Consider the following 57,671-nt stretch of genomic DNA (forward strand, 5'->3'; position numbering starts at 1 on the left):
AGGCTGCTTCTGGCCTTGGCCGCCGCGCTGTTCGTTGCGTTGCTCGTTGCGCTGCTCGCCACCGCCGCGGCCGTCGCGTCGCTGGCCCTGGTTTTCCTGGCGGCGTTGCTGCGGTTGCTGCTGCCCCGGGCGATTGCCTTGTTGCGCGTTGCGCTGTTGCTGCGCCGGGCGTGCAGGCGTCTGTGGGCGGGCGGCGGGTGCCGGCGTCGGCGCAGCGGAGACCGGTTCGGGCTTGGCGCGGAACCAGCCGACGAAGCGCGCGAGCAGGCCGCCGCTGGCGGCGACCGGTGCCGGCGCGGCGACCGGAGTCGGCGCGGCCGGTTCCGGGCGTTCGGGGGCTGGCGTCGCGCGAACCACACCGGCGACGGCCGGCTGTTCGGGTTCTTCGCTCGGACGCAGCATCGTCGGCAGCGGCTTGGGCGCTACCGGCGTGGTGCGTTGATAGCTCGGGCGCGTCTCCTCGCCGATGTCGGCGGCACGCAGACGCTGAATTTCCAGATGCGGCGTTTCCAGCTGCTCGTCGGCGACGACGATGACGTTGACGTCATGACGCGCTTCGATCTCGCTGAGCTGGCGGCGCTTCTCGTTGAGCAGGAAGTTGGCGACGCTCGGCGGCGCCTGCACCAGCACCTGGCCGGTGCTGTCCTTCATCGCGTGTTCCTCGACGAGGCGCAGTGCCGACAGCGACAGCGATTCGACGCCGCGAATGCGGCCATGGCCTTCGCAGCGCGGACAGACGATCTGGGTCGATTCGCCCAAGGAGGGGCGCAGACGCTGGCGCGACATCTCGAGCAGGCCGAAACGCGAAATGCGGCCGACTTGTACGCGTGCGCGGTCGAGCTTGAGCGCTTCCTTGAGTTTTTCCTCGACATCGCGCTGGTGGCGCGGCGAATCCATGTCGATGAAGTCGATCACGATCAGGCCGCCGGCGTCGCGGATGCGCAGCTGACGCGCGATCTCGACCGCGGCTTCGCAGTTCGTATTGAACGCGGTTTCCTCGATGTCGCTGCCCTTGGTCGCTTTCGAGGAGTTGATGTCGATCGCGGTGAGCGCTTCGGTCTGGTCGATCACGATCGAGCCGCCCGACGGCAGGCGTACGCTGCGTTCGAACGCGTTCTCGATCTGCGTCTCGATCTGAAAGCGCGAGAACAGCGGCGTGGTGTCCTGATACAGCTTGAGCTTGCGCAGATTGTTCGGCATCACCTGCTGCACGAACTCGCGAGCGTCTTGATAGAGCTCCTCGTGATCGATCAGGATCTCGCCGATGTCGTTGCGCAGGTAGTCGCGCAGCGCGCGGATGATCAGCTTGGATTCCTGGTAGATCAGGAACGGCGCCGAGCGCGCTTGGGCGGCTTCGGAGATCGCTTTCCACAGCTGCAGCAGATAGTCGAGATCCCACTGCAGCTCTTCGGCGTCGCGGCCGAGGCCGGCGGTGCGCACGATCAGGCCCATTTCGTCGGGCACTTGCAGATGGTCCAGCGCTTCTTTGATGTTGGCGCGGTCTTCGCCCTCGATCCGGCGCGAAACGCCGCCGGCCTTCGGGTTGTTCGGCATCAGCACCATGTAGCGGCCGGCGAGGCTAACGAAGGTGGTCAGCGCAGCGCCTTTGTTGCCGCGCTCTTCCTTTTCGACCTGGACGACCAGTTCCTGGCCTTCCTTGAGCAATTCGCGGATACCGGCCTTGTTCGGGTTCAGGCCCGGCGTGAAGTACTGCTCGGAGATTTCCTTCAACGGCAGGAAGCCGTGGCGGTCGGCGCCGTAGTCGACGAAGCAGGCTTCGAGGGATTGTTCGACGCGGGTGATGCGGGCCTTGTAGATGTTGGCTTTCTTTTGTTCCTTGGACGGGATCTCGATGTCGAGATCGTAAAGGTTCTGTCCGTCCACGATCGCGACACGCAACTCCTCCCGCTGGGTCGCGTTGATCAACATACGTTTCATTGTCGTTTTTTCCTGTGTAAGCGCTCGACTGTCGTCGGCGCTGCGCGTTGTCGCGCTGCGCGATGCCCGCATTTCGCGGGCCGACGGCGGCAGGTGCGCCTCGAAAACCGGCGCTTCCGCGCGCCGGCGTACATGGGGTTGCGCGCATCCGCGGACCCGCGCCGTCGTTCCGACGGCGAGCAATCCGCGACCCGAGCCACTACGATGACCGTTCGCCCCGGCGCCGCGCTCCGATGGAGTCACCGCGAACGCAGGGCGCGAAAGGACGCAATGGACGAGTGCGTCATTGGCTGTTCCGTACTCCCGCGGATGGGGCAGGGAACGGCGCGACACGCACTTGCAGCATAACAGGCCCCGGACTTTTTTTTCAATGAAGACACGTACTTCGGTGACAAATCGCGACGCAGGCTCGACAAGGAAGGCGGCGCCGGATGGCCGCGGCCGCCGTCCTCCGTCTGCGGGGCGGGAGAGAAAGGAGTCAGCGCCGGACGCCGCGGGCCGAGCAAGCAAGAGGCCGCGTGAAGACGAGCGAACTCCGCAGAGCGCAGCCGAGCGGCCTTCGCCGCGCCCACAACTGGTCACGGTGCCGGCGGATCGCGACGGTCAGCGCCTCGATAACTTCCTGGCCGGGCATCTGAAGGGCGTACCGAAAAGCCTGATCTACCGCATCTGCCGGACCGGCGAGGTGCGCGTCAACGGCGGCCGCGCCAAGCCGGATCGCCGCGTGGCCGGCGGCGACGAGGTACGCATTCCGCCGGTGCGTCTGGCCGAGCGCGGCGAGACGGTGCCGCCGCCGGATCGGCAGATGAGCCGGGTCGAGGCAGCGATCATTCACGAGGATCGCGATTTCCTCGTCATCGACAAGCCGGCCGGCGTCGCCAGCCACGGCGGCAGCGGGGTCAGCTTCGGTGCAATCGAGCTGCTGCGCGCGGCGCGACCACGCGACACCTTGGAGCTGGCGCATCGGCTCGATCGCGACACCAGCGGTGTGCTGGTGCTGACGCGCAAGCGCTCGGCCTTGACCGCGCTGCAGGCAGCCATTCGCGAGGGGCGCGTCGAGAAGCGTTATCTAGCCTTGATCGAAGGAGCGCTGCCGAAGGCGCGGCTGACCGTCGATGCGCCGCTGCGCAAGTCGGTGCTGCAAGGCGGCGAGCGCATGGTGCGCGTCGATCCGGACGGCAAGCCGTCGCGCTCGCACTTCAGCGAGTTGCAGCGCTACGCCGACGCGAGCCTGGTCGAGGTCGCGCTCGAAACCGGGCGCACACACCAGATCCGCGTGCATGCCCAGCATTTAGGCCATCCGTTGGCCGGGGACGAGAAGTACGGCGAGCGAGAATTCAATCGAACCATGCGCGATAAGGGATTGAAGCGGTTATTCCTGCACGCGGCGCGCTTCGAGTTTTCCTTGGGCGATCGCCAATACAGCTTCAGCGCGCCGCTGGCAGTGGAGCTGTCCGCCGTGCTCGATGCCATTTCAGATTGACCCCGAGCGTGCCGAGCACGATCAGGACGATGCCCATCAGCTGCACCGGCTTGAGTGCATGGCCGTAGAGAGCGAAATCGAGCAGTAGGGCGACCAGCGGGTAGATGAAGGCGAGCACCGCAATCTTCGCCACCGACAATCTCGGATAAGCCGAATAGAACAGCACGTAGCAGATGCCGCTGTGCACGAGCCCGAGGCCGGCCAGCCAGATCCAGTGCGATCCGAGGTGCAAGGTGCCGGCGTAGTCGGCAAACGGCGCCAGCATGGCGACGCCGGTCAGGCATTGGATCAGCACGACGGCGAGCGGCCGCTCGCGGCTGATCCGCCGCGACATCAGCAACGAGGCGCCGCACAGCACGGCCGCGACGAAGGTCAGGCCGATGCCGAGCAGGTAGCTGGCATCGGCGTTGCTGATCAGCTTGAACGGATCGGCGGATAGGCCGACTCCGATGAAGGCGAGCGCGGTCCAGGCCAGGTCGGCGGGGTGCGTGCGCTCGCCGAAGAAAAGGGCGGCCAGGCCGAGCATCGCGAACGGAAAGAAGTGGTAGACCATCGTCGCGACGCCGATCGACGAGCGCGCCATGCCGGCGAACAAGGCGATCCAGTTCAGCACCAGCAGCACGCCGCTCAGCACAGCCGCGCCGATCAGCCGGCGTTGTTGCAGCAAGCCGCGGAAGTGACCGCCGAGGACGCCCCAGGCGATCAGGAACAGGCTGCCGAAGGCGCAGCGGAAGAATACGGTGGTGATCGGATCGCGGCCGCCTTCGTGCGCGAACACGCCGACCGAACCGATCAGAATTTCGGCGACGACGAGCTGGAGCAGGGCGGTGTGGACTTCGCGGGGCGAGGCGGGAGGCATCGGATCGGACCTTCGGGGAGGCGGCAGAAGGTCAGATTAGGCGGCGCGGCGCCATCGATACAGATGCAGTTAGAATAGAAGTTGACCGATACAGATACGTCGAATGAGCCTGCTCTACGAACGCCTCGCCGAATCCTTGCGCGGACAGATCCGCCGCGGCGTGCTGCGCGCCGGCGAACGGCTGCCGTCCTTGCGCCGAATCGGACAGCAACAACAGGTGAGTCTTGCGACTGCGGTCGAAGCCTACGTGCAGCTCGAACGCGAAGGCCTGGTCGAGGCGCGTCCGCGTTCCGGCTACTACGTGCGCGGCGCGGCACCGGCCTTGCCGCAGCGGACGCCGCGTCAGCCGCTGCGCGCTCCGCGGCCGATGCGTAATCCGGCCCTGCTCGGTGTGCTCGATGTGCTCGCGCGCACCGATCTGGTGGCGCTGCACGCGACCACGCCGGCGCTCGAACTGTTGCCGGCAGCGGGCCTCGCCGCCGCTTTGGCGCGTGTGACGCGGCGGCGACGCGCAGAAGCCTTGTGCTACGCCGTGCCGCAGGGGCATCCCGATCTGCGCGTGCAGATTGCGCGCCGCTATGCGTGGTGCGGCGTCGATGTCGAACCGGACGAGATCGTTGTCACGGCCGGTGCGATGGAAGCGATCAGTCTCGCGCTGCGCAGCGTGACGCGCGCAGGCGATGTCGTACTGCTCGAGACGCCGACCTACTACGGACTGCTGCAGGCAGTCGCCGCGCTCGGCTTGCAGGTGGTCGAAGTGCGCAACCGGGCCGGTCAGGGGATCGATGCGGCGCACTTGGAGGAACTGCTGTCGCGCCACGCCGTGCGCGCGGCGGTATTGGTGCCGAACTTCAACAACCCCACGGGCAGTCTGACCGGGAACGCCGGCAAGCGTGCGATCGTCGCCGCTTGTGCAGCACGCGAGGTCGTGCTGATCGAGGACGATCTCTACGGCGAAGTAGCGTATTCCGGCGAACGGCCAGCGCCGCTGCGCCACTTCGATCGTGGCGGCACCGTGATCACGTGCGGCTCATTTTCCAAGACCTTGGCTTCCGGGCTGCGCGTCGGCTGGGTTTTCGGTTCGCGCTGGACCACAGAGCTGCTGCGCGCGAAGTGCTTCTCCAGTATTGCGACGGCGAGCCTGCCGCAACTCGCGATCGCCGACTATTTGGAGCACCACGACTTCGAGCGCGCACTGCGCCGGCTGCGGCGCGAACTGGCGTCGAACGCGCAGCGCTACCGCGACATCATCGCGCGGTATTGGCCGGCCGGTACCTGTGTGTCCGAACCGGCCGGCGGCATGGCTTTGTGGCTGGAGCTGCCGGATGCGATTGAAGCGCAGGCGCTGTTCGAAATGGCGCTGGCGCGAGGCATAGGCACCTCGCCTGGGCATTTGTTCTCCAACCGCGATGAATATCGTCATCACCTGCGCTTGAGCTGCGGTCTACCGTGGAATGCGAAAATAGAAGAGGCACTGCGCACGCTCGGCAGGCTGGCGGATCGATTGCGAGCGACTTGAAGAGGATGAGGAAATGATCGAGCTGGTCGGTTTCGACGGCGACGACACGCTGTGGCACAGCGAAGGCTACTACCAGCACGCGGGCACCGAGTTCGAGCGTATTCTGGGCGCTTGGATCGACATCGGCGACGCCGAGGTGCGCAGCCGCATGCATGCAGCCGAGCGGCGCAATTTGGCGCTGTTCGGTTACGGCGCGAAGAGCATGACCTTGTCGATGATTGAGGCCGCGATCGAGCTGACCGACGGCGCGATCTCCGCCGCCGACATTCACCGCATCGTCGTGCTCGGCAAAAACATCCTCGAACATCCGGTGGAACTCCTGCCGGGCATCCGCGCCGCGATCGAGGCGGTCGCCGAACGGCATCGCATCGTGCTGATCACCAAGGGCGATCTGTTCCACCAAGAGCGCAAGGTCGCCCAATGCGGTCTCGGCGATTTGTTCGAGCGCATCGAAATCGTGTCGGAGAAGAATCGCCGCAGCTATGCACGCGTGATCGCCGAATGCGGCAGCGAGGCCTCGCGTTTCGCGATGGTCGGCAACTCGTTGCGCTCAGACATCGAACCGGTCATCGAGCTGGGCGGGTGGGGTATTCACATGCCCTACCACGTGACCTGGGAACACGAGATGGAGCACACGGTCGAAAGCGGCCATCCGCGCGTGCTGACGATCGACGCGCCGAATGCGATTCCGGCGGCGGTCGCGCGTTGCGGCTCCGAGGAAAAAGCGGAAGCTTGAAATACGAAGTACGCGAAGGAAAAACCGAAGGGAATTTCCTCGAGCGTGCCGGGTGTCTCGAACTGTCCGCTGATCCGGCTTACGAGGCGACCAGCAGATCCTCGACGCGTGCCGCGCAGATCAGATCGTTCAGCGACAGGCCGCCGACATCGTGGGTGGAGTAGCGCACCACGCAGCGGTCGTAGTGGACTTCGAGATCCGGATGATGGTCTTCGCGGTGAGCGATCGAAGCGACCGCATTGACGAAAGCCATCGTGCGGAAATAGTCGGCGAAGCGGAATTCCTTGCGGATTTCGCCTTCGCTCGAATCGGTCTGCCAGCCCGGCAGAACGGCGAGACCGGCGCGGATTTCGTCGGCGGACAAGCCGGCATCCTTACCCTTGCGCGGCCGGCAGTGCTGCGTGCGCAGCGAGTTGAGGTCGATCATCGTCTAGGCTCGTAGCGAGCACGCATGGGAACGTGCGAGAGGCGAAGTATAGTTGCGGATGACGCGCGATCGATTCAGACCTAAACTGGTCCTGTATCGACGGAGCCGTTCCTGTCCATGGAAAAGCGCCGTTCCGGCCGCACCTTCCAAACATCCACTGCGGACCGTCCATGTCCGTAGAAGAGCGGCCACTCCGGCCGTCTTCTCAACGAAGAGCCTCTCATGATTTCGCTTTCCGCCACCGCGCAAGACCATTTCCGCAAGCTGATCGAGCAGCAAGCGCTGCCGGGGCTGGGCATTCGTTTGCGCGCGGTCGAGCCGGGCACGCCGCGCGGCGACTGTCAGCTCGAGTTTTCCGAGCCGAACGATCGCGACGGCAGCGAATGGGAAGTGGAATGCGAGGGCTACTCGCTGTTCGTCGAAGCGGCCAGCGTGCCGTTTCTCGACGGCGCGACGATCGACTACGACCGCTCGCCGACCGGCGGCCAACTCACCATCCGCGCGCCGGCGTTGCGCGGCTCGGTGCCGGGCGAGGATGCCAGCGTGGTCGAGCGCGTGCGTTACGTGATCGAGTCGGAGATCAATCCGCAGCTCGCCTCCCACGGGGGCCGCGTCTCCCTACGCGAAGTGACGGCGGAAGGCATCGTCGTGCTGCAGTTCGGCGGCGGTTGCCACGGCTGCGGCATGGTCGATGCGACCTTGCGCGGCGGTGTCGAACGCACCTTGAAGCAACGTGTGCCGGAAGTCAGCGGCGTCGCCGACGCGACCGATCACGCCAGCGGCACCAATCCCTACATGCGCAAGCGGGAATCGGGAGTGGAGAATCGGGACTCGCAGGGAAGCTGACGCGAACAGCGTCGCTTCAAACAGCGCAAGCTGCTATTCGAATCCCGAATCCCGAATCCCGGCCTCACTCGCCCTGCACGTGCCCGTGCAGATCGCCGATCTTGCTGCCCGGCAGGCTGGCGAAGTAAGCGGCGAGATTTTCGATGTCCTGATCCGACAGCGTCGTGACGAAGCCGGCCATGATCGGGTTCTTGCGCTCGCCTTTCTTGTACTCGTGCAAGGCGCGTGCGAGGTAGTCGCGATACTGACCGGCGAGGCGCGGATACTGCGGATCGGTGCCGGCATTGCCGTCGGCGCCGTGGCAGGCCTGACAGACCACAGCCTTGCCTTTGCCGGCTTCGATGTCGGGCGCTGCTGCGAAAGCGGTGCCGGTCGAGAGGGCGATCGTCGTGATCAACAGCGGTGCGAAGAAGCGCTTCATGTCGAGAACTGTCCCGGTACGGCCCGAACTCAGGGCGTGATGCTGGAGAGGTAAGAGGCGATGTCGCGGATGTCCTGCTCGGACAAGCTCTCGCCTTGCGCACGCATGGTCGGATGCGAACGCTCGCCCTTCTTGTACGCATTCAACGCGCCGACCAGATAGTCGTAGTTCTGACCGACGATCTTGGGCACGTGATAGTTCGGGTAGGCGTTCTTCCAGCCGGTGACGCCGTGGCAGCCGGAGCAGGTGTACACCTTGATCTTGCCGGCAGCGGCGTCGCCCTTTTCGACGGCGGCGGCGCACGGCAGCGAAAGGGTCAGCAAGGCGATGGCCAGCAAGGAAGCTCGGATCATGTGGGGTACCGGGTTTGATCGTGCGGACGTAAACCCCGCGAGTATAGCGTGTCGTTCAGAAATTCGGACCCGTTGCACCGCGCGGCGATGCTCTGCACGTGCAGCGCGGCGCGTTCGGGCGACAAATTGCCGCAACCTTTTCCGCACCTCGCGCATCTACTGCGGAACGTCGAGTGCGCACGCGCTCGTGACTACCGGCTCACGCAATCTTGCGCATGAAAGAGCAAGCTGACGATGCAACCTCGAAGCCGCGGATCGTGTCCTGGGAGATCGACGATCCGGTCAACGGCGTGCTTCGGGAATGAATTTGATGGACCGACTTCCGCTGCCTGAGCGGCAGTTGCACATAGATAGTGATGTAGTTTAGTATAACACCATATCAATTCCCCTCCGGACTCCAGTCCTATGCATCCGACTCGCATGCCAAGTTCCCTTCGCCGGGCGATCCATCGTGCCCGCTGGTCCGCGCTCGCCGCGGCGATCACCTTCTCTTTGGCGGCTTGCGGAGGCGGCGGGGCCGGCAAGGCGGCCGATACCGGCGCCCAGACCGCGATCCCGGTCGAAGTCGCTTCCGCCAAGCATCAGTCGGTGACTGCGAACTATTCGGGCACCGCCACATTGGAAGCGGTCGGCGATGCGCAGGTCGTGACGAAGACCACCGGCATTGTGTTGAAGATCCTGGTCGAGGAGGGGCAGCGCGTCGAAAAAGGCCAGCTGCTGGCCCAGCTCGACGACGACAGTGCGCGCAACAAGCTGGCGCAGGCGAGCGCGACCTACAAGAAAGCGCTGGCCGCCTATGAAAAGGCCGAGAAAGGCCTGGCGCTGAAGATCACCCCGCGCGCCGACTACGACCGCGACAAATACGATCTGGAAACGCAGAAGGCGGTGGCCGCCGGCGCGGAACTCGATGTGTCCTACACGCGCATCGTGGCGCCGATCTCGGGCGTGATCGCCAAGCGCTCGATCAAGCTCGGCAATCTCGTGCAGACCAACCAGAACCTGTTCCAGATCGTCGATATGGATCCGCTGGAGGCCGTGCTGAACGTGCCCGAACGCGATCTGGATACTTTGAAGCCCGGCCAGTCGGTGCAGATGAAGGTCGACGCGCTCGGCGGCAAGAGCTATACCGGCACGATCGCGCGCATCGCTCCGGTGGTCGAAGCCGCCAGCGGCACCTTCCGCGCGACCTGCCAGTTCCGCGACGAGACCGGTACGCTCAAGCCGGGCATGTTCGGCCGTATCGAAGTGGCCTACGACCAGCGTCACGACGCGCTCGTGGTGCCGCGCACGGCCTTGGTCGAGGAAGACGGCGAGAGCGCGGTGTTCATCATCGAGCCGGCGCCGCCGAAGGCGAAGTCGGACAAGCCCGAAGCCAAGAAGGGCAAGCCCGGCGAAGCGGTAGCGGCCGAGCAGGTCCAGCCGGCGGCGCCGAACTTCGTCGCCAAGCGCCGCCTGGTCAAGACCGGTTACGTCGAAGGCGATCGCGTCGAGATTCGCGACGGCCTCAAGGACGGTGAGCGCGTCATCACGATCGGCCGCAACGCCGTGCGCGACGGCACCGAGGTGCAAATCCTCGACGACGCCAACAAGCCGGCCGTCGCTTCCGCCGTCACACCCGGAAAAGCCGTATGAACCTGCCTGAGCTGGCCACGCGCCGGCGCGTCACCATCGGCATGCTGACGCTGACGATGGTGTTGTTCGGCGTGATCGGGCTTTTCGGCCTGAAGGTCAACCTGCTGCCGGATTTGTCCTATCCGACGCTGACGGTGCGCACCGAATACGAAGGTGCGGCGCCGCTTGAGATCGAGAACCTGATCAGCCAGCCGGTCGAAGAGGCGGTCGGCGTGGTCAAGAACGTGCGCAAGGTGCATTCGGTTTCGCGCACCGGCCAGTCCGACGTCGTGCTCGAGTTCGCCTGGGGCACCGACATGGACATGGCGAGCTTGGAGGTGCGCGACAAACTCGACACCCTGCAGTTGCCGCTCGAAGCGAAGAAGCCGCTGCTGCTGCGCTTCAATCCGTCGACCGATCCGATCATCCGGCTCGGCCTCACCGCGCAGGGCGAGACGACCGAAGCGCAGCTCAAGCAGCTGCGCCGCTTCGCCGACGACGATCTGAAGAAGCGCATCGAGCCGGTGCTTGGCGTCGCCGCGGTCAAGGTCGGCGGCGGCCTGGAAGACGAGATCGACGTCTCCATCGACCAGCAGAAACTGGCGCGCCTGGGCATCGACATCAACGACGTCATCACGCGTCTGAAGATAGAGAACGTCAACGCGTCCGGCGGCCGCATCGAGGAAGCCAGCCAGCGTTTCCTGGTGCGCACGATCAACCAGTTCAAGACGCTCGACGAAATGCGCGAGCTCCTGGTCAAGATCGACGGCAACGTGCCGATCCGCGTGAAGGACATCGCGGCGGTAAGCCAGAGCTTCAAAGAGCGCGAAGGCATCGTGCGCATCGACGGGCGCGAGGCGATCGAGCTTGCGATCTACAAGGAAGGCGATGCCAACACGGTCAGCGTCGCGACCACGGTCAAGGCGCAACTGGCCAAGCTGAAGGACAGTCTGCCCAGCGGCGCCACCCTGACCACGATCGAAGACCAGTCGATCTTCATCGAGCACGCGCTCAGCGAGGTCAAGTTCGATGCCTTGCTCGGCGGCGTGTTGGCGATCCTGATCATCTTCTTCTTCCTCGGCGATTCGTGGAGCACCTTCATCATCTCGCTGTCGTTGCCGGTCTCCTTGATCGCGACGTTCTTCTTCATGGGCCAGCTGCACCTGTCCTTGAACGTGATGTCGCTGGGCGGCCTCGCCTTGGCGACCGGCATGGTGGTGGACGACTCGATCGTCGTGCTTGAGAACATCGCGCGTCTGCGCGAGAAGGGCGTGCCCATACTCGAAGCGGCGGTGCGCGGCACGGCCGAAGTCGGCATGGCGGTGACCGCCTCGACACTGACCACGGTGGCGGTGTTCTTTCCGCTGGTGTTCGTGCAGGGCATCGCCGGCCAGCTGTTCCGCGATCAGGCGCTGACCATCACCTTTGCGATGCTGGTGTCGCTGCTGGTCTCGATGACCTTGATCCCGATGCTGGCCTCGCTGAAAGGACGTTCGCCGCTGGCCTATCGCGAAGAGCCACCCAAGTCGCCGCGGCCGTTGCCGAGCAACCGGATTTTGCGCGGCCTGACGCTCGCCGCACGTGCGTTCGGCGAATTCCTCGGCCACACCGTGCCGCGCGCATTCGCTTGGCTGATCGCCGCGATCGCCGGCTTCTGCGGTTTGGTGTTCGGGCGCGCGTTGCGCTTCGTCGGTCGCTTCGTGATCTGGCCCTACGATCGCGCCGCCGCGTTCTATCATCGCTCGCTGCCGAGCGCGCTGGCGCATCCGTGGCGGGTGCTCGGACTTGCGATGGCGGCTCTGGCCGGCACGCTCGCGCTGGTGCCGACGCTCGGCCTCGACTTGATCCCGCAGCTGGCGCAGGGTCGCTTCGACATGACCGTGACGCTGCCGCCCGGCACGCCGCTGGTGGAAACCGACAAGCTGGTCGCGCAGATTTCCGAGCGGCACGCCAAGGATCCGGGCGTCGCTTCGATCTACGGCGTCGCCGGTGCCGGCACGCGTTTGGACGCGAACCCGACCGAATCGGGCGAAAACATCGCGCGCTTGTCGATCGCATTGAAAGACGGTGGCAGCAAGGCGATCGAAGCGTCCGAGATCGAGCGTCTGCGCGAGGGCATGACGCGCGCCGACGCCGGCATGAAGTTCGCGCGGCCGCAGCTGTTCAGTTTCTCGGCGCCACTGGAAATCGAAATTCGCGGCTACGATCTCGACGCGCTGGCCAAGGGCGGACAGCGCCTGACCGAGCTGATGAAAGCCTCGCCGCGCTTCACCGACGTGAAGTCGACCGTCGAAGGCGGCTATCCGGAAATCCAGGTGCGCTTCGACCAGGACCGCGCCGCCGCGCTCGGCCTGACCACGCGCGACATCTCCGATCGCCTCGTGCGCAAGGTCAAGGGCGAAGTGGCCACGCGCTACGAATTCCGCGACCGCAAGATCGACGTGCTGGTGCGCGCGCGCGCTTCCGACCGCGGTAGCGTCGAGGACATTCGCAACCTCGTCATCGGCTACGTGCCGGCGCCCGGCACCGCTTCGAACGGCAACACCGGCACTACGGCGAGCAGCGGTACGTCTTCGTCGGCAACCTCCAGCGCGACCACCAAGGCGAACGAAACCGCGCAGTCGAGCAACGACACGCCGATCCGTCTTTCCGCCGTCGCCGACGTCGTCGCCAGCGAAGGGCCGAGCGAGATCCATCGCGTCAGCCAGGAGCGCGTCGCGATCGTGTCGTCGAACCTGCGCTATGGCGATCTGTCCAGCGCGGTGGCCGAAGTCCGCGACATCGTCGCCACCCATCCGCTCGCCGCCGGAGTGAAGACGCGCATCGGCGGCCAAAGCGAAGAGCTGGATTCTTCGGTGCAGTCACTGGTGTTCGCGCTCGGGCTCGCGATCTTCCTGGTTTATCTGGTGATGGCTTCGCAGTTCGAATCGCTGCTGCATCCGTTCGTCATCATGTTCTCGATCCCGCTCGCCGCGGTCGGCGCGATCCTCGCTCTCAAGCTCAGCGGCTCGGCGATCTCGGTCGTCGTGTTCATCGGTTTGATCATGCTGGTCGGTATCGTGGTGAAGAACGCGATCGTGCTGATCGATCGGGTGAATCAACTGCGCGAGGCCGGCGTTCCCAAACGCGAAGCGCTGGCGCAAGGTGCCGAATCGCGTCTGCGGCCGATCGTGATGACGACTCTGTGCACCTTGATCGGCTTCATGCCGCTTGCGATCGGCGTCGGTGAAGGCGCCGAAGTGCGCGCACCGATGGCGCTGACGGTGATCGGCGGTCTGGCGGTTTCGACTCTGCTGACCCTGGTCGTGATTCCGGTCGTGTACGACTTGCTCGATCGCCGCGGCGACGAGTGGTACGTGCAACGCGGCCTGCGCCATCGCAAGAGCGTCGAGAGCTTGGCCGAAACCGACGTCGCCGGAGAGCCTGCATGAACCTCGCCGAGCTCAGCCTGAAGCGTCCCGTCACCGCGATCATGTTCTTCGTGTCGATGGTCGCGGTCGGGCTGATCGCGGCGTTCCGGCTGCCGCTCGAGCAGTTTCCGAGCATCGACGTGCCGTTCTTGTTCATCGAGATCCCGTACCCGGGATCGACGCCGACCGAGATCGAACGCACGCTCGCGCGACCGGTCGAGGAAGCGCTGGCGACGCTGCCCGGCATCAAGCGCATGCGCTCGACGTCGGACGCCGAGTCGGCGCAGATCATCATGGAGTTCAAGTGGGGCGAGAACGTCGCGATCAAGGCGGTGCAGGCGCGCGAGAAAATCGATGCGATCCGCGCCGACCTGCCGTCCGATCTGCAGCGCTATCACGTGCTGAAGTTCTCCACCACCGACGATCCGATGCTGCAGCTGCGCATCGCCAACGAAGGCGGCGACCTCGCCAACGCCTACGAGCTGATCGAGCGCGAGATCAAGCGTCCGCTCGAGCGCATTCCCGGCGTCGCGCGCGTGGACATTTCCGGCATCGGCAAGCCGGAAGTGCAGATCGAGCTGTCGTCCGATCGCTTGAGCGCGCACAACCTCAATCTCGACGATCTGTACAAGAAGCTCGAGAAGGCGAACTTCGCCGTCTCCGCCGGACAGATCAGCGCCGGCGGCAAGCGCTTCCGCGTGCAGCCGCAAGGGCAATGGAACGATCTGAACGACATCCGCTCGGTGCCGCTCGACGCCAAGGGTCTCAAGCTCGGCGACATCGCCAATGTCACCCTGCGTCCTGCACGGCTCGAATTCGCGCGCCGGCTCGACGGCAAGCCGGCGGTCGGCATCGACATCTTCCGCGAGCGCAATGCGAACCTGGTCGACACCGGGCGCCAGGTGATGGAGGAGGTCAGGCGCATTCAGGCCTCGAAGGAACTCAGCGGCCTGCAGGTCTACGCGATGGAGAACCAAGCCGACAGCGTGACCGGTTCCTTGCGTGAACTCGGCAGGGCCGGCCTCGAAGGCACCTTGATGTCGGTGCTGGTGCTGTTCTTCTTCCTGCGCGACTGGCCTTCGACTTTGATGGTGTCGCTGGCGATTCCGATCTGCTTCGTGATGACGCTCGGCTGCATGTACTTCCTCGGCATCAGCTTGAACGTGCTGTCGATGATGGGTCTGTTGCTCGCCGTGGGCATGCTGGTCGACAACGCGGTCGTGGTGGTCGAGAGCATCTATCAATATCGCGAGAAGTATCCGGATCGAGCCTGGTATTCCGCGGTGCAGGGTACCCAAGCAGTCGGTATCGCGATCGCCGCCGGCACGCTGTCGAGCATCGTCGTGTTCCTGCCCAACATTTTCGGCGAGACCAACGACATCTCGATCTTCCTGGCCCAGGTCGCGATCGCGATGTCGATCGCGCATCTGGCTTCCTGGCTGGTCGCGGTCAGCTTGGTGCCGATGCTCGCTTCCAAACTGCCGCCGCCGAAATTCCTCGGTCGCGAGAGCGCGATCTCGCGCCTGCGCGAGCGCTACGGCCGCGTGGTCGAGTGGACCTTGCATCATCGGCGCTGGACCGTCGCGGCCGTACTCGGCCTGGTCGTCGCCAGCGTGATACCGATCACGCAGACCAAGTCGAATATGTTCGACGACGGCGAATCGCGCCAATTGCGCTTGTGGTATCAGCTCAACGCGAACTACCGGCTGCAGGACCTCAAGCCGGCGGTGCTGCAGGTCGAGAAATTCCTCGATCAGAACCGCGAGCGCTTCGAAATCAAATCGGTCTACACCTGGTACAGCGAGCACGGCGAGGCGCAGACGCGCGTGCTCTTGACCGACGCCGGTGGCGGCGCGCTCCAGAATTTGATCGATCGCGTGCTCGGTCGCGAAATCAAGAAGCAGCGGCCGGTCTCCGAGATCAAGGAAGACATCCGCAAAGGCCTGCCGCAGCTGGCGGTCGGCAAGATCGGTTTCGATTTCCGCGGCGGCACCAGCGGCGGTGTCGACATTTCGCTGGTCGGCGATTCGATGGAGCAGTTGAAGGAGCTCAGCACCAGCGTGCTGCCGGTGTTGTCGCACCTGCCGTCTCTCCGCGACGTGCGCACCGAGAAAGGCAATGGCGACCGCGAAGTCGCCGCGCAAGTCGACCGCATCCGCGCCAAGCAATACGGGTTCGACGCGCAGAGTGTGTCGAACTACATCCAGATCGCCCTGCGCGGTATGCCGCTGAAGGACTTCCACGCCGGCGACCAGCAGTTGTCGACCTGGCTGCGCTTCCAGGGTGCCGACACGCAAAGCCTGGCCGGTCTGTCCGACTTCAAGCTGCGCGCGCCGGACAACACGCAGATCCCGCTGCTGTCGATGCTGCGCACCGACACGCGCGAAACGCCGTCGGCGATCGAACGCGTCGACCGCATGACTGCGCTGAAGATCAATGCGAATCTGGCCGAAGGCAAGACCATGCCGGAGGCGCGCGAGGAAATCACCAAGGCGATGAATTCGCTGGCGCTGCCGCCGGGTTACCGCTGGAGCTTCGGCGAAGGTTTCGATCGCGACGAGAACGCCGGCCAGCAGATGCTGTTCAACACGTTGATCGCCCTGGTGCTGGTCTACGTCGTGATGTGCGCGATGTTCGAGTCGCTGATTTTCCCGGCGGCGATCCTGATGACCTTCGTGTTCTCGATCTTCGGCGTGTACTGGCTGTTCTGGCTGACCGGCACGACCTTCTCGATCATGGCCGCGATCGGCGTGCTGATCCTGATGGGCGTGGTCGTCAACAACGGCATCGTAATGATCGTGCACATCAACCAGCTGCGCCACGAAGGCCATCTGCGCACCGAGGCGCTGGTGCTCGGTGCGAAAGAGCGCTTGCGGCCGGTCCTGATGACGATGGCGACGGCGATCCTCGGCATGCTGCCGCTGACCTTCGCCGGCGCCGAAGCCTGGAGCAACGGCCCGCCGTACTTCCCGATGGCGCGCGCGATCGCCGGCGGACTGACTTTCTCGACCATCGTCACTCTGCTCGCGCTGCCGTGCATCTACTCGCTGCTCGACGATTCGCGGTTGTGGGCACGCAGCGTGATCGCCGACGCACGCGGCGGTCGTGTGCGCCGCGGCGCGGTCGCTGCTTCTGTGCCGTAAACGTATCGGCGCCGATCGCTCGATCGGCGCCGCGTTTGAACCTGCCGCTTACGCCTCGTTATTCGTCGCTGTGATCGCGTTCACAACTCGGCGTAAACACCATATTCGGTGAGGATTTTTTCCAATTGACAGCCTTTTGCGGCGGGTCCAGTCTAATTGGGCGGCGCCTGCTCAAGAGTGCCCGTTCGTGTACTGATGTCGTTTCGAGTGCGGCTCCGCGATTTCCAATAAAAACGCTCGGTATCTCGCAGTTCTCTTTGCGGAGAACGGTGATCGGCCGAATCTCATTGGATCACACTGGAGGAGTAACGCCATGCAACAGAACGACGAAGTGGTTTCGGGCTGGCTCGAAGGCAGCGACAGCGTCGACGGCTGGGAAAATCCCGCAGGTCCTCTGTACGTCGAGGGCGAGCAGGCGATGGAAGGCGCGTTGAACGAAACCGAAGTGTTCGGTTCGGTTGGCCCGAGAACGACGGCGACGTGCTCGAGCTGCTCGTTCACCGGCGGCTGCTGCTGCTGTTGAACTCGTTTGCGCCGGCACGCAGTCGCCGCGAGCATTCCGACTGCGTGCCGACGTTCACGTCCCGCTGCATTCGCGCAATCCATAAAATCCCAATCGCATGACGGACGCCATAACGCCGAACGCCTTCGCGCCCATCATCGATCGATTCACTGCCTCTCAACGCCACGCATTCGGTATCTTCATCGAACGATGCTCCGATCGTTTGGATGCGCAAGAGCGCGAGTTGATCCAGGGCAATGTCGATCACGCCTTGCGCGCGAACGCGCAGCTCAAACTCAATCGAGTGCTGCTGCTGGAACTGCACGCGGCCAAACGTGCCGGTGAGCTGACTGCGGCGGACGATGCCTCGCGTTTCGCGCAATTCCTCGAGCGCGCCTCGTCGCCCGCTTTCGACCAGCATTTCGATCGCCGCTACCCACCGCTGCGGCAACGCTTGCAACATCTGCTCGATCGGCAACGCGTCGCGCTCGAAGCGATGCTGCAGCGCTTGCTCGACGATCGCGCTGCGCTGGCGCCTTTGCTCGGCGGCCCCAGCGGACGCCTGCTCGAAATCAGCCTGGGTCTCGGCGACCTGCACGCCGGCGGCCAAAGCGTGGCGCGACTCAAATTCGAGCGTGGCCAGCTCATGTACAAGCCGCGCTCGCTGCGTGTCGACGCGGCACTCGACAGTTTTCTCGCCAAGCTCTTCGACCACGCGGACGCGCGCATTCGCGTGCCTGCCGTGATCGACCGCGGCGACTACGGCTGGGCCGGCTTCGTCACGCATCACTATTGCGAAGGCGATGACGAGTTGCGCGCGTTCTATCGCGGACTCGGCCACTGGCTGGCGGTGTTGCGCCTGCTCGGCGGTACCGACATTCACCAGGAAAATCTGATTGCGGCGGGGCCGATCCCGGTCGTCATCGACGTCGAAAGTCTGTTCGTACCCAATCCGAACTGGAAGGCGTCGCCGTTCGGCCACGCCTACGATCTGGCCCTCACCTTGGTGCGCGGCTCGGTGCTGCGTACTGGCATCGTGCCGTTCCGCTCGCAGGCACTCGGTTTGGACAACGTCGACATCTCCGCCGCCGGCGGACTGCCCGACCAGCAGCCGACCGTGCATCTGCCGGTGATCGTCGAAGACGGCACGCCGCAGGCGCGCATGCGCATCGTCGACGTCGAGATGGCACCGTCGCAGAACCACCCCGATCCGCGTCCGCAAGTGTCCGCGTATTGGGACTGCATCAGCGAAGGATTCTTCGAGGGGACTCGCCGTCTGCAGCGTCTGGACGCGAGCGGCGAACTCGCGCCCTTGCTCGGCGGCTTCGTCGGCTGCCACGTGCGTCAGATCCGTCGTTCGACCACGACCTATGTCGAAATCGGCCGCATGCTGTGGCATCCCGCCTCGCTGCACGACGAAGCCAAGGCGATCGAGCGTGCGCGCAGCCTGCTCGCCCGCGGCGGCGCGCTCGATCCGATTGCACCGTCCGACCCGCAGGAGATCGCCGGCGAAATCGAGGCCATGCGCTACGGCGACGTACCGATCTTCGGTAGGCGGCTTGGCGCGGCCGACGTCGACAGCGTGCTGACGGATTGGCGCAGCATGCGCGTCGAGCTGGAAGAGCTGACCATTCGCGGCGCGCTCGTCGCGACTGATCTGAACCGCCACATGGACGATCGCATCGAGAGCGAGGAGCGCCGCTTCGCCGCGCGCCGCCCACACGCCGATCAGCTCGAGCAGCGCCGGCGCCGACTCGCTGCCGAAATGGTCGAACGCATGCTGCAGGCGGCCGTGCGCGGCGACGACGGCTCGGTGACCTGGATCAGCCCGGAGATCACCAAGGACGGCTGGATGATCCGTCCGTTGCAGCCGGGTATGTACTTCGGCCTCGGCGGCGTCTTGATCGCTCTGGCCGGCTATCGGCACGAGGTCGAACGCGGCAGGGCGGATGCGGTCGCCGGCATCGAAGAGGCGTTCGATGGCGCGCGGCGCGTGCTCGAAGCGATGGAGGCCACGCAGAAACCGACCACGGTCGGCGGCTTCAGCGGCTACGGCGCGCAGATTTGGACTTGGCTGACCCTGGCCGATTTGATGCGTTGCCCGCGCGCGCTCGCGCAGGCGGTCGCGCGCGCAGAAGCCTTGCGTGCGACAGGCTTGGACGTCGGTGAGGCGCAGTTCGACCTGATCGACGGTTACGCCGGCTTGATCGTGCCGCTGTTGGGCTTGGCCGAAGCGAGCGGCGATCGCGCATGGATCGAGCTGGCCGCGCAGGCCGGCCGGCGCCTGGAAGCGGGCGCGATCGTCGACGATCGCGGTTGCCGCTGGCCGACACGCGCCGACAATGCGCCGGTCGGCGGTTTCGCGCACGGTACTACAGGCATCGCCTGGGCGCTGACGCGGCTGATCCTCGCCGGCGCCGGCGAGGAAGCCGATCGCGTGCGCTGGCGGAAGCTCGCCGAAGGCGCGTTCGCGCTCGAAGAATCGCGTTACGACGAAAAACTCGGCAACTGGCTCGACGCACGTGAGCAGGACGGCGGCGATGCGTTCAACATCTGGTGCTATGGCAGCGTCGGCCTAGGTCTCGCCGCCACCGATCTGTATGCGCGCACCGGCGATGTTCGCCATCGTCGAACGCTGCGCCGCGCGGTCGGTGCCGCCGGCGACAAGTGGGGCATCACGCACACGCTTTGTCACGGCGATCTGTCGCTGTGGGAACTCCTGGTGCGTGCCGCGTCGGTCGACGGCGAGGGCTGCGCGATCGAGCGTGACACGCCGATCGCGCAGGTCGTCTCTTCGATCGAGGAACACAACGGCATGGTCGGCGGCCTGACTCGCGCCGCCTTCACGCCGGGGCTGATGACTGGCCTCGCAGGCGCGATCCACAGCCTCAATCGCATGCACCCCGACTGCGACCTGCCGTCGCCCTTGCTGCTCGAGCGAATGAATCGGGCCGCCTAGCGACGGCGGCGATTCATCAGGGCAGGGTGGCCACGGCGGCCTCGAACGCGCGCTCCAGGCGCGCGTCGAGCGCAGCGTCGGCCGCACCGAGTTCGCTCCAGCGCGTCAGCAGCACCGCCAGCTCCTGTTGCGGCTGGGTCGAGGCGCCACCGCGCAAGCGCGCCGAAAGCCGTTCGACCTGCAACGCGCGCCGGCGCTCGCGATCTTGCGCGGGCGAGTCGACGCCGGCGAACATTTCCAGTTCGATCAACGCATCGATCTGCGCGTCGGCGTCGCCGTCCGGCGCCACCATCGCATCGTCGAAACGGCTCTCGAAACGCCGGTTCAGGGCGGCGCCTGCGATGTCGCTCGCGGCAGCAGCGTGCCAGCGCTCGCGCAACGATTCGTCGGCCGGCGCCGCGTGTTCGGCCTCGCGGCACAAACGGTAGCGCGCCAGCCAATGCGCGAAACGGGCGTGACGCGCAGCGCGTTCGCGGTTCGCGGCAGCGTCGCGCAGACGCGCGCGCGCGGCGTCGAAACGTTTGCGCAAGGCTTCGTCGGGACGGCCGAGTGCATCCCAGGCCGCTTCGATGCGCGCTACCGCCGCGCGCTCGGCGTTGGCCGCATCGTCGGCGAGCGTTTCGAGTTCGGCGCACAAGGTTTCGGCCTGGCCGCGCGCTTCGACGTCGCGTGCCGAGCGTTCGGCGCGCTCGCTGTCGAGACGTCCGAACACCGCATCGAGCGCGGCGCGGAAGCTCTTCCACTGCGCTTGGTCGCGGTCGCGCCGGCCATGGCCGATCGCTTGCCAGCGCTGCTGCAGCTCGCGCGCTGCCGCGACGGCGCCGCGTTGCAGCGTCGGCTCGGTCAGCGCCTGCGCGCGTACGATCAGGGCTTGCTTGGCGCTTGCGATGTCGTCGTCGTGCGCGGCGATGCGTGCATCGAGTGCGGCCAAGCCCTGCTTCAAGCGCTCGGCCAAGGCCTTGCGCTCGCGCGGCTCGACGCGGTCGAGGTCGCGCAACGCCGCCGCGACCTCACGTCGCGCTGCAGTGGCCGCCGGCGCCTGCGCACCTTCGGCCGCATGAACGATGGCGCGTTCGAGCACTTCGCCGATCCGTTGAGCCTGCGATTCGCGCAGCTCGTGGCGTTTCTTGAAATAGGCGCGCGCCGGTGCCAGTGCGGCGCGGCTGGCGGCGTGGAAGCGGCGTGCGAGCGCACCGTGGCGCGTCGATTCGGGACCTTCGATGGCGTCGAGACGGTTCCACTCGGTCTGCGCGTCGCGCACGCGCACGGCGACCGCGTCGGGATGCAGGCCGGCTTGCGCCAGCGCTTCGATGTCCTCGCACAGCTGGCGGCGGCGCTGGCCGTCGGCCCAGAACTGCCAGCGGTGGAGTTCGGCGTAGCGTTGCTCGGCGGCGGCGAGCTGTTGCGCCAGCGCGCGCGGCAGCGGCGTTTCGCTCTGCCGGCGCAATTCGTCGACCTCGGCTTTGCGCGCATGCGCCTGTGCGCTGGCGCCGCTTTCGAGCGCAGTACTGAGCGCCGCGAGTGCGGTTTCAAGACGCGCTTGCTGCGCCTGTTGGCGTTCGCGTTGCAGCTGACGTTCGCTGTTCACGCTGTCGAGCGAAGCGACGAATCGCGCTTGCGCGATCAGTTCGTTGAGCGCGGCCGGATCGGCCGTGGCTTCCGCCTCGGTCGCAGCGGAATCGGTTTCCGTGTTCTCCACGGAATCAATCGGAGCCGGCGCTGCTTCGACGGCAGGCGGTTCGATCGGCGGCTGCGGCACCACGCGCTCGCTGCGGCTCGCGACGAGCAGGCCGCGCGCCGTTTCGTAGCGTTGCCGCAAGCCGGCGCCGATGCGCGATTCGATTTCGTTCCAACGCGCGGCGATTTCGTCTTCCGCCGCGCTGCCGCGCGGCTCGCGTACGAGCTGTTCAAGCCGCTCGCACAAGCTGCGCGCGCGTTGTTCCAAGGTGGCGTCGTCGCCGCGTCCGATCCGCAACGCCTCGATGCGTTCGCGCGCGAGGCGGTTGATCTGCTTGTCCGACTTGCGCGCGCGTTCGGCCAGACGCAACAGCTGCGCCTCGTCGTCGATGCGTTCGAGTGCGGCGGCGCGCACCGTGGCGTCGGCGTCTTCGAGCGCGCGCTCGGCATGCAGGGCAGGGCGCTGACTGCGCTGCAGCGCGGCCAGGCGCAGCTCCGGTTCGCGTGCGCGCCGCGCCAGATGTTCGATCAGCTCGGCCTCGTCCTGCGCCTTCAAAAGGCGCAGGCGATCGGCCAGCGCGGGCGCCCCCGCATGCGTGCCGGACATCAGCTCGAACCACAGCGCACGTGCCTGCCGACGCACTTCGGCATCGGCATCGTCCTGCATCAGGCCTTGCACCAGGCCGGGATCGGCCAGGCGGCGCATCGCAGCGATGCGCACGCCGGCGTCGGCGTCCTCGCGCGCGAAGCGTCCGAGTTCGGCCTGCAGTTCGGATTCTTGGTCGTGCGCGACCGCGGCGCGGCGTACCGCGGGGTCCTTCGACTGCCAGCGCGGTTTGCTCAGGAATGTAGGTAGTTTCATAGGGAATCGAGAAGTGCGGCCGGGCCGGCCTTTTGACTTTCGCGATCAGGGACGATCGCACCGGTGAGTATTCAAAAAAGATTCTTGATGATGCGGAATCCCGCCACGTAGCTGCCGATCATCGTGCCGAGCGTGACGAACAGGAAGTTCAGCAGCGTGCGCGCGATCCGATTCTTCCACCAGCCGCTCCAGTGCGCGACGTCGTCGCGCAGGCTGTCGAAGTCGGCCACGCGCGGCCGGCGCAGCCAAGCTTCGACGCCGGCGCTGAACGCCGAAGCGGGAATGCCGGGCCGGAACGGTTTCAACGGCGCTGCGATGAAGGCGACCAGCACGCTGAGCGGATGCGCGGCGGCGGCGATCGCGCCGAGTGCGGCGAAGCCGCCGCTGAACAGGACCCAAGTCTGCAGCGCTTCGATGCCGCTGCGTGCGCTGCGCGTGAAGGCGTAGCCGATCGCCGCAGCGATCGCGACGAAGGCCGCCGCGGCCAGCCACTTGGGCCAGGAGGAAGCCGGCGGCAGCCGCGACAGTTTTTCGAGCAAAGGCTGCGGAATCTCGTTCTGCTGCGCGAGTTCTTTCTCGATGCCGCTCAAGTGACCTGCGCCGATCACAACCAGCACGCGCTTGGCCGTACTCTCGGCGGCCTCTTGGCGCAGACGCGCGGTCATGTAGCGGTCGCGCTCGCCGATCAGTGCGTCGTACAGCGGCGGCGATTCGCGCGCGAACTCGTTGAACATGCTGCCGAGCAAGTCGCCCTGCTTGAGCTTTTCGATCTCGTCTTCGCTGACGTCTTCGCGCGTGAGCAGGCCGGCGCCGAGGCCGCCGACGATCGACAGGCGGTCGAGCAGACCGACGCTGCGATAGGCGCGCTTCAAGGTCACGCCGATCTCGCGGTCGATCAGCCAGATCGGCAGCCCGCGCGAGTCGGCACCTTCGATCGCCGCTTTCATTTCGGCGCCCGGCTCGATGCCGAACTGTTCGGCCAGACGGCGCTGGAACGCCGACAGCGCGAGATTCGCTGCAACCAAGCCGGCCTTGCCCTGGCGGATCACCTGGAACAGATCGAGCTTGCGGAAGGCTTCCGGATCGCGGATCGACTGGTAGCGCGGGTCGCACAGCTCGACCGCGACCGCATCGAACGACTCGCGTTCGAGCAGCGCATGCACGGCGTCGACGCTGGCGCGCGACACGTGCGCGGTGCCGAGCAAGACATATTCGACTTCGCCGCGTTTGACGCGCGCGATCGGTTGTTCGGCCAGCGCGTCGGCGCCGGAATCGAGGGAGGACATCGGCGCGTCGCCGGAGACGGAGGCGTTCAATCGCGGAACCGCTTGGTCAGGTCGGCGTAGGCGTCGATGCGGCGATCGCGCAGGAACGGCCAGATGCGGCGCACGTTTTCGCTGCGCGCGAGATCGATCTCGGCGAGCAGCAGTTCGCGCCCGTCGATCGCCGCGCTGGCGAGGAATTCGCCTTGCGGTCCGGCGACGAAGCTCGATCCCCAGAACTGAATACCGCGTCCGCCGGCGGTCTCGCCCGGCGCCGCTTCGAAGCCGGTGCGATTACAGGCCAGCAGCGGCACGCCGTTGGCGACCGCGTGCCCGCGCTGAACGGTGATCCAAGCATCGCGCTGGCGGTCTTTTTCGTCCTGCGCATCGGCCGGATCCCAGCCGATGGCGGTCGGATACAGCAGCAGCTCGGCGCCGGCCAGCGCCATCAAGCGTGCAGCCTCCGGATACCATTGGTCCCAGCAGACCAAGACGCCGAGGCGGCCGACCGAGGTCTGCACCGGCTCGAAGCCGAGATCGCCGGGGGTGAAGTAAAACTTCTCGTAGAACGCGGGGTCGTCGGGAATGTGCATCTTGCGATAGCGGCCGGCGATCGCGCGCGAACGGTCGAACACCACGGCGGTGTTGTGATACAGCCCGGCCGTGCGGCGTTCGAACAGCGAAGCGACCACGACCAGGCCGAGTTCTTCGGCGAGCGCGCCGATGCGTTCGGTGCTGGGCCCCGGGATCGATTCGGCGCGATCGAATTCGTCCACGCTCTCGTGCTGACAGAAGTACGGTCCGTTGTGCAATTCCTGCAACAGCACCAGCTCGGTACCGGCCGCGGCGGCGTCGCGCAAGCCGGCCTCGATCGCATCGAGATTGGCCTCGCGGCTGCCGCGGTCGGTTTCCTGCAACAGGGCGACCTGGAGGGTTTTTTGTTTCATTTTGTTTCGTGGTGTTTCGGAGCCCGCGATGGTAGCGCGGATCGATGTCCGCGGTTCGCGTGCCGCCCTTGTCGCTCGTCGGCGAGCGGTGTAGGAAGGAGGCTGGCACAGGGTCACGGGATATGACCGTACTACACGTCCTGATCGTCGCCGATTCCAGTCAGGCGCGGCGCATCGAAAAGCCGCTGCGCAGCTGTGGATTGGCCTTGGCGGTGCAGCACCGCGAAGACCTCGCCGCCGCGCTCGAGCGCGTGCGGGCGTCGTTCTGCGAAGTGCTGCTGCTGGCGTCGCCGTACGCGGGCTCGGACGGTCTCGATGCGGTGCGGCAGCTGCGCATGCTTTCGCCCGACAGCGCGATCGTGATGGTCACCTCGCGCATGGACGAGCGCTTCCGCGTCGCCCTGCTCGACGCCGGCGGCAGCGATTGCATCGGTCCGGACGAAGTGGAAGTGCGCATCCTGCGGCGCGTCCTGCGCAACGCGGCCTCGCGCCGGCGGCTCGAACGCGACATGCGCCTGCGCGAGGCGCAGTTGCGCACGCTGTTCGACCTGAACCCGCATCCGATGTGGGTGTACGACGCGCGCACGCTGCGCTTCCTCGCGGTGAACCAGATCGCCATCCGCTTCTACGGCTATACCGAAGAAGAATTCCTGGCGATGACCATCGCCGACATCCGCGTGCCGACGGAAGGCGAGCGGCTGCGTTCGCACATCGCCTCGGGTCTGCCGCCGCACCATCCGGAAGGTCTGTGGCGCCATCTGGATCGCAACGGCAACGAATTCGAAATGGAGGTCAGCGCGCAGGCGGTGCGCTTGTGGGGGCCGCACGCGCGCCTGGTGCAGGCGCGCAACGTAACCGCCGAGCGCCACGCGATTCGCACGATCGAAACCAGCGAACGGCGCTTCCGCGACCTGTTCGAGCACAGCGCCGGCTACATCTGCATCCACGATCTCGACGGTGTCTTGCTGGCGGTCAATCCGGCCGCCGCCGCGTCGATCGGACGCACGGTGGCGGAACTGCTCGGCCGAACCTTGGGCGAGCTGCTCGGCCCACGGCTGCGCGCCGAAGCGGAGGATTATCTGCGGCGCATCGCACAGGCCGGCGCGGACGAAGGCCTGATGCGCGTACGCGGTGCGAACGGCAGCGAGCGCTTGTGGCAATACCGCAACCGCGTGTTCACCGACGCCGACGGCGTGCGCCGGGTGATGGGTTATGCGCAGGACATCACCGAACTGCGTACGGCCGAGCGCGAACGCGAATTGAGCGAACGGCGCCTGCGCACGATCGCCGATGCGCTGCCGTTGATGATCGTTTCGGTCGATGCCGAGCAGCGCATCGTCTTCGCCAACGACGCCTACCGGCGCAAGCGCCAGAGCGAAGGTGAGATCGTCGGCCGTACCTTGCGCGAGGTGCTCGGTGAAGCGCGCTATCGCCATCGGCTGCCATTCCTGCGGCGCGCGCTGCGCGGCGAGCGAGTCACGTTCGAATACGAGGAAGAGGAGGGCGAGCAGGTGCGCAGCACCGAGACGACGCTGATTCCCGAACTGAGCGCGGATTCGGCCCAGGTGATCGCCGTGCACGCGATGCTGCAGGACGTCACCGCGAAGAAGCGCGAGGAGCGGCGCCTGCTGCATCTGGCGCGGCTGGACACGTTGACCGGGCTGCTCAATCGCGGCGGCTTCCACGAGCGTCTCGACAACGCGATCGCGCGTGCGCGCGACCAGGATTCCTTGCTTGCGCTGCTCTATCTCGACGTCGACCGCTTCAAGCAGATCAACGACACCCACGGCCACGCCGCCGGCGATGCTTTGCTGCGCGCCTTTGCGGCGCGTTTGGCCGACAAGGTGCGTGCCTCCGACGTGGTCGCGCGGCTCGGCGGCGACGAGTTCACCGTGCTGATCGAAGCGATCTCCGACGCGCGCCACGCCGAGCGCATCGCCGGCAAGCTGGTCGGCTCGATGCGACGGCCGTTCGAGTTGCGCGGCGAAGCCTTGATCACTTCGGTCGGCGTCAGCATCGGCGTCTGCCTGTGCCGCGGCGGTGCGCTCACGGCGAAAGAGATGTTGGTGCGCGCCGACACCATGCTGTACGCGGCCAAGCAGGCCGGCCGCGGCACCTTCCGCATGACGGTCGCGCAGCCGGCCAATGCGGCGGGCGACTTCGGACAGCGCCGCGGTTGAACCGGCTCAGCGCGCCAGCACGCCGGCCGGCAGTTGCATGGTCAGGCAGTGCACGCTGCCGTTCTGCCAGATCAGCGGGCGTGCATCGACCGCAACGACTTCGCGCTGCGGATGCGCTGCGGCGATCACTTGCGCGGCGGCGGTGTCGGCCGGGTCGCCGTAAGCCGGCATGATTACGGCGCCGTCGACGATCAGGTAGTTGGCATAGGACGCGGCGAGGCGGCGATCCTCGTCGACGATGGCGCGCGCCCACGGCAGCGGATGCAGGCGATACGGGCGGCCGTCGCGGGTACGCAAACGCTCGATCTCCTCGCGCATGCGCGCGAGCTCTTCGTAATGCGGGTCGGTCGGATCGTCGCAGGTCTGGAACACGATCGCATCGTCCGGCGCGAGACGCGCGAGAGTGTCGATGTGCGCGTCGGTGTCGTCGCCTTCGAGATAGCCGTACTCGAGCCAGAGCACGCGCTCGGCACCGAGTGCGTCCTTCAGCAACGCGTCCATTTGCGCACGCGTCATGTCCGGGTGACGCTGATGCAGGCAGCGCCAGGTGGTCAAGAGCGTGCCGGCGCCGTCGGATTCGATCGCGCCGCCTTCGAGCGCCCAGTCGATGCGGCGATGATCGGCCGTGCCGAACAGGCCGCGCGCGACCAGGTTCTCGATCAGACGATCGTCGCGACCGCCCTCGAACTTGCCGCCCCAGCCGGTGAAGCGGAAATCGACCAGGCGAAAATGCGTGCCGTCGACCAGGGTCAGCGGCCCCGAATCGCGCAGCCAGGTGTCGTCGTAGGCGGTTTCGACGTAGCGCACGCGCGTCGTATCGACGACCGGTGCGAGCAGGGCGGCGGCGCGGGCGCGCACGGCGGCATCGGCGACGCAGATCAAGAGCGGCCGGAAGCGCCCGATCGCGCCGGCCAGGCCGACATAGGCGGCTTCGATACGATCGAGACGGGCGGCCCAGTCGGTGGCCGCGTGCGGCCAGGCGATCAGAACCGCATCCTGCGGCTCCCACTCCGCAGGCAGGCGAAAACGCTCGCTCATCGACTCAGGACTTCGGTCGCGCGGCGCCGTCGCGCACGCTGTGGATCACGCGGCTGCGCTCGAAATAGACGGTATAGCCCTGGTAGCGCCAGCGGTTGATCGGCGGATGGCGCGGCGCGTCGCCGCCGGCGGTCGGCAGCTTTTCCAGCGGCGCGCCGTAACGGCGTTCGACCTCGGCCATGCTGAGGCCGCGGCCGGGCAGGCTGCTGGCCGAGCGCGAGGCCTTGGCGTTGACGTCGAGGCTGTCGGCATGGGCGGCCGGAGCCGGCAGCGAGGCCACGCAGAAGGCCGACACCGTCGCGAGAACGGACTTCACAAACATGGCGCAGTCCCCTGTTCTGGTTGAATAAAACGAGATGACACAGCGTTCGGACGCGGACTTTGTAGCAGAAGCCTGCGGACGGTTCCATGACCACTCCCGCAATTGCCGGTTCGGCGCTCAGCGCGAGCGCGAAAGGCGGCGATCCGCCGGCAGCCCGGACCGTGTCGAGCCGGCAACAAAAAGGGCCGCAGAGCGGCCCTTTTCAGCAATCCGGCAGCAGCGCTAGCTCAGCGCTGGCGAGCCTTGAAACGCGGATTGCTCTTGCAGATCACGAACACCTTGCCGCGGCGGCGCACGACCTTGCAGTCGCGATGGCGCTGTTTTGCGGACTTCAGAGATGACAACACTTTCATGGGACGCCTCGCGGACGGTTTCTGGACACGGAAAACGCGGAATTGTAAGGAAATTCCTGGGCCGTGCCAAGCCCACGAGCGAATTTTCGTCGCGGCGAGCCCGCGATCGACAGCGACGCTTGCCCGCGCATGCCTTGATTCCGCGCCGAATATCCTTAGCGTAGCGGCATGCCCAAGGTACTCACCATCGAAGACGACGCGGTCACCGCTCGCGAAATCGTGGCCGAACTGCAGAGCCGCGGCAACCAAGTGGACTGGGTCGACAACGGTCGCGAGGGGCTGGAGCGCGCGGTCGGCGGCGCCTACGACGCGATCACGCTCGACCGCATGTTGCCCGAGCTGGACGGTCTCGCCCTGGTCACGTCCTTGCGCAAGGCCGGCGTGCAGACGCCGGTGTTGATGATCAGCGCGCTCAGCGACGTCGACGAGCGCGTGCGCGGCTTGCGCGCCGGCGGCGACGATTATCTGACCAAACCGTTCGCGCCGGACGAGATGGTCGCGCGCATCGAGGTGCTGCTGCGCCGCCACCAGGCGACCGAGCGCGAGACCGTCTTGCGCGTCGGCGACCTGGTACTCGACCTGATCGAACGCAGCGCGCATCGCAGCGGGAAGGAGCTGGAACTGCTGCCGATCGAGTTTCGTCTGCTCGAATTTCTGGTACGCAATTCCGGCCAGGTGTTGACGCGCACGATGATCTTCGAGGCGGTCTGGGGCTATCACTTCGATCCGGGCACCAACGTGATCGATGTGCACATCGGCCGTTTGCGCAAGAAGGTCGACCCGACCGGCCTGCCGCAGCTGATCGTGACCGTACGCGGCTCGGGCTACATGCTCGGAGTGGCTTGATCGGCCCGCGGCCGGCGCCCATGTGCTGGCGCACAGGATGACGGGCCGACCTCCGCAGATACGCGTGCACGCGGTTTTGCGGAGGTGTGGATATCATGCGATGCATGCGCAATGCGGTGGGGGCATCCCCTTGAAACTCAGCGACCATTGGCGTTCGGCGACGGCGCGCCTGATCTTGATCTACGGCACGTTCTTCGTGGTCTGGAGCAGCCTGCTGATCGGCCTGGTCTACTGGGAAACCTCGCGCTACCTCGAGCACATCGTCGACGAAATCGTCGAGCAGCGCGCGCACTACCTGACCACGATCGAGCGCGACCGCTTGCCACAGGCGCTGGAAGCGACCGGTGCGCTCGACCTGCGCGGCGTGATGTCGCTCGGCCTGTTCGGCGCCGACGGCTCGTATCTGGAAGGCAACATCGAAAAAGCGCCGACCGACCTGCCCGCCGACGGTCTCATCCGCGAGCTGCCGCAGGGGCTGCAGCGCGCCGGCCGCGATCCGCAGCGCGCGCGCGGCCTGGCCAAGCGGCTGCCGAGCGGCGAGCTCTTGGTCATCGCACGCGACACCAGCGTGATCGACCGCGTCGGCACGATCCTGCGCCACGCCTTGTTCTGGGGCCTGACCCTGACCGTGATTCCCGGGCTGATCGGCGGGCTGCTGCTCAGCCTGCGTCCGATGCGGCGCGTGCGCGAGATCGAAGCCGCGGTCGCGCCGATCGCGCGCGGCGACCTGCATCGGCGGCTGCCGGTGTCCAAGCGCGGCGACGAGGTCGATCTGTTGGCCGGCATCGTCAATCGAATGCTCGGCGAAATCGAGCGCCTGATCGGCGAAGTGAAGGGCGTGTGCGACAACATCGCGCACGATCTGCGCACGCCGCTGACGCGGCTGCGCACCCAGCTGCATCGCTTGCAGCAGAAGGGCGACCAGTGTGCGGACCGCGGCCCGATGCTGGAGCGCTGTGTCGGCGACGTCGACGCGCTGCTCGACCGGTTTCGCGCGCTGTTGCGCATCTCCGAGCTGGAAGACCTGCGTCGCCGCGCCGGCTTCGGCAGCGTCGACCTCGGTGCGACCTTGCGCCAGGTGCACGAGCTGTACGCGCCGCTGGCCGAGGACCACGGCATCGCGTTTCGCGTGGAGACGCCGACGCATACCTCGGTGCATGCCGATCCGCACCTCTTGTTCGAGGCGTTCAGCAATCTGGTCGCCAATGCGATCAAGTTCACCCCGTCCGGCGGCAAGGTCTGCGTGCGCACCAGCATCGAAACGCAGGGCACGCGCGTGGACATCCTCGACAGCGGGCCGGGCATTCCGAGCGAGGAGCGCGACATCGTGCTGCAGCGTTTCTACCGCAGCGAGCGCGACCGCGAGCTGCCGGCGCAGGGTTACGGTCTCGGTCTCAGCATCGTGTCGGCGATCGTGCGTCTGCACGGGTTCCATTTGCAGATCGGCGACAACGAGGGTGGCGGCGCGAGAGTCAGCGTACAGTGCTGGACGCGGCCGATGGCGACGTCCTCGCTGCTCTGACCCTACGGTCGCGTAGGTAAGCCGCGGCAAGAGTAAAGAATTCTTAATCCGTTCAGGCCTTGGCCTGATGCGCCGCGGCGCCTATTTTTGCGCGCTGCATCAACCCCTGATTCGGTATCCCATGATCGGAATCGTCCGCATCGCGCTGTCGCGCCCGTACACGTTCGTGGTGATGGCCCTGTTGATCCTCATCATCGGCCCGCTCGCTGCGATGCGCACGCCGACCGACATCTTCCCCAACATCAACATTCCGGTGATCGGCGTGGCCTGGCAGTACACCGGCCTGCCGCCGGATCAGATGGCAGGCCGCATCACCACGCCGTTCGAGCGCGTCTTGACCACTGCGGTCAACGACATCGAGCACATCGAGGCGAACTCCTACACCGGCTTCGGCATCATCAAGATCTTCTTCCACCCCGGCGTCAACATCGCCACCGCCAACGCGCAGGTCACCGCGGCGGCACAGACCTTGTTGCGGCAGATGCCGGCCGGCACCACGCCGCCGTTCATCCTCAACTACAGCGCCTCGACCGTACCCATCCTGCAGCTGGCGCTGTCGGGCAAGGGCCTGACCGAACAGAACCTGGCCGACCTCGCGATGAACCAGCTGCGCACGCGCCTGGTCACCGTGCAGGGCTCGGCGATTCCGTATCCGTTCGGCGGCAAGTCGCGCCAGATTCAGATCGACCTCAACGCCGACGCGCTGCAGGCGCGCGGCCTGACCGGCCAGGACGTCGCCAATACGCTGGCCGCGCAGAACGTGCTGACGCCGGTCGGCACGCAGAAAATCGGCAGCTTCGAATACGCGCTCAATCTCAACAACGCGCCGTCCGACCTGAAGGACTTGGGAAACCTGCCGATCAAGGCGGTCAACGGCGCGATGGTCTACGTGCGCGACGTCGCCAACGTGCGCGACGGCAATTCGGTGCAGACCAATATCGTGCACGTCGACGGCGGCCGCTCGGTGCTGATGAACGTGCTCAAGAGCGGCGCCACCTCGACCCTGGCCATCGTCGACGGCATCAAGGACATGCTCGAGCAGGTCAAGCCGTCGATGCCCGACAACCTCGAGATCAAGGCGATCGGCGACCAGTCGGTGTTCGTGCGCAACGCGATCGGCGGCGTGGCGAAGGAGGGCGTGATCGCGGCGGCGCTGACCAGCCTGATGATCCTGCTCTTCCTCGGCAGCTGGCGCTCGACCGTGATCATCGCGATCTCGATTCCGCTGTCGATCCTCGGCGCGATCATGATCCTGTCCGCGCTCGGCGAAACGCTCAACATCATGACCCTCGGCGGTCTCGCGCTCGCGGTCGGCATCCTGGTCGACGACGCCACCGTGACGATCGAGAACATCAACTGGCATCTCGAACACGGCAAGGACGTGCGCACCTCGATCCTCGACGGCGCCGCGCAGATCGTCACGCCTGCGTTCGTGTCGATGCTGTGCATCTGCATCGTGTTCGTGCCGATGTTCTTCCTAGAAGGCGTGGCGCGCTTCCTGTTCGTGCCGATGGCCGAAGCGGTGATGGCGGCGATGGTCTGTTCGTTCCTGCTCTCGCGCACCCTGGTGCCGACGATGGCGAACTATCTGCTGAAGCCGCACGCCATGCACACCGACGAGCACGGCACCAATCCGCCGCTGCCGCGCTCGCGCAATCCGCTGGTGCGCTTCCAGCGCGCTTTCGAGGCGCGCTTCGAGCGTTCGCGCCGCAGCTATCACGACCTGCTCGGCCTCGCGCTGGCGCACCGCAAGGTGTTCGTCAGCGGCTTTCTGGTCGTGGTGGTCGCGTCGTTCCTGCTGGTGCCGTTCCTCGGCCGCAACTTCTTCCCGTTCGTCGACGCCGGCCAGATCCTGATGCACGCGCGCGCGCCGGTCGGCACGCGCGTGGAGGAAACCGCGGCGCGCTTCGCCGAGGTCGAACAGGCGATCCGCGAGATCATTCCGCCGCAGGATCTGCGCGCGATGGTCGACAACGTCGGCACCTACATTTCCTCGATCAACACGATCTACAACAACACCGGCACGATCGGCTCGCAGGACGGCGACATCCAGATCGCGCTGGCCGAAGATCACGCACCGACGGCGGACTACATGCGCCGCCTGCGCGAAGAGCTGCCACGGCGTTTCCCCGGCATGACCTTCTCGTTCCTGCCGGCCGACATCGTCAGCCAGATCTTGAACTTCGGCGCGCCGGCGCCGATCGACCTGCAGATTCGCGGCAACAACCTGGCCGAGAACTTCGCCTACGCCAACAAGCTGCTCGATCAGATCCGCCGCATTCCCGGCATCGCCGACGCGCGCATCCAGCAGTCCGGCGGCGCGCCGGCGTTCAAGGTCAACGTCGACCGTTCGCGCGCGCAGTACGCCGGCGTGACCACGCGCGATGTGACCAACAGCCTGGTGGTGAACTTGGCCGGCTCCAGCCAGGTCGCACCTACCTACTGGCTCAATCCGGCCACCAACGTGACCTATCCGATCGTGATGCAGACGCCGCAGTACCAGCTCGATTCGCTCGAAGCGCTGCGCAACGTCTCGATCAATGCGCCCGGCGGCACCACCACCGTGCTCGGCGGCATCGCCGATCTCGAACGCACCCAGGTCAACGGCGTGTTCAGCGAGTACGACATCCGGCCGATGGTGCAGATCTTCGCCACCACCCAGGACCGCGACCTCGGCGGCGTCGCCGCCGACGTGCAGCGCGTGATCGACGCCAACGCGAAAGAGGTGCCCAAGGGCGCCAACGTGGTCCTGCTCGGCCAGGTGAAGACGATGAACAGCGCGTTCTCAGGCCTCTTGTTCGGCCTGCTCGGCGCGATCGTCCTGATCTACTTCCTGATCGTGGTCAACTTCCAGTCCTGGAGCGACCCGTTCGTCATCATCACCGCGCTACCGGCGGCGCTCGCCGGCATCGTCTGGATGCTGTTCGCCACCCACACCAGCTTGTCGGTGCCGGCCCTGACCGGCGCGATCATGTGCATGGGCGTGGCGACCGCGAACAGCGTGCTGGTCATTTCATTCGCGCGCGAAAAACTCGACGAGCTCGGCGACGCCACCGCGGCCGCGCTCGAAGCCGGCTTCGTGCGTCTGCGTCCGGTCCTGATGACCGCCTTGGCGATGATCATCGGCATGGCGCCGATGGCGCTCGGCCTCGGCGAAGGCGGCGAGCAGAACGCGCCGCTCGGCCGCGCCGTCATCGGCGGCCTGATCTTCGCCACCATCGCGACGCTGTTCTTCGTACCCGTCGTCTTCAGCATCATCCATCGGCGCCACGGCGAGAAATCGCATCCGGCACCAAACGCTACGCTCGGAGAGCCTCATGTCGCAGTCTGACGCCACTCAACCCGTCTCGCGCCGAGGGCTGCGCCTGACCGGTCTCGCCGCGATCGTCATCGCCGGCGTGATCGTCGCGCACGGTCTGATCGTGCGCGCTTCGGAATCCTCGCGCCTGCACGAATGGACGCAGGCGCAGGCGCTGCCGACCGTTGCGGTCAATCCACCCTCCAACGCCGTCAACACCGCCGGTCTCGAACTGCCGGGCCGCGTCGAGGCGTGGCAGCGCGCGCCGATCTACGCGCGCGTCTCCGGTTACGTGAAGGATTGGAAGTACGACATCGGCGCCACCGTGAAAGCCGGCGAAGTGCTCGCCACCTTGGAAACGCCCGACGTCGATCAGCAGCTGGCGCAGTCGCGCGCCGACCTGGTCAGTTCGAAGTCGAACGCAACCTTGGCCGATACCACCGCCAAGCGCTGGCAGGCGATGGTCGCCACCGGCGCCGTGTCCAAGCAGGCGGCGGACGAGAAGACCAGCGACGCGCAGACCAAGCAGGCGCTGGTGAAATCGGCCGAAGCGAACGTCGACCGCATGCTCGCGATGAAAGGTTTCGCACGCATCGTCGCGCCGTTCGACGGCGTGGTGACCGCGCGCAACACCGATGTCGGCGCGCTGGTCAACGTCGGCAGCGCGGCCGGGCAGGAATTGTTCGTGGTGTCGGACACCAAGAAACTGCGCGTCTACGTCAGCGTGCCGCAGAACAACGTGCCGCGCGTGCCGCCGGGTACCAAGGCGACGATCGCCGTGCCTGAGCATCCGGAAAAAACCTATGCCGGAACGGTCGAGTCGTCCTCGCAAGCGGTCAACGCCGCCAGCGGCACCACCTTGATGCAGCTCAGCGTCGACAACTCCGCCGGCGAGCTGTTGCCCGGCAGCTATGCCAACGTGCGGCTCGACCTCAAAGGCGACAACGGCACCCTCAGCGTTCCGGGCAGCGCGCTGATCATCAACGCCAAAGGCGTCAGCGTCGCCACGGTCGATGCGAGCAACAAGGTCGTGCTCAAGCCGGTGACGATTTCGCGCGATCTGGGCAAGGTGGTCGAGATCGGCGCCGGACTCGACGCCAGCGACCGCGTGATCGAGAACCCGCCCGACGGTGTCGTCAGCGGCACCGAAGTGCGCATCGCCGAGGCGGCGAAACCGGCGCAGACTGCGGCGGCCAAGAGCGGCAACGGCAAAGGCTGAGCAAGAGTCCGCGGCGCGTCGGTTTGCCAAAGTACCGGTCTGCCAAAAAAACTCCGCACGAGCCTGTGGCGCTTCGTGCGGAGGTGGCGAGTGTCGCTCAGTGGGGATGAACCGGTAGAGCGTAGCCGTCAGTCGATTTCGAACGATTGCAGCGAGACCGGATTGGTCACGTGCAAGATGCCGGACATCTGCTGCCCGTGGACTTCGCACAGATACGGAATGTCCGCGTGACCCGCCGACGGCGGAATCGTCACCACGGCGGACCACGCCGCATTGCTGCCTTCGTTGTTGTCGGTGCAGTTGACCGCGCAGCGGAAGGTGAAGCCGGCGTTCGGATCCTGATTGGTCGAAGCGACGTTGTGGAAGCCGCCGGCGTTGGTGAAGGTGACCGTGTCGCCGACCAGGACGTCGACGCTGGACGGCGTGAAGACGAGCTGTCCGTTGCCACCGACGGAGACGTTGTGATTCGCGGCCGCGGCGGAGCCGGAGGCCAGTAGAGCGATGACGAGCAGAGCGGGATGGGGTTTCATGCGTCCTCCTAATCTTTCGTGATGAACTTTGCAGGGTGTTGCGATCCGCCGTGAGCGCCCCTTCGATGGGGACGGCGGTTGGATGGCCGAGCGGAACGTTGGATCGGTTCGGTACACCTCCTCGAGGAATCGGGTTCAGGGCGGAGCGGAAGCGAGCCAGGCGGCGAGCGCCGCGATGGCGTCGTCGTCGAGGCTGTGCGCGATGCCGCGCATGACGAACTCGTTGCTGCTGGCGGCGGTATTGCCGTCGCGATAAGCCTTGAGGCGCGCGACCAGATAGTCGGCATGCTGGCCGCGCAGCGCCGGCCAGTTGCGCAGGCGCGCATCGGCCGGACCGTTCGCATCGCTGCCGTGACAGCCTTGACAGGGCGGCGTGCCGCGCGCCGGATCGCCTTGGCGGAACAGCGCTTCGCCGCGCGTAGCCGAAGCCGCGGCGCCGGCGACCGGCGTCGCGGTCTGCGCGGCGAAATAGACGGCCAGATCGCGCAGGTCGCTGTCGTTGAGATTCGCCGTCTGCGCCGTCATCGCCGACTGCGGATAGGCGCCGCGCTTGAAGTTCGCCAAACGCCAGTAGAGATAGTCGGCGCGCTGGCCGGCCAGGCGCGGAAACGCCGGCACGATCGCGTTGCCGGCCGGTCCGTGGCAGGCGATGCAGACGGTCGCCTTGGTCGCGCCGGCGGCGGCATCGCCATGGATCGGCGTCGCGCCGCGCAGGTCGATCCACTCGGCCGCGGGCACCCCGGCACCGGGCGCGACAAGCGCGACGAGCAAGAGAAGAGGGCGGATCGCAGCGTTCATCGCCGGCCTCACAAGCGCACGTCGAGCAGGAGGCCGGCCAGATACGCGTCGTAGCTGTCCGGTCCGCCGTCGGTGTAGACGCGATGATCGATCACGCGGCGCGCGTCGAAACCGGCGTAGTGCCAGTCGGCGACGCGGCCGCGTTCGTACATGCCGAATGCGCGCAGAGAAACGCGCTCGAGCAGCGGAATCACCAGCGCCAAGCTCAGCGTGTCGACGCGATAACGCATCGGTGCGAACGCACCGGCGCCTGCATCGTCGTTCGGCACCGTATCCGCCCATGCCAACGCGAGCGAAGAAGCGTAGGAGTAGGCGGTGATCCCGCGCGCGTTGAGGCTGCTCCAATCCGCTTCCAGGCGCACGCGGCCGAAGTCGTGGCGCAGGTTCATGCCGGCGTTCTGGTTGCGCTGCGAATCGCTCACCCACCAGCGTCCGGCCAGCGGATAGGTCGAGCCGCCCAGGCGCGGATCGACGCCGTTCGCATTCAGCTCGTTGACGTTCGCTTCGCGTAAGTGCGAGCGGTCGTAGCCGTAGTAGACGCTGGCCTGCGTATGCGGCGTCGGCTGCCACTCCCATTGCACCGTCGCGCCGAAGGTCGAATAACCCTGGCGGCCGATCTGCGCGTCGTAGTCGTTCCAATCGCCGCGCAACGATGCGCTGATGGTCATGTCGTCGCGCGGCGCGACCGTCGCCATCAAGCTCAGCTTGCGCTGGTCGCGGCTGGACAGGTCGTACTTGCGCATCGCCTCGACCGTATGCGCCGGCACCCCGGCGAACGGCGCGCGGAAGCCGGGCAGGCTGCTCGACCAGGTGAATTCGTAGGGGTCGTAGTCGTAGCGGTCGCCATCCTGTTTGATGAAGCTCAGGTTCGCGCGCAAGGTCAGCCAGTCGAAGCTGCGGTTGACCCAGGTCAGCTTGAGGCTGTCGCTGTCGACGCGGCTGCGCTCGCGATGGCTCGGCTCGGAGCGATTGAACGCATAGGTCAAACCGAGCGTATTGCGCTCGCCGAGCTTCCAGTCCGCGCCGACATCCGCATCGATCGTCTGCTGATCCAGCGGCAGGCTGCGAATGCGCGTCAGGCTGGCCGCGTTCGCGCCCGGGTCCCAGATGCCGCTCTCGCCCGGCACCACGCTGCCTTGGCTGCCGTTCTCGCTGACGTAGCCGTACTGGCCGGTGAGCGGATTGAGCATCAGATAGCCGTTGCGATAGTCCTCGCGATTGAAGCGCACGCCGCCGCGCACGCTGAGATCGCGCAGCGGCTGCAGCGCGAGGCGCGCGTCGAGCAAGGTCGTGTCGATCTGCATGTCGGCGCTGCGGCGCGACAGCGCGGCCGGCGTGTTCCACTGCGAGCAGTCGTACAGCGAAGGATTTTGCGGGCCGAGCTGCAAGCTGCCGCCGCGGCCGATGCCGAACACGCCTTGGCAGTCGACCGGCGCGATCAGCGCATCGTTCTGGCGCATGCGGCCGACCGACGCGGTCAAGGAGAACTCGCCGTTCAGAGGCAGCTTGCGTGTCAGCGCGGCTTTGAGGTTGTGATAGTCGTTGTCCGGCTCGGTCGACATCTGCCCGGTGGTCAGCGGCGCCGCAACCGCACCGGGCACCACCGGCTGCAGCGCGAACGGCATCTGGAAGGTGTAGCGCCGGTTGGCGTCGCGATAGAACGAGCCGGAGTAGCCGAAATCCAAACGCCAGCGCGTGCCCGCGTAGCGCAGGCCGAGGTTCACGTTCGCGGTGGAGTCGTTGATCGGCTTGACCGTTTCGAGCACGCCACCGTTGTCGGGGAAGGGGAAGTTGAAGAAGAACGTGCCGCCGTAGGGTCGCGCGCCCTTGCGCTGTTCGTTGCTGAGATCGGCGTAAGCGCTCCATTGCGGCGTCAGGTAGCTGCTGTAGCCGAAGGTCTGCTTGGAGCGCTTCACCTTCAGCGTGCGCTCCGGCGTCGCCGCCGACAGTGCGGCCACTTGTTCGGGCGTGCTCGCGCCCGGCGTCAGTGCGGCCGGCAAGGTCAGCGTGTTGCTGCCGACGCCGTTCCAGATCGGTTTCGCGTTCGAACTGAGCGCGTTGGAGATGTCGCGCAGCGAAGCTTGCAGGCGATAGCTGCCGGCGCGGCCGAAGGCGAGCTTGTAGTACTGGTCGTCGTCGCTGATGCGCGTCGCGCGCAGGTTGGCGTAGCTGCCGTCGGCGGGACGCTCGGCATCGACCGCGGCCAAGCCGAGCACGGCGCCGTTGTCCCAGAACGCGTAGCGATTCCACAGCGCGTTGCGATCGTCGCCGCCGCTGCCGATATAGCCGAACTGCAACACGCCGCCGTAACGCCAGTCGCCGCGCTCGTGCATCGGATCGGTCGCCGGCGGGCAGGCGTAGAGGTTCCCGCTCGGCGTGCGCCGTTGCCCCGGCAGCAGCCAGCTGGTGCCGCGCTCGTCGCAGCCTTCGACGTTCGCGCCGGCGCTCGGATCGAGCTTGGTCGCGCGCCAGCTGTCGACCCCGACGCCGCTGTCGGCCCACGCGAACGAGCAGCACGCCGCCGTCACTGCCGCGACCAGACGCGCAGGCAGCGCAGCCGAACGGCGCGGAAATGACGACGGGAGACGAATGGTCATGCGCTTCATCACGGCCTCCGATCCCTATTCGTGGAACTTCGGCCCCGACGGCGCATTCGAGCCGTGGATGTTGGCGTGGCAGGTGATGCAGCCGCGGCCCATGATGCGTTCGTCCGGGTGCATGCCGTTGCCGAGCGACTGCGGCGTGTGCAAGTCGTTGGGATGCTGCAACTGGGTGTGGCATTGCAGGCACAGGAACGGAATCGGCGCGACCAGCAGCGCGTGCTGGTTGGAGCCGTGCGGCGTATGGCAGTTGAGGCAGCTCTCGCGCACCGGCGCGTGTTCGAACAGGAACGGGCCGCGCTTCTCCGCGTGGCACTGGTAACAGGTCTCGTTGACCGTGTTGGTCTTGAGCAGCGACGCGGTCAAGCTGCCGTGCGGATTGTGGCAATCGACGCAGCTCATCTGGCCTTCCGGCAGCGGCATGTGCGAGCGGCGGTTGAATTGCAGGCGCACGTCCTTGTGGCATTGCGCGCAGGTGTCGTTGATCGAAGATTTGGCGAGCGAGCCTTCGACCGAGAACTTCGCCATCGGGTTGTGGCAGTCGCTGCAGGAGAGGCCGTTGCGCTGATGCACCGAGCCGAGCCAGTGATCGCGCGCGCCGCCTTCGTGACAAGTCAGGCAGGTCTTGGTCTGCGCCTCGATCGGCGTGCCGCCGTTCTTGGTGTAGGAGAGGATGTAACCCTTGGTCAGCGGCGCCTGCGCGTGCAGCGAACCGGGACCGTGGCAGGTCTCGCACACCGGAATCGAGCCGTCGGCCTTGTTCGCCGCATGCAGGCCGAGCGCGTGCAGGGTGTGGGTGAAGTGCTCGGCTTCGAGCTGATGGCAGGCGAAGCAGGTCGCTTCGCCGACCGGCGTGGCGTCGGGCGCGTTCGGATTGGCGGCGACCTTCGCCTTGGCGAAGCCCGGTGCGACCGGCAGCGCGACCGAGGCCGCGTCCGTATCGGCCGCGCTCGCCTGTGCCAAGGCCAGCCACGCCGCCAAAGAAAGCGTCGCCGCAAGCAGTCCGATTTTCAGCGCGCGCCGGAATCGACGCGCAACGCGACTACCTCCGGGCAACGGCATGAATGCGGATCCTTCGGCTGGACGAACGACCCTAGGTACCGGATCGAAGCCGAAAGGTTGCCGCCGCGATGCAACGGCGGCGGCAGCTCGCAAGTCGAATGCGAAAAGGGAGGCGGTGAAAAGAGAAGCGGGGACCGATGCCGCATTCGACGCGCCGGCCGCTGCGTGCGGCCGGCGCGTCGTCTTGCACGAAGATCAGGCTCCGTCGAAGCCGTCGGCGAAGATCGCGTCGCCGCCTTGACCGACGTTCAGGCTGACCGGTACCACCGTCGGCGCTGCGCTCTTGCCCGGCGTGATGCACATCGTGCCTTCGTAACGGCCGTCGCTGCGCTGGCCGGCATTGAACGTCGCCGTCTGCGGCGCGCTGGCGTCGGCGGCGAGATGGCCGCTCGCCTGCGCCGGTGCGAGCCAGTCGACCGCCGTGGCGTGCGGTCCGCAGGGATCGCTGGCTTGGGTGTCGATCTCGAGGATCGTGTGGATCTCGGCCAGCTGCTGACCGAGGTCGGCATAAGCGGTCGGCTCGTACGCGCCGCACGCTGGCGCGAGCCAGTAGGCGGATGCGCTTTCGTCCTGACGATTGCCACCCAGAGTGAACGCGGCTTCTCCGTTGCCGGCCACGTGCACCTCGGCCACCAACACCGTATCGCCCGCAACGGTGATCGGCTGGTCGAACGCGACGCTCATGCGCTGCGCCGCGCCGATGTTGGCGACGTCCACGCGCTTCTCGCGCAGCAAGGTCAAGTTCTTCAGCAGCAGCTCGCCGCTGAGCGAATGCAGGCGTACGTCGATCGACTGTGTGCCGCTCGCCGCGTCGGCGTTGTTGACCGCGAAGCTAAGCCCGCTGACGATCACTTGGCGCTCCGGCAGGCCGCGCTCGGCCAACGGGAAGACGCGCATCCAGCTGTTCTCCAGCGCGAATTCGGTACCGGGCTCGACGCAGCCGAAACTGGCGTTCTGCAACGGGTCCGGACTGCTGGTCTGCGACAGCTGCACCAGTGAAAGCAGGTTCGGATCGCCACCCGTGCGCAGCGTCCAATCGGCGGCCGCGGCACCCGCGTTGAGCAGGGTGAACGGCTGTTGCACGCTCTGCCCGCTGGCTACGTTCGCGCTGACTGCAGCCGGGTCGGTCAGCAAGCACGATTGCAGCGAACGCAGCCCGAAGGCGCCGTCCGCGCTGCCGCCCGCGTCGACCGCGATCGAACGGCTGGCGGCAACGTGACCGGGCGCCGCTACGCTCACCGTGTACGGTCCGCGCGCGGCTTCCACCCAGTAACGGTAGTTGCCGTCGGCGTCGGTGACGGCCGAGTAGGACGCTCCGCTGGCGGGCGCGATCGTCACTGCGATGCCGGCGAGCGGCGTCGGACTGGCGTCGCAGTAGCCGAGGCTCTGCACTGCGCCGCCGATCGAGCCGTAGCTGGCCGGTGCGGTCACGGTCATGCTCGCTTCGACGTCGCCGAACGGCCAGTCGTACGGGGTGTCTTCGGCGACACGGATCGGCAGGCTGTAGACGCCGGGCTGCGCGATCGCACGCGCATCGAAGGTTGCATCCAGATTGCGGCTGGCCCCGGCGGCGAGTGCGCCGCTTTCCGGCGCGAGCTTGAGCCAGGGGCTCATGCTGACGCCGTTGAACAGATGCACCTGATCGACGGTGACCGAGCCGTTGGGCGGTGTGCCCTGATAGCGGAAGCGCACGCGCACGTCGGCGGAGCCGACGAACGGCGTGAGGTCGAGTTCGATCAAGGTGCCCGGACCGTCGCCGCTGGTATCGCTGGCGATCGTCGACACGGTGGTCCAGCTGCCGCCGTCGCGCGAGACGTCGTTGTCCAGGCGCGGCGTATTGCCAGCGCCGGGAGAGAGCGACAGGAAAAAGCCCATCGACGCGGTGTGGCTGCTGGCCAAGTCGAGCGGAGGCGTGATCAGCGACGCATCCGTTCGCGTGCTGCTGTCGCACGGGAACAGCCGGATCGTCGCCGCCTTGCCGTCGCCGCCGGCGTAGTTGGGATCGAGCGACGGATCGACCTGGCGCCAGCCGCACGGCGCGGCCGTGCCCTGGACTTGCCAGCCGGCCGGCGGAAACACGCTGCCTTCGAAATGTTCTTCCAGCGCAGCCTGTTCGAAGCCGAAGTTCAACGCCTGCGTGCCGCTGTTGGTGACGGTGAACGGCACGGTCGCGGTGCGGCCGAGTTCGACCGAACCGCTGGGGCCGCTCGGGAACAGCCGCAAGCGCCCGGCCGGCAGCGCCAGTTCGGCGCGAACGGTCTTGCCGTTGACGACGCTCGGCGTGGCGGAAGTGTCGCCGTAGCCGGCCGGCAGCGTGCCGCGCTTCGCTTCGATCAACGGTGCGCCGGCCGGTGCGTAGAGCGCGAAGAAGCCGTCGCCGACGCTGGCGTCGCCGCTGGAAGCGGTCGCGAGGGTGATGCCGTTCGCGCTGACCGCGGCGCCGTTCAACGGCGCGCCGGTATTGGCGTCGCGCACCTGGCCGACGACCAAGCCGCCTTGCGTCGGCGCGACGCAATTCGCGCCGATGCGCACATCGTCGATGCCCCAGCCGTTGCCGAGAAAGCCGCTGCCCGGTTCGTCGGTGGTGCCGTCGTCGGAATGGAAGCGCAGGCGCACGTTGTTCGAGTTGATTCCGCTCAGGCTCACGGCTTCTTGCGTCCAGCCGCCGCCCTTCGTCGACGTCACCGCGCCGACGGTCGACCAAGTCGCGCCGCCGTCGGTACTGGCCTCGACGGTGGCGCGCGGGCGGTCCATCGGCAGGTAGCTGGCGAAGCGCAGAACCGGAGAGACGAGCCCGGCCAGGTTCTGCGCCGGCATGCTCAGGAAATCCTTGCTGCCGTCGTTCTCCCAACCGCCGCCGGCGCCTAGCTCGTCGTTGACTGCCGCAAAGCGCCCGTGCTCGGGGAAGTGGAATTCGCCGCCCGACAGATCCGCCGCCGCGCCGAATAACCAGCCGAGCCCGGAGCTGGAACGGCTCCAGCCGGCCGGCGGCGCGCTGCCGGTGTGTTCGAAGTCTTCCTGCAGCAAGGTCTGCGCGAATCGATAGCCGGGCGCTTCGCAGCGGATCACGTCGGCGTTCAAGGCGAAGTCCTGCGTGCCGCCTTGCGACAGGTCCGCCAGGTCGCGCGTGCTCGCCTGGTAGCCGGGAATGTCGCTGTCGATATCGAAGCGATACGCGGTGCCTTCGGCCAGCCGCGCGGAGTAGCCGCCGGTCACCGGATCGGTCCAGATCGCAGCGCCGGGGTAGCCGCCGATGCGCACGCGCGCGTGCAGCGGCCAGCCGGTCTGCGCGTCGGTGACGCGGCCGCTGATCTTGTGCACCGGCGCTGCGGCGAGTTGCGCGTCGTGTTGCGTGGTCTGGCCGTTGGCGATCAACAGGCCGGCTTCGGACGAGGGCAGGTAACCGTAGGCCGAAACGCGCACCGTGTAGCCGCCGCTGAGCGACTGCGGCAGGCGGCGGCGGAAGCTGCCGTCGGTATCGGTGAGCGTCTGGTAGATCTTGACGTTCGGATCGACGAAGAACTCGACCCGCGCCGCCGCGACCGGCGCACCGCTTGCGCTGGTCACCTTGCCGGCGACGACACCCTGCGGACCGCACGCGTTCGATGCCGCCACCACCGCGGCCGGCGCATCGATCTCGCCCCAGCCGGTGGCGTAGTTGGGCACGTTGCCCGGTCCCGGCGCCGGATCGCCGGCGGTGTCGTAGGGGATCGGCCGCGCGGTCTGCATGATCAACGTGCCGAGCGTGGGATAGTCGCCGCGCAGACACTCGCCCGCTTCCAGCATCAAGGCGACCAAGCCTGTGATGTGCGGCGAGGACATCGAGGTGCCGGTCATCGTGATGTAGCCGCTGTCGTTGTCGCCGGCGGCGGAGCGGATGTCGACGCCGGGGGCGACCACCTGCGGCTTCAGCTGCGGATAGCCGCGCGGATCGGGATAGTTGGGCAGGCCGGGGCTGACGGCGGTGGTGGGTCCCCACAGCGAATGGCTGGCGTACTGGCCGTCGTGGTTACCGCTGGAGCCGACCGCGAACGCGCTCGCCAGCGAAGCGGGGCTGGAGACGGTGGACAAATGCGCGTCGGGCAGGTCGCAGCTGAAGGTGTTGCCGGCGGCGAACACCGGAAACAGGCCGGCGGCGATCCAGGCATCGACGACATCGGCATAGAACGGCGTGGCGGTGCCGTCGCAAGTACCTTCCGACCAGGAGTTGTTGACCACCTGCGGGCGCAGGTCGGGGTTGGGCGCGGTACCGTCGGTCTTGGTCGGCGCCAGCATGAACTGGCCGCAGCCGAGCAACAAGGGCGCGCTGTTGCCTTCGAAGTCGATGCCCATGCACGACATCCATTGCGCGCCGGGCGCGACGCCGATGCGGTTGCGCTGCGCGGCGACGGCGTTGTGATCGTCGCCGACGATGGTGCCGAGCACGTGCGTGCCGTGCGGATTGTCGAACACGGTCGGTTCGGGCAGCAGCCGGCCGGGAGCGAACCAGTTGTAGTCGTGATCGAAGACGCCGTCGTGGTTGCCGCGGTACTGCTTGACGATCGCCTGATGGGTGTAGAGAAAGCCGTTGTCGATGATGCCGACGGTGACGCCGTTGCCGGTCACGCCTTGCTGCCAGGCCTGCGGCGCGCCGATGTGGCTGATGTTTTCGCCGGTGCCGTCGGCGGTCCCGTTCGCGCGCGCCTGCTGGTTGGCGCGATCGGGTTCGACCAGCTTAGTCGTCGGCAACTCGCGGATGCGCTGGATGCCGTCGAGGCGGCTGGCGGCGGCGAGCGTGGCCAGATCGCCCTGGCGCACGAGGATGGTGTTCTTGATCCAATACGGCTCGAAGCGGGCGCCGCGCGCCTGCAGCATCCGACGCGCCGAGGCTTGGCTGCGTTCGGCGGTCTCGCGCAGGCGCTGGATGACGTAGCGGCCGCGTTCGTTCCAGGCCATCTTGGAGGCGGCCGACAGATCGGCGCGCTCGCTGAACTCGATCGCGAAGTCGGCTTGGCCGAGATCGCGCACTTGCCGTTCGAGTCGGGCCGACAGTTCGACGCCGTCCCGGTGCAGGATCGGGGCGCTGCCGGGCTGATGCGAATCGGGTATGGCGATGACGCCGCGACCGGCGGCCGACAGTGCGCCGCTGCCGAAGGTCAGCGCGGCAGCGCCGAGGACCGTAGCCCAGAAGCCGGGCCAACGGCGGCCGCGCAACCACAGCCGCAGCGGCGAGAGGTGTTCCAAAAGCATGACGGTTCCTCGATTTCGGAGAGCGATGGTCGATGCCAACCTGCGTGCCGGCAATGGGGCAAGGCCGAGGCAGGACCTTCCGAAACTAGGCGATGCGCTCGCGGCGGCGCATTCGCGCCGCCTTTACGCTGCCTTCGCTGTCCCTTAGCTCGAAGGGAAAACAGTCACTTGCACGACGATCCTCGCATCCTGGCGAGAAGAAAGGCGCTCCGGACCACGGCCGGAGCGCCCGCTGGTTTTACGACCCGTCGAAGCCGTCGGCGAAGATCGCATCGCCGCCCTGGCCGACGCGCAAGGTCGTCGGCACCACCCGCGGATAGGACGAGCCGCGTCCCGGCGTCAGGCACATCGCGCCGCGGTAGCTTCCATCCGCGCGGCCGCCGGCATTGAACGTCGCCTGCAGGGGCACCGTCGCATCGGCGGCGATGTTGCCGCCGGCGGCGGACAGCGCCAGCCAGTTGACCGGCGTGGCGCCGGCGCCGCACGGATCGCTGGCCTTGGTTTCGATGTCGAGCACCAGGCGCAGCCAGGTGAAATGGGCCTCCGCGAAGGTGACCGGCTCGTCGTAGCCGCAATCGGGCGAGGCCCAGTAGGCGGGGGCGCTTTCTTCGGCTTCGTTGCCGCCCGGATAGAAATTCGAGCCCGTGGCGACGCCGTCGGGCGACCGGATCTCCACCACCAGCACGCTGTCGCCGCGCGCGACCAGCGGCGGATCGAAGCTCACGCTCAGCGGCTGCTGCTGCATCGCCCCCACTTGCAAGCTCTTCTCGCCGAGCAAGCGCAGGTTGGCGAAGACCAGCTCGCCCACCAGTTCGTGCACGCGGATCGAGATCGTTTGCGTACCCTGCAGCGAGGACGCGAGGTCGGCGCCGAAGTTGACCCGGGTCAGCAGCACTTCCTCGCCGGGCGCATTGCGCTCGGCCAGATCGAACTTGCGCATCCAGCTGTTCTGCGTGGTGAACGCGCCGTGGCAGGCGAAGCCGCCGGATTCGTCGAGGCGACGGCTCGAGGTCTGTATCCACGGCACCAAGGTTTTGATGCTCGGGTCGCCACCGACGCTCAGTGTCCAATCAGCAGCGGCGGCGCCGGTGTTCATCAGGTCGAACGAGCGCTGCGTGCTCTTGCCCGATTCCACCTGCGCGCTCACGTTGGCCGGATCGGTGACCACGCACGCGCGCAGCGGACGCAGGCCGAAGTCGGCGCTCGCTTGCGCACCCGCCGTCACGGCGAACTCGCCGCTCGCGTCGAGGTGGTCGGCGGCGGAGACGGTCAGCGTGAACGGCCCGCGTGCGGCGTCGAGCCAGTAGCTGTAGCTGCCGTCGCGCGCGCTCTTGGTCGCATGCACGGTGCCGTTGCGATCGACGATCTTGATCGTGGCGTCGCCGAGCGCGTGCGGATCGGCTTCGCAGTAACCGAGGCCACGCACGCTACCGGCGAGCACGCCCCACGAGGCCGGCGCCGTCACCGTCATCTTCGCCACCACATCGCCGAGCGCCCAGTAGTACGGCGTGTCGGTGATCATCTGGATGTCGACGTCGTAGACACCGGGCTGCGCGATCGCGCGCGCATCGAACGTCGCCTGCAGGTTGCGCGATTCGCCCGCCGCGAGCGCGCCGGCATCGGGCGCCAGGTCGAGGATCGGACTCGAGTTGACGGTATTGAACAGATGCACCTGATCGATCACCGCCCAGCTCCAAGGCGGCGTCGCCTTGTAGTGGAACCGCACGCGTACGTCGCTGGAACCGACGAAGGCGCTGATGTCGGTTTCGATCAGCGCGCCGGGGCCGCCGCCGTTGTTCTCGCGCGTCTCGCTGTAGACCGAGGTCCAGCTGCCGCCGCCGTCGGCGGAAACCTCGACGTCGAAGCGCGGCCAGCTGTCGGGGCCTTCGTACAGGGACAGGAAAAAGCCGATCGACGCGGTTTGGCTGGCACTCAAATCGAGCGGCGGCGACGTCAGCACGGCGTCCACGTCGCCACCCTCGGCGCACAAGCGCGGGTTGATCGCGGCGGCATTGCCGTCGCCGCCGGCGTAGTTGTAGATCTGATCGAAGTCGACCGGCCCCCAGTGGCAGCCGCCGCTGAGGGTTTGCGTGGTCCAGCCCGGCGGCGGAAAACCTCCCTCGAAGTGCTCTTCGATCGCCGCCTGCTCGAAGCCGTACTGGAGCGGTCGCGTGCCGGTGTTGCCGATCTGCAGCGCGACGTTCTTGGTCGTGCCGAGTTCGACCTCGGCGGCGATCTGGGTCGGATAGACGCGCAAGCGCCCGGCCGGCAGCGCCAGCTCGGCCAGGGTGTTGGCGGCGTTGACCACGTTCGGCGTCGCGCTGGCGTCGCCGTAGCCGGCCGGCTGCGTGCCGCGCCGTGCGCTCACGGTGCGTGTGCCGGCGGCCGCATGGACGGCGTAGAAACCCGCGCCGAGGGCGGGGTCGGCACTGGTCGTGGTGGTCGTGAGCAGACCGCCCTCGACGCTGACCACGGCGCCGTCCAGAGCGCGTCCGTCGTTGGCGTCGCGCACGTGGCCGAACACCAGGCCGCCACCGGTGGGCGCGATGCAATTGGCGGCGACGACGACGTCGTCGATCGCCCAGCCCGCGGCGAGGCGATGCGGATCGCCGGGTACGGTGCCGTCGTCGGCGTGGAAGCGGATGCGCGTATTCGCCGACACGACCTCGCGCAGGCTGACCGCTTCGCGCGTCCACGGTTCGCGATCGGCGACGATCTTGGGCACGCCGAGCGCGACCCAGTGCGCGCCACCGTCGATGCTGGCTTCCGCTCGCGCCAGCACACCCGACGGATAGAAGAAGCTTTGGTAGGACAGCACCGGCTCAGTCAGGCCGAGCAGATTCAGCGGTGGCGTCAGCAGGTAGTCGACGCTGCCGTCGTTGTCGAGGCCGTTGTTGGCGCCGAGCTGGTCGTTGGCGGCGGCGAAGCGGCCGTGTTCGGTGACGTAGAAGTAGCTGGTGGTGACGTCGGCTTGGCCGCCGAAGATCCAACCGATCCCGTTGCTCGAACGCGTCCAGCCGCTCGGCGGTGCGCTGCCGTTGTTCTCGAATCCTTCGCTGAGGCGGGTCGTCGCGTAGGCGTAGCCGGGCGCACTGCAAGCGACCCGGTCGGCGTCCAGCGCGAAGTCCTGCGTGCCGCCGGCGATCGAGTCGACTTCGCGCGTCTGCGTCTTGTAGCCGGGGATGTCGCTGTCGACGTCGAAGCGGTAGTGCACGCCTTCGGCCAGGCGGATCGAATAGCGGCCGCTGGCCGGATCGGTCCAGATCGGCTCGCCCGGATAGCCGCCGATCACCACCTTGGCGTGCAGCGGCCAGCCGGTGGTCGCGTCGGTGACGCGGCCGCTGACCTTGTAGGTCGGCGCCATCGCGAGCGGCACGTCGCGCACGATGGTGGCGCCGTTCTGCACCAGCATGCCGTTCTCGCGATAGGGCAGATAACCGTACTTGGTGACGCGGATGGTGTAGCCGCTCGCGTTCACCGGCAGGCTCCAGACATAGCTGCCGTCGCGCTCGGTCGTGCGTTGGTGGATGCGCACGTTCTCGTCGGCGAAGACTTCGACTTTGGCGCCGGCGAGCGGCTGGCCGTTGGCGTCGCTGACGGTGCCGCGCACGATGCCGTGCGGCCCGCATGCCTGCGCCGCCGCCTCGACCGCAGCCGGCGCATCGATCTCGCCCCAGCCGGCAGCGTAGTTGGGCACGTTGCCGGGGCCGGGCGGCGGCGAGCCGCCGGTGTCATAGTCGATCGGCCGCGCCGTCTGCATGATCAGCGTGCCGAGCGTGGCGTAGTCGCCGCGCAGGCAGTCGCCGGCTTCGAGCATCAGCGCGACCAGGCCGCTGATGTGCGGCGCCGCCATCGCGGTGCCGTTGATGGCGGAGTACGCATCGAGGCCGTCGGCGGCGGAGACGATGTCCATACCAGGCGCGATCACCTGCGGCTTCAAGGTCGGCCAGCCGCGCGGGTCGGGATAATGCGGCAGACCGGCGCTGCTCGCCGTGCTCGGACCCCACAGCGAATGGCGCGCGTACAGACCGTCGTGGTTGCCGCTGGAGCCGACCGCGAACGCGGCGCCGAGCGAAGCGGGGCTCCACACGGTCGACAGGCCGGCCGGTTCGGGCAGGCTGCAACTCGCCGCGTCGCCGGCCGCGAACACCGGGAAGATGCCGGCGGCGACCCAGTTCTCCACGATCTCGCGGAAGAAGCCGTTGTCGCCGTTGCAGCTCTGGTAGTTCCAGGAATTGTTGACCACCTGCGGACGCCGGTCCGGATCGGGCGCGCTGCCGTCGGTCTTGGTCGGCGCCAGCATGAATTGGCCGCATTCGGGCAGGGCGAACTCGGTACCGCCGTCCATAAACAAGCCGTAGCAGGCGATCCATTTCGCGTTCGGCGCCATGCCGATCCGCTTGCGCTGCGCCGGATCGGCGGCGCCGTTGTCGCCCAGGATCGTGCCGAGCGCGCGGATGCCGCGCGCGCCTTCGGCGATCGGGGTGTCGGGATGTCCGCTCGGCCCGAACCAGTTGTAGTCGTGTTCGACGCGGCCGCCGCCGAGATTGCCGCGGTACTGCCGCTGCAAGGCCTCGTGCGTGTGGAAGGCGCCTTCGTCGATGAGACCGACGGTGACGCCGTCGCCGGTGATGCCGCCGGCCCAGACGCGATCGGCGCCCACATGGGCGATGTTCGATGCGATCCCATCGACGTCCTCGAGCGCGACCGACTTGGCCGCGCTCGAGTCGGAGCGCGCCATGCGCAGCCGCGGCGCTTCGCGAATGCGCGCAACTTCGTTGAAGAGCGCACTCGCTTGCAAAGTCGCCAGGTCGCCTTGCTCGACCACGATCGCGTTCTTGATCCAGAACGAGCGATAACGCACGCCGCGGCGATCGAGCATCGCGCGCAAACCGGACTGGCTGCGCTCGGCGGTCGCGTGCAGGTGCTCGTAGACGTAACGCCCGCGCTCGATCCAATCCATGCTGAACGCAGCCGACAGATCGGCGCGTTCGCGCAGCTCGATCGCGAAATCGCGCGTAGCACCCGCGCGCAGTTCGCGTTGCAGGGATGCGGCGATTTCGACGCCGTTCGGATTGGATGCGGGATCGGCGCCGGTGCCCGACGGTGGCAGCGTGCGCGCCGTCGAAACGATCGGTTTGCCGGCCGCGAGGACGCCGCTGCCGAAGACCAGCGCGGCGCAGCACAAGACGGTGGCTGCGAATGTGGACCAGACGCGACGGCGCGGCGGCCGTCGTCTCGATGATGAGGTTTCCCCAGGCATGACGTTCTCTCGATAGCGAAAGGGTGGTGACGCAGCGCGCCCGCTTACCACCCCAGCGGCAACAGCGAGGCACGGCCCTAACGAACCTAGATGACGCGCCGACGGCGCTGCATTCGCGCCGCCTTTGCGGTGCCTTCGCTGTCCCTTAACTTCAAGCGGAACAAAGGACTTGGATCGTCGGCAGGCCGCGTGATCGCGACGCCGCCGCGCGCGCTCGGCGTCTCCCATCGCGCTCGGTCACGCCGCACGGTGCGTCGAAACCGTTCGCGAAAGCGCGCTGCTCGCATCGCTCGCTCGCATCGCTCGGACGATGGCCGCGATCGCAATGTCGCTGGCCGGCGCGACGGTCGCCGCGAAGTCAGCGCTTCACGGTCGCCTGGTCGTCCAGGCTCGGCGGCAGCACGCGCTCGCCGGCGAGGCGGCGCGCTTGCGCGATCGCGTTGCGTGTCGCCGCCGGCTGTCCCAGAGCGTGATACAGGCGTGCCTGCAGCAAGGCCGCGTCGTAGCTGCGCGGTGCCCAACTGGCGACGCGCGCGGCGACCGCACCGGCGCGCGCAAGATCGCCGCGTTGGATCAGCCAGCCGGCGTAGACGTCGCACACATCGAGCAGATCTTCCGGCACGCGCGCGGCTTCCGCTTGCGCCAGCGCGTTTTCGAATGCGGCCGACGCGGCGGCCGCATCGCCGGCGGCGACCGCTTGTTCGGCCGCGGCGAGCGCCGCGTACAGACGCGCGCCGGGTGCTCCGTCACGGGTCGCCCATTCGTTCATCTTGATCGCGTTCGGTGCGGCCTCGGGCGAGCGCTGCGCGATCTGCGCGCGCAATTGCAGCAACCAGGCATTCGCGCGTTCGCGCGGCGTTTCCGCTTCCCAAGTTTTGGCCAGTGCGGCCGTGCTGAGAGTGACCGCCTCGCCGATATCGCCGGCGGCCAAGGCCATGCGCGCGGCGATGATGCGGGCAGAGCCGAGCAGGGCTTCGTCGGCGTCCTTTTCCGCTTCCTTCAGCACGCCTTGCAGGAGCTTGCGTGCATCGGCGATCCGACCGTTCGCGTCGAGCGCGTCGATGCGCGCCAAGGTCGCGTAACGCGCGTACTGCGGATTGGGTTCGCGCGTGACCAACTCGCGCAGACGCGGCTCGCCGACCAGCGCGGCGGCCGGATCGAGCAGGGACAGATGCGCGTACGAAGCGGCCACGCGCACGAACAATTCGCTGCTCAAATCGTGGAAGGTCGCCATGCGCTCGGCGGCGCTGTCGAGCAGAGGCAGCGCTTCGGCGTACCGTTCGCGGCGCGCTTCGAGAATGCCGAGATTGGCGTCGACGCGCGCGATGCCGAACCGGTCGCCGACGCTTTCGAACACGACTCTTCCCTGCGCGAAATCGGTCACCGCCTGGTCGAATCGGAATTGCGCACTGCGTGCGATCGCGCGGCCGACGTAGGCGTTGCCGAGTTCGACCGACGGCGCCAGATCGCCGAGCAAGGCGATCGACTGCTCGGCCAAGCGTTCCACGCGCGGATAGTCGTCGCGGCGCAAGTAGATGTTGCCGACGCCGGCGAGCACGCGCGCGTGCAGCAAGGGATCGTCCTTGACCGAGGTCATGCCGAGCAGCGTTTCGTATTCGCTCTGCGCGGCGTCGAGGCGACCGCTTTGGAACTCCGCGCCGGCGCGGCGCAGGCGCACTTCCGGCAGCGCGCGCTGCTCGGCGTCGAGGCTGTCGAGCAGGGCGCGCGCGGTGTCGGGCTGGTCCGCCAGCTTGGCCGCATCGACCTGTTGCAGCAGGCCGGCCAGCGCGCGCTCGCGCGGCGGCAACAAATCGCCGTCGCTCGGCGGCGTCAGGCCGAGCGCGCGTGCGGCATGGTCGGCGGCGGCGCGCGCGGCTTCGGGCAGGTCGCGCGCCTCGCCGTCGGCGAGCAGCGGCGGGTCGCGGCCGTGCAGGCTGCGAATGGTCACGCGCCAGTAGCCGCCGGCCTGCTGCGCCTGCGCGTCGAGCACGAGGCTGGTCGCGGTGCTGCGCGCCAGTTCGCGCGCGGACTCGGCGTCGCTCGGCGTGTCGCTGCGGCCGCGCAGCAGCGCGATCACGTTGTCGCTCGGCAGCATCGGTTGGCCGGAACCGCGCAGACGGTCGGCGATCAAGTCCATCGCGCCGAGCCGCGCCCAGGCGTAACGCGGATCGCCCGCGATCGTCACCGGCAGCAGCAGGGCGAGATGCGTGGATGCGGTCGGCGCCGGCGCCTCCCGGTGTGCGTAGCCGATCCAGGCCACTACTGCAGCCGCCGCGAGCGCGAGCAGCAGAGCGGCGGCGTACAGCGGCTTGCGCGTTCGCGTCGCGGCAGGCGCCGGCGGCAGTCGAGTCACGACAACGGGCGCTGCGGCTTCCGGCACGGTGACTGGCTCGGGCGGCGCGGGCGGGCTTTCCGTGTCCTCTTCGACCAGCGTGGTCGGCGCGACCCAAGAAAAGCCGAAGCGCGGCACCGTGCGGATCATGCGGCGATCGCCTTCGGTGTCGCCGAGCGCGCGCCGCGCGCGCAGCATGACCTGGTCGAGCAGGTTGTCGGTGACTTCGGTGCGACCCCACACCGCCGCGATCAGCTCGTCGCGGCCGACCGCACGCTCGCGGTGCTCGGCCAGGTAGGCGATGCAGTCGAATACTTTCGGCGGCAGACTCAACAGATCCTCGCCGCGGCGCAGTTCGCGTCGGGCCGGGTCGAGCAGGAAGGGTTCGAAACGTAATTGCGCCAAGCGGGTCGATCCTTACGCAGGACGAGAACGCGGCGCCACGCGCCCCGAACGGTCCGAAGGATACCGATGGTAACGGCTCCACTGCGCGCGACGCAGTGCCGATGGTCGTTACCGGCGCAATCCCCAAGAACGCCGATTGAGAGGACGGCCGAGCGTGGTCGAGCGTTGCGCTCGAGCTGGCGCGGGGGCGGCGATCAGCGTCCGCGCGGAATCGGCGGCGCCGCCGCAGCGGCGAGCGGGCTGCGGCGGCAGGCGTCGTTGGCGTGGCGCAGGGTTGCGGCTGCGCCGCAGACGTCGATGGTCGCCGCGCTCGCGCCGCCGCCGAGCAGGGCGATCGCATCGCTCGCACGCAGGCGCGAATCGAGCTGCAGCAGCAAGGCGATCGCGCCGCTGACGTGAGCGGCGGCAAGCGAACTGCCGGAGGCGTAGTCGTAGCGGCCGCCGGGTTCGAGGGTGAGGATGTCGCGCCCCGGCGCAGCGAGCACGGCGCCGCCGGGATGCGCTTGATCGGCGTCGGCGACCGCGACCACGCCGGGCACGTTCAGTGGGAACCCGTCCAGGCGCCTGTCCGGCGGCACCGCACCGACCAGGATCGCGCCGTGGCGGACGGCGTAACCGGCCAATTGTTCGAGCAGCGGGTCGGACGGACCGCCGAGGCTGAGGTTGACGATCTGCGCGCCGGCGTCGATCGCCGCGCCGAGCGCGAGCGCGAGGGTGAACGAATTGCAGCTGGCGCTGGTGCCGCCGGCTTGCGCGCTCCAGCAAGCGCGGTACGCATACAGGCGTGCACCCGGCGCGACGCCGGCGATGCCGAGGCGGTTGTTGGCGACCGCCGCGATCACGCCGGCGACTTCGGTGCCGTGGCGATCGTTGCTGGCCGGCATGGCCGGATCGTCGACGAAGTCGCGCTGCGCGGCGATGCGCTCGCGCAGATCCGGGTGGCCGGCGTCGACGCCGGCATCGATCAGCGCGACGCGCACGCCGCTGCCGTTGCTCCAGCGCTGCGCCTGATCGGCGCCGATCGCGGAAAAACCGCGCTGCAAGCCGACGTAGGGATCGTTGTAGGCGCTGTCCGCGGCGGGCGCCGCCGGGGCGCTCGTCGGCGGCGCGGTCAGCGTTTGAAATTGCTGCAAGGGCTGCGCGAGCTGCACGCGCGCGTCGCGGCGCAGGCGCGCCAACAGCTCGTCGCGATCGACATCGGCGGGAATCTGGTACAGCATGCAGCGCAGGCGCAGCGGATTGATCGTCCAGGCCGACACTTCGTGCAACGCGTAATCGCGCGCGAGCCGCGTCGCGCCGCTGCGGCTGCGCGTGCTGCCGCCGTAGTTGGGCAGGCCGGCGTAACCGCGCGGAGTCGCGCCGACCGCCGGTGACGGATCGGGCTTGTCGGCGATCGCCACCACCAGCATGCGCTCGGCGTCGCCGCGGCTGGGCGGTGCGGCCGCCGTCGGCGTCGCCGCGCCGGCGCTGTGCACGAACAGCCACGCGGCGCATGCGAGGGCGCCGCACAAGATGCGTGCGAATCGCGGCGACAGACGGGCGCGCATGCGTTTCATCAATGCGCCGACGGCGAGGCGCCGATCGGTTCGACCAGCAGCACGCCGGGCTGGCGGCGCAGACGTTCGATCAGCTCCGCGGTGACCAGGGTGGGCGCATCGGTTTCCGAAGCGAGGCCATAGATCGAACCGCCGGCGTTGCTCTCGACGATGCGCAGGTTTTCGGCAGCGAGCATCTTCTGCAATTCGGCCAGGGTCAGGGTCGGCGCCGGCACCAGGCGGATCGTCGCTTGGGTGGCGTGTGCGGGGGCGCTGGTCAGAGTGCGATAAGCCGGTGCGCGTTCGCGCTGCAACAGCACGACGGCGAACAAGGCCAGGCCGATCGCCTGCACCACCACCGCCGCGATCAGCGCACGGCCGCCGAGCCGGAAGCCGCGCGCCGCCTGCGTGCGCGGCGATTCGTTGCGCAGCGGCGCGGCTGCCGTTTCGGCGTCCATGCGGGCGAGCAGCCGGCGCAGGCCGTCCTGCGCATCGGCTTCGACCGGCGCGGGCGCTTCGGCCGCGATGCCGGCGTGCAGACGGCATTGGAAGGCGTACTCGTCGCGGCAGTCGGCGCATTCGGCCAAGTGCCGTTCGAGCGTTTCCCGCTCGGTCGCGCCGGCGCTGCCGTTGACGACCCAGGGAATCAGGTCCCAGATTTCACGGTGGGAGAGGGTGGGCGTGTTCATCGTTTCGTCCTCGCCGCGGGCGCGGCGCTGGTTGCTTCGCCGCCGAGCGCGGGCAGCGTATTGCGCAGGCGCAGTCGTGCGTGGAACAGGCGCGCTTTCACCGTGCCGACCGCCACGTCCATGATCGCGGCGATTTCCTCGCAGGACTGGCCGAGATAGTAGGCCAGCTCCATCGTCATCCGCAGTTCGGGCGGCAGCGCGAGCAGGCCGTGGCGGACCCAGTCGCGCAGCTCGCGCTGTTCGGCTTCCGCCGCGCCGCCGCCGACGTCTTCGCTCGCCGCGGCGGACCAATCCAGCGGCTCGGGGCGGTCGCGCAGCGCCTTCATCAGGCGGCGGTAGGCGATGCCGATGATCCAGGTCGCCACCTTGGCGTCGCCGCGGAACTCGTTGGCGCTGCGCCAGACCACCCACATCGTCTCGTTGACGATCTCTTCGACCAGATCGCGCCGCGAGGTATGGCGCGCCAAAAAGCGCGTCAGGCGGCCGTGGTGCTGCAGATACAACCGCTCGAACGCGACGCGATCACCACCGGCGACGCGGCGCAGCCACTCCAGATCGAGGGCGGCGGCGCTGGCGCGCGCTTCCTCCTCGTGCGCTGGGGGGCTGGGGCGATCGGGGTCGGCTGCGTTCAAGGACGGGTCTCCGGCATCGTGCGGATGCCTTGGCCGTATGTACCATGAGTGAACAAAAAGGTTGTGCGAAGCACGGATCGCGCAGACGAACGGCCGAACGGCCGTCCGAACCCGCTAGGATCGGCGCGGCGGAATTCTCAATGGGACAGGCATGGCGGCAAGCACGATGCGCACCCGCGGCGTCGCGGCGACGATGTGCTCGGTGCTGGGCGCGTGGTCGGGCGCATTCGCGCCGTCCGTGCTGGCGGCCGAAGGCTGGGGCGGTTCGCTCGGCTTCGCCAGCAACAATCTCTACCGCGGCCGCAGCCTGACTCTCGACCGCCCGGCCTGGCTGGCGGATCTGCGCTACGAATTTGGCCCCGACTGGGTGATCGGCGTCGACGCCAGCGCCGAGCGCGCCGAATACGAAGGCGCCGCGGCGCAGCTGGCCTTGCGCGTGGACCGACGCTGGCAGCTGGGCGAGAACTGGGCGGCCAAGGTCGGCGTGGCGCATTACGAACAGCCGTGGAGTTTTTGGAGCAACCAGCTGCGCTACGACGAAGTCAGTGCCGCGGTCGGTTACGATGGCCGTTGGAGCGTGAGCGTGGCGCTGTCGCCCAACCGCACCGCCGTCTACACCTACACCTTTCCAGAGCGCAAAGGCTTCGCCGCCTGGACCGAAGCGAGCTTCCGCCAGCCGATCGCCGGCCGCCTCGCCGCCGACTTCGGCCTCGGCTACGCCTATCTGGCGCGCAGCGGCGACGCCAACTACCGCTACGGCAACGTCGGCCTCAGCTACGGCATCGGCGAGGTCGATCTCTACCTCGCGCGCGTCTGGAGCAGCGGCGATGCGCCGTACTACTGGTGGGAGAACAATCGCGGCG

The 57,671-nt window shown here is 67.3% G+C and carries 37 protein-coding genes (2 of these 37 running past the window's edge); 15 read left to right on the forward strand and 22 right to left on the reverse strand.

Annotation, left to right across the window (positions count from 1 at the left end):
* Window positions 1-1,938 carry the 5' portion of an Rne/Rng family ribonuclease gene (locus AC3QL3_RS09850; RefSeq protein ID WP_492898485.1) on the reverse strand. It extends 1,191 nt beyond the left edge of the window, so the window shows 1,938 of its 3,129 coding nt (coding positions 1-1,938); the start codon lies at window positions 1,936-1,938; the stop codon falls past the left edge of the window.
* 583 nt (window positions 1,939-2,521) lie between these two features.
* Between AC3QL3_RS09850 and AC3QL3_RS09855 the strand changes: the two genes are divergently transcribed.
* Window positions 2,522-3,421, forward strand: coding sequence for an RluA family pseudouridine synthase (locus AC3QL3_RS09855; RefSeq protein ID WP_492898904.1), 900 nt, complete (start codon window positions 2,522-2,524; stop codon window positions 3,419-3,421).
* Here AC3QL3_RS09855 and AC3QL3_RS09860 read toward each other — a convergent pair.
* Entirely contained in the window at window positions 3,366-4,280 is a 915-nt protein-coding gene (locus tag AC3QL3_RS09860) for a DMT family transporter (RefSeq protein ID WP_492898487.1), read from the reverse strand. The genes AC3QL3_RS09855 and AC3QL3_RS09860 overlap by 56 nt on opposite strands.
* 103 nt (window positions 4,281-4,383) lie before the next feature.
* On the opposite strand from AC3QL3_RS09860, the gene AC3QL3_RS09865 reads away from it, so the two are divergent.
* Window positions 4,384-5,799: an aminotransferase-like domain-containing protein gene (locus AC3QL3_RS09865; RefSeq protein WP_492898489.1), complete on the forward strand. Its 1,416-nt coding sequence runs from the start codon at window positions 4,384-4,386 to the stop codon at window positions 5,797-5,799.
* A gap of 13 nt (window positions 5,800-5,812) precedes the next feature.
* Window positions 5,813-6,535: an HAD family hydrolase gene (locus AC3QL3_RS09870; RefSeq protein ID WP_492898491.1), complete on the forward strand. Its 723-nt coding sequence runs from the start codon at window positions 5,813-5,815 to the stop codon at window positions 6,533-6,535.
* 79 nt (window positions 6,536-6,614) lie between these two features.
* Here AC3QL3_RS09870 and AC3QL3_RS09875 read toward each other — a convergent pair whose 3' ends face one another.
* Window positions 6,615-6,962 carry a 4a-hydroxytetrahydrobiopterin dehydratase gene (locus AC3QL3_RS09875; RefSeq protein WP_492898493.1) on the reverse strand — a complete coding sequence of 116 codons (348 nt, stop codon included), beginning with the start codon at window positions 6,960-6,962 and terminating at the stop codon, window positions 6,615-6,617.
* 222 nt (window positions 6,963-7,184) lie between these two features.
* Here AC3QL3_RS09875 and AC3QL3_RS09880 point away from each other — a divergent pair, with 222 nt between their 5' ends.
* Window positions 7,185-7,808, forward strand: coding sequence for an NfuA family Fe-S biogenesis protein (locus AC3QL3_RS09880; RefSeq protein ID WP_492898495.1), 624 nt, complete (start codon window positions 7,185-7,187; stop codon window positions 7,806-7,808).
* A 64-nt stretch (window positions 7,809-7,872) separates the two neighbouring features.
* Here the strand turns inward: AC3QL3_RS09880 and AC3QL3_RS09885 are convergent, their stop codons facing one another.
* Together AC3QL3_RS09885 and AC3QL3_RS09890 are read right to left on the reverse strand one after the other, a co-directional pair.
* Window positions 7,873-8,229 (reverse strand): c-type cytochrome, encoded by a 357-nt coding sequence (locus tag AC3QL3_RS09885; protein ID WP_492898497.1) that lies wholly within the window; start codon window positions 8,227-8,229, stop codon window positions 7,873-7,875.
* 29 nt (window positions 8,230-8,258) lie between these two features.
* A complete protein-coding gene (locus AC3QL3_RS09890) occupies window positions 8,259-8,582 on the reverse strand; it encodes a c-type cytochrome (RefSeq protein WP_492898499.1) in 324 nt (107 codons plus the stop codon).
* 420 nt (window positions 8,583-9,002) lie between these two features.
* Between AC3QL3_RS09890 and AC3QL3_RS09895 the strand changes: the two genes are divergently transcribed.
* The 4 genes from AC3QL3_RS09895 to AC3QL3_RS09910 all read left to right on the forward strand — a co-directional run bounded on the left by AC3QL3_RS09895 (window position 9,003) and on the right by AC3QL3_RS09910 (window position 17,269).
* Window positions 9,003-10,214: an efflux RND transporter periplasmic adaptor subunit gene (locus AC3QL3_RS09895; protein WP_492898501.1), complete on the forward strand. Its 1,212-nt coding sequence runs from the start codon at window positions 9,003-9,005 to the stop codon at window positions 10,212-10,214.
* Window positions 10,211-13,624, forward strand: coding sequence for an efflux RND transporter permease subunit (locus tag AC3QL3_RS09900; RefSeq protein ID WP_492898503.1), 3,414 nt, complete (start codon window positions 10,211-10,213; stop codon window positions 13,622-13,624). Before AC3QL3_RS09895 ends, AC3QL3_RS09900 begins: the two co-directional genes overlap by 4 nt.
* On the forward strand, window positions 13,621-16,746 hold the full coding sequence (locus tag AC3QL3_RS09905) for an efflux RND transporter permease subunit (protein WP_492898505.1): 3,126 nt from the start codon (window positions 13,621-13,623) through the stop codon (window positions 16,744-16,746). Before AC3QL3_RS09900 ends, AC3QL3_RS09905 begins: the two co-directional genes overlap by 4 nt.
* Window positions 16,747-17,059: 313 nt before the next feature.
* Window positions 17,060-17,269, forward strand: coding sequence for a DUF6229 family protein (locus AC3QL3_RS09910; protein WP_492898507.1), 210 nt, complete (start codon window positions 17,060-17,062; stop codon window positions 17,267-17,269).
* Here the strand turns inward: AC3QL3_RS09910 and AC3QL3_RS09915 are convergent.
* On the reverse strand, window positions 17,244-17,711 hold the full coding sequence (locus AC3QL3_RS09915; protein ID WP_492899017.1) for a hypothetical protein: 468 nt from the start codon (window positions 17,709-17,711) through the stop codon (window positions 17,244-17,246). The genes AC3QL3_RS09910 and AC3QL3_RS09915 overlap by 26 nt on opposite strands.
* Between AC3QL3_RS09915 and AC3QL3_RS09920 the strand changes: the two genes are divergently transcribed.
* A complete protein-coding gene (locus AC3QL3_RS09920; RefSeq protein WP_492898906.1) occupies window positions 17,595-20,207 on the forward strand; it encodes a type 2 lanthipeptide synthetase LanM family protein in 2,613 nt (870 codons plus the stop codon). The two genes, AC3QL3_RS09915 and AC3QL3_RS09920, sit on opposite strands and share 117 nt — an antisense overlap.
* 16 nt (window positions 20,208-20,223) lie before the next feature.
* On the opposite strand, the gene AC3QL3_RS09925 is transcribed toward AC3QL3_RS09920, so the two are convergent.
* The 3 genes from AC3QL3_RS09925 to AC3QL3_RS09935 all read right to left on the reverse strand — a co-directional run bounded on the left by AC3QL3_RS09925 (window position 20,224) and on the right by AC3QL3_RS09935 (window position 24,955).
* Complete coding sequence (locus AC3QL3_RS09925; protein WP_492898509.1) at window positions 20,224-22,746, reverse strand: DUF349 domain-containing protein; 2,523 nt, start codon at window positions 22,744-22,746, stop codon at window positions 20,224-20,226.
* A 71-nt stretch (window positions 22,747-22,817) separates the two neighbouring features.
* Entirely contained in the window at window positions 22,818-24,032 is a 1,215-nt protein-coding gene (locus AC3QL3_RS09930; RefSeq protein ID WP_492898511.1) for a TraB/GumN family protein, read from the reverse strand.
* 26 nt (window positions 24,033-24,058) lie between these two features.
* Window positions 24,059-24,955 carry a carbon-nitrogen hydrolase gene (locus AC3QL3_RS09935; RefSeq protein ID WP_492898513.1) on the reverse strand — a complete coding sequence of 299 codons (897 nt, stop codon included), beginning with the start codon at window positions 24,953-24,955 and terminating at the stop codon, window positions 24,059-24,061.
* 44 nt (window positions 24,956-24,999) lie between these two features.
* Here AC3QL3_RS09935 and AC3QL3_RS09940 point away from each other — a divergent pair, with 44 nt between their 5' ends.
* The gene (locus tag AC3QL3_RS09940; protein WP_492898515.1) at window positions 25,000-27,135 is read left to right on the forward strand and encodes a sensor domain-containing protein; all 2,136 of its coding nucleotides are present in this window, start codon (window positions 25,000-25,002) and stop codon (window positions 27,133-27,135) included.
* A 6-nt stretch (window positions 27,136-27,141) separates the two neighbouring features.
* Here the strand turns inward: AC3QL3_RS09940 and AC3QL3_RS09945 are convergent, their stop codons facing one another.
* From AC3QL3_RS09945 to ykgO, 3 genes are all read right to left on the reverse strand, one after another.
* Window positions 27,142-28,173: an agmatine deiminase family protein gene (locus AC3QL3_RS09945; RefSeq protein WP_492898517.1), complete on the reverse strand. Its 1,032-nt coding sequence runs from the start codon at window positions 28,171-28,173 to the stop codon at window positions 27,142-27,144.
* A 4-nt stretch (window positions 28,174-28,177) separates the two neighbouring features.
* Complete coding sequence (locus tag AC3QL3_RS09950) at window positions 28,178-28,495, reverse strand: hypothetical protein (protein WP_492898519.1); 318 nt, start codon at window positions 28,493-28,495, stop codon at window positions 28,178-28,180.
* 227 nt (window positions 28,496-28,722) lie between these two features.
* Window positions 28,723-28,848 (reverse strand): type B 50S ribosomal protein L36, encoded by a 126-nt coding sequence (gene ykgO, locus AC3QL3_RS09955; protein WP_008215056.1) that lies wholly within the window; start codon window positions 28,846-28,848, stop codon window positions 28,723-28,725.
* Between the two features lie 168 nt (window positions 28,849-29,016).
* Here ykgO and AC3QL3_RS09960 point away from each other — a divergent pair, with 168 nt between their 5' ends.
* From AC3QL3_RS09960 to AC3QL3_RS09975, 4 genes are all read left to right on the forward strand, one after another.
* Complete coding sequence (locus tag AC3QL3_RS09960) at window positions 29,017-29,694, forward strand: response regulator transcription factor (RefSeq protein WP_492898522.1); 678 nt, start codon at window positions 29,017-29,019, stop codon at window positions 29,692-29,694.
* A 130-nt stretch (window positions 29,695-29,824) separates the two neighbouring features.
* Window positions 29,825-31,216 carry a sensor histidine kinase gene (locus AC3QL3_RS09965; RefSeq protein WP_492898524.1) on the forward strand — a complete coding sequence of 464 codons (1,392 nt, stop codon included), beginning with the start codon at window positions 29,825-29,827 and terminating at the stop codon, window positions 31,214-31,216.
* A gap of 121 nt (window positions 31,217-31,337) precedes the next feature.
* Window positions 31,338-34,547 carry an efflux RND transporter permease subunit gene (locus tag AC3QL3_RS09970; protein WP_492898526.1) on the forward strand — a complete coding sequence of 1,070 codons (3,210 nt, stop codon included), beginning with the start codon at window positions 31,338-31,340 and terminating at the stop codon, window positions 34,545-34,547.
* The gene (locus AC3QL3_RS09975; protein WP_492898528.1) at window positions 34,534-35,733 is read left to right on the forward strand and encodes an efflux RND transporter periplasmic adaptor subunit; all 1,200 of its coding nucleotides are present in this window, start codon (window positions 34,534-34,536) and stop codon (window positions 35,731-35,733) included. The genes AC3QL3_RS09970 and AC3QL3_RS09975 overlap by 14 nt, the downstream gene beginning before the upstream one ends.
* Before the next feature lie 128 nt (window positions 35,734-35,861).
* Here AC3QL3_RS09975 and AC3QL3_RS09980 read toward each other — a convergent pair whose 3' ends face one another.
* The 10 genes from AC3QL3_RS09980 to AC3QL3_RS10025 form a co-directional block, all read right to left on the reverse strand.
* Window positions 35,862-36,263, reverse strand: a complete 402-nt coding sequence (locus AC3QL3_RS09980; RefSeq protein ID WP_492898530.1) for a cupredoxin domain-containing protein — start codon at window positions 36,261-36,263, stop codon at window positions 35,862-35,864.
* Window positions 36,264-36,398: 135 nt separating this feature from the next.
* Window positions 36,399-37,061: a c-type cytochrome gene (locus AC3QL3_RS09985; RefSeq protein WP_492898532.1), complete on the reverse strand. Its 663-nt coding sequence runs from the start codon at window positions 37,059-37,061 to the stop codon at window positions 36,399-36,401.
* A gap of 8 nt (window positions 37,062-37,069) precedes the next feature.
* Window positions 37,070-39,658, reverse strand: a complete 2,589-nt coding sequence (locus AC3QL3_RS09990; protein WP_492898534.1) for an MtrB/PioB family outer membrane beta-barrel protein — start codon at window positions 39,656-39,658, stop codon at window positions 37,070-37,072.
* A 24-nt stretch (window positions 39,659-39,682) separates the two neighbouring features.
* Window positions 39,683-40,723, reverse strand: a complete 1,041-nt coding sequence (locus AC3QL3_RS09995; RefSeq protein WP_492898536.1) for a DmsE family decaheme c-type cytochrome — start codon at window positions 40,721-40,723, stop codon at window positions 39,683-39,685.
* A 195-nt stretch (window positions 40,724-40,918) separates the two neighbouring features.
* Window positions 40,919-45,952, reverse strand: coding sequence for a S8 family serine peptidase (locus AC3QL3_RS10000; RefSeq protein ID WP_492898538.1), 5,034 nt, complete (start codon window positions 45,950-45,952; stop codon window positions 40,919-40,921).
* 238 nt (window positions 45,953-46,190) lie between these two features.
* Complete coding sequence (locus AC3QL3_RS10005) at window positions 46,191-51,215, reverse strand: carboxypeptidase regulatory-like domain-containing protein (protein WP_492898540.1); 5,025 nt, start codon at window positions 51,213-51,215, stop codon at window positions 46,191-46,193.
* Window positions 51,216-51,573: 358 nt separating this feature from the next.
* Window positions 51,574-53,952 carry a winged helix-turn-helix domain-containing protein gene (locus AC3QL3_RS10010; protein ID WP_492898542.1) on the reverse strand — a complete coding sequence of 793 codons (2,379 nt, stop codon included), beginning with the start codon at window positions 53,950-53,952 and terminating at the stop codon, window positions 51,574-51,576.
* Between the two features lie 194 nt (window positions 53,953-54,146).
* Window positions 54,147-55,508 (reverse strand): S8 family peptidase, encoded by a 1,362-nt coding sequence (locus AC3QL3_RS10015; protein ID WP_492898544.1) that lies wholly within the window; start codon window positions 55,506-55,508, stop codon window positions 54,147-54,149.
* Window positions 55,508-56,176 (reverse strand): zf-HC2 domain-containing protein, encoded by a 669-nt coding sequence (locus AC3QL3_RS10020; RefSeq protein WP_492898546.1) that lies wholly within the window; start codon window positions 56,174-56,176, stop codon window positions 55,508-55,510. The genes AC3QL3_RS10015 and AC3QL3_RS10020 overlap by 1 nt, the downstream gene beginning before the upstream one ends.
* A complete protein-coding gene (locus tag AC3QL3_RS10025; protein ID WP_492898548.1) occupies window positions 56,173-56,808 on the reverse strand; it encodes an RNA polymerase sigma factor in 636 nt (211 codons plus the stop codon). The genes AC3QL3_RS10020 and AC3QL3_RS10025 overlap by 4 nt, the downstream gene beginning before the upstream one ends.
* 166 nt (window positions 56,809-56,974) lie before the next feature.
* On the opposite strand from AC3QL3_RS10025, the gene AC3QL3_RS10030 reads away from it, so the two are divergent.
* Window positions 56,975-57,671: the 5' portion of a TorF family putative porin gene (locus AC3QL3_RS10030; protein WP_492898549.1), read on the forward strand. 50 nt of this gene lie beyond the right edge of the window; the window shows 697 of its 747 coding nt (coding positions 1-697); it begins with the start codon at window positions 56,975-56,977; the stop codon falls past the right edge of the window.

It is taken from the genome of Dokdonella sp. GW821-FHT11D02 (assembly GCF_058808595.1).

Bases quoted from the DNA above. Each gene is read 5' to 3' on its own strand.
- AC3QL3_RS09985 (WP_492898532.1), bottom strand. From the start codon at position 37,061: ATGAACGCTGCGATCCGCCCTCTTCTCTTGCTCGTCGCGCTTGTCGCG.
- AC3QL3_RS09975 (WP_492898528.1), top strand. From the start codon at position 34,534: ATGTCGCAGTCTGACGCCACTCAACCCGTCTCGCGCCGAGGGCTGCGC.
- AC3QL3_RS09930 (WP_492898511.1), bottom strand. From the start codon at position 24,032: ATGTCCTCCCTCGATTCCGGCGCCGACGCGCTGGCCGAACAACCGATC.
- AC3QL3_RS09935 (WP_492898513.1), bottom strand. From the start codon at position 24,955: ATGAAACAAAAAACCCTCCAGGTCGCCCTGTTGCAGGAAACCGACCGC.
- AC3QL3_RS09925 (WP_492898509.1), bottom strand. From the start codon at position 22,746: ATGAAACTACCTACATTCCTGAGCAAACCGCGCTGGCAGTCGAAGGAC.
- AC3QL3_RS10015 (WP_492898544.1), bottom strand. From the start codon at position 55,508: ATGAAACGCATGCGCGCCCGTCTGTCGCCGCGATTCGCACGCATCTTG.
- AC3QL3_RS09945 (WP_492898517.1), bottom strand. From the start codon at position 28,173: ATGAGCGAGCGTTTTCGCCTGCCTGCGGAGTGGGAGCCGCAGGATGCG.
- AC3QL3_RS09865 (WP_492898489.1), top strand. From the start codon at position 4,384: ATGAGCCTGCTCTACGAACGCCTCGCCGAATCCTTGCGCGGACAGATC.
- AC3QL3_RS09890 (WP_492898499.1), bottom strand. From the start codon at position 8,582: ATGATCCGAGCTTCCTTGCTGGCCATCGCCTTGCTGACCCTTTCGCTG.
- AC3QL3_RS09990 (WP_492898534.1), bottom strand. From the start codon at position 39,658: ATGACCATTCGTCTCCCGTCGTCATTTCCGCGCCGTTCGGCTGCGCTG.
- AC3QL3_RS09905 (WP_492898505.1), top strand. From the start codon at position 13,621: ATGAACCTCGCCGAGCTCAGCCTGAAGCGTCCCGTCACCGCGATCATG.
- AC3QL3_RS09995 (WP_492898536.1), bottom strand. From the start codon at position 40,723: ATGCCGTTGCCCGGAGGTAGTCGCGTTGCGCGTCGATTCCGGCGCGCG.
- AC3QL3_RS09950 (WP_492898519.1), bottom strand. From the start codon at position 28,495: ATGTTTGTGAAGTCCGTTCTCGCGACGGTGTCGGCCTTCTGCGTGGCC.
- AC3QL3_RS09875 (WP_492898493.1), bottom strand. From the start codon at position 6,962: ATGATCGACCTCAACTCGCTGCGCACGCAGCACTGCCGGCCGCGCAAG.
- AC3QL3_RS09885 (WP_492898497.1), bottom strand. From the start codon at position 8,229: ATGAAGCGCTTCTTCGCACCGCTGTTGATCACGACGATCGCCCTCTCG.
- AC3QL3_RS09880 (WP_492898495.1), top strand. From the start codon at position 7,185: ATGATTTCGCTTTCCGCCACCGCGCAAGACCATTTCCGCAAGCTGATC.
- AC3QL3_RS09870 (WP_492898491.1), top strand. From the start codon at position 5,813: ATGATCGAGCTGGTCGGTTTCGACGGCGACGACACGCTGTGGCACAGC.
- AC3QL3_RS10000 (WP_492898538.1), bottom strand. From the start codon at position 45,952: ATGCTTTTGGAACACCTCTCGCCGCTGCGGCTGTGGTTGCGCGGCCGC.
- AC3QL3_RS09940 (WP_492898515.1), top strand. From the start codon at position 25,000: ATGTCCGCGGTTCGCGTGCCGCCCTTGTCGCTCGTCGGCGAGCGGTGT.
- AC3QL3_RS09960 (WP_492898522.1), top strand. From the start codon at position 29,017: ATGCCCAAGGTACTCACCATCGAAGACGACGCGGTCACCGCTCGCGAA.
- AC3QL3_RS09910 (WP_492898507.1), top strand. From the start codon at position 17,060: ATGCAACAGAACGACGAAGTGGTTTCGGGCTGGCTCGAAGGCAGCGAC.
- ykgO (WP_008215056.1), bottom strand. From the start codon at position 28,848: ATGAAAGTGTTGTCATCTCTGAAGTCCGCAAAACAGCGCCATCGCGAC.
- AC3QL3_RS09860 (WP_492898487.1), bottom strand. From the start codon at position 4,280: ATGCCTCCCGCCTCGCCCCGCGAAGTCCACACCGCCCTGCTCCAGCTC.
- AC3QL3_RS09900 (WP_492898503.1), top strand. From the start codon at position 10,211: ATGAACCTGCCTGAGCTGGCCACGCGCCGGCGCGTCACCATCGGCATG.
- AC3QL3_RS10020 (WP_492898546.1), bottom strand. From the start codon at position 56,176: ATGAACACGCCCACCCTCTCCCACCGTGAAATCTGGGACCTGATTCCC.
- AC3QL3_RS09895 (WP_492898501.1), top strand. From the start codon at position 9,003: ATGCCAAGTTCCCTTCGCCGGGCGATCCATCGTGCCCGCTGGTCCGCG.
- AC3QL3_RS10005 (WP_492898540.1), bottom strand. From the start codon at position 51,215: ATGCCTGGGGAAACCTCATCATCGAGACGACGGCCGCCGCGCCGTCGC.
- AC3QL3_RS09970 (WP_492898526.1), top strand. From the start codon at position 31,338: ATGATCGGAATCGTCCGCATCGCGCTGTCGCGCCCGTACACGTTCGTG.
- AC3QL3_RS09915 (WP_492899017.1), bottom strand. From the start codon at position 17,711: ATGTTGCAAGCGTTGCCGCAGCGGTGGGTAGCGGCGATCGAAATGCTG.
- AC3QL3_RS09980 (WP_492898530.1), bottom strand. From the start codon at position 36,263: ATGAAACCCCATCCCGCTCTGCTCGTCATCGCTCTACTGGCCTCCGGC.